At 64.8% G+C, this 57671-nt stretch carries 51 protein-coding genes (1 of these 51 running past the window's edge); 25 read left to right on the forward strand and 26 right to left on the reverse strand.

Annotated elements, in window-relative coordinates:
• Window positions 1-218: 218 nt before the first annotated feature.
• From CXR03_RS16885 to CXR03_RS16915, 7 genes are all read right to left on the reverse strand, one after another.
• A complete protein-coding gene (locus tag CXR03_RS16885; RefSeq protein ID WP_104104914.1) occupies window positions 219-1364 on the reverse strand; it encodes an ABC transporter substrate-binding protein in 1146 nt (381 codons plus the stop codon).
• 82 nt (window positions 1365-1446) lie between these two features.
• Complete coding sequence (locus CXR03_RS16890) at window positions 1447-2274, reverse strand: ABC transporter permease (protein WP_258060200.1); 828 nt, start codon at window positions 2272-2274, stop codon at window positions 1447-1449.
• Window positions 2271-3122, reverse strand: a complete 852-nt coding sequence (locus CXR03_RS16895; RefSeq protein WP_104104915.1) for an ABC transporter ATP-binding protein — start codon at window positions 3120-3122, stop codon at window positions 2271-2273. The genes CXR03_RS16890 and CXR03_RS16895 overlap by 4 nt, the downstream gene beginning before the upstream one ends.
• On the reverse strand, window positions 3119-4000 hold the full coding sequence (locus CXR03_RS16900; RefSeq protein ID WP_104104916.1) for an ABC transporter permease: 882 nt from the start codon (window positions 3998-4000) through the stop codon (window positions 3119-3121). The genes CXR03_RS16895 and CXR03_RS16900 overlap by 4 nt, the downstream gene beginning before the upstream one ends.
• A gap of 7 nt (window positions 4001-4007) precedes the next feature.
• The gene (locus CXR03_RS16905; RefSeq protein ID WP_104056214.1) at window positions 4008-5024 is read right to left on the reverse strand and encodes a TIGR03842 family LLM class F420-dependent oxidoreductase; all 1017 of its coding nucleotides are present in this window, start codon (window positions 5022-5024) and stop codon (window positions 4008-4010) included.
• A gap of 44 nt (window positions 5025-5068) precedes the next feature.
• Window positions 5069-6490: a dihydropyrimidinase gene (hydA, locus tag CXR03_RS16910; RefSeq protein ID WP_104104917.1), complete on the reverse strand. Its 1422-nt coding sequence runs from the start codon at window positions 6488-6490 to the stop codon at window positions 5069-5071.
• Between the two features lie 49 nt (window positions 6491-6539).
• Window positions 6540-7388, reverse strand: a complete 849-nt coding sequence (locus tag CXR03_RS16915) for a nitrilase-related carbon-nitrogen hydrolase (RefSeq protein WP_104056210.1) — start codon at window positions 7386-7388, stop codon at window positions 6540-6542.
• 375 nt (window positions 7389-7763) lie between these two features.
• On the opposite strand from CXR03_RS16915, the gene CXR03_RS16920 reads away from it, so the two are divergent.
• The 3 genes from CXR03_RS16920 (at window position 7764) to CXR03_RS16930 (ending at window position 10683) form a co-directional block, all read left to right on the forward strand.
• Window positions 7764-8762, forward strand: a complete 999-nt coding sequence (locus tag CXR03_RS16920; RefSeq protein WP_104104918.1) for a putative F420-0 ABC transporter substrate-binding protein — start codon at window positions 7764-7766, stop codon at window positions 8760-8762.
• Between the two features lie 95 nt (window positions 8763-8857).
• Window positions 8858-9838: a putative F420-0 ABC transporter permease subunit gene (locus CXR03_RS16925; RefSeq protein WP_258073736.1), complete on the forward strand. Its 981-nt coding sequence runs from the start codon at window positions 8858-8860 to the stop codon at window positions 9836-9838.
• Window positions 9835-10683, forward strand: coding sequence for an ABC transporter ATP-binding protein (locus CXR03_RS16930; RefSeq protein WP_104104919.1), 849 nt, complete (start codon window positions 9835-9837; stop codon window positions 10681-10683). Before CXR03_RS16925 ends, CXR03_RS16930 begins: the two co-directional genes overlap by 4 nt.
• On the opposite strand, the gene cofE is transcribed toward CXR03_RS16930, so the two are convergent.
• On the reverse strand, window positions 10680-11486 hold the full coding sequence (cofE, locus tag CXR03_RS16935) for a coenzyme F420-0:L-glutamate ligase (RefSeq protein ID WP_104104920.1): 807 nt from the start codon (window positions 11484-11486) through the stop codon (window positions 10680-10682). The genes CXR03_RS16930 and cofE overlap by 4 nt on opposite strands.
• A 3-nt stretch (window positions 11487-11489) precedes the next feature.
• Window positions 11490-12494: a TIGR03557 family F420-dependent LLM class oxidoreductase gene (locus CXR03_RS16940; protein ID WP_104104921.1), complete on the reverse strand. Its 1005-nt coding sequence runs from the start codon at window positions 12492-12494 to the stop codon at window positions 11490-11492.
• Between the two features lie 185 nt (window positions 12495-12679).
• Between CXR03_RS16940 and CXR03_RS16945 the strand changes: the two genes are divergently transcribed.
• On the forward strand, window positions 12680-14482 hold the full coding sequence (locus CXR03_RS16945) for a glycoside hydrolase family 15 protein (RefSeq protein ID WP_104104922.1): 1803 nt from the start codon (window positions 12680-12682) through the stop codon (window positions 14480-14482).
• On the opposite strand, the gene CXR03_RS16950 is transcribed toward CXR03_RS16945, so the two are convergent.
• On the reverse strand, window positions 14479-15384 hold the full coding sequence (locus CXR03_RS16950) for a DUF1524 domain-containing protein (protein WP_104104923.1): 906 nt from the start codon (window positions 15382-15384) through the stop codon (window positions 14479-14481). The genes CXR03_RS16945 and CXR03_RS16950 overlap by 4 nt on opposite strands.
• A gap of 168 nt (window positions 15385-15552) precedes the next feature.
• Between CXR03_RS16950 and CXR03_RS16955 the strand changes: the two genes are divergently transcribed.
• The 6 genes from CXR03_RS16955 (at window position 15553) to CXR03_RS16980 (ending at window position 25076) form a co-directional block, all read left to right on the forward strand.
• A complete protein-coding gene (locus CXR03_RS16955) occupies window positions 15553-17526 on the forward strand; it encodes a S8 family peptidase (RefSeq protein ID WP_146070546.1) in 1974 nt (657 codons plus the stop codon).
• 75 nt (window positions 17527-17601) lie between these two features.
• Window positions 17602-18612 (forward strand): polyphosphate kinase 2, encoded by a 1011-nt coding sequence (gene ppk2, locus CXR03_RS16960; RefSeq protein ID WP_104104925.1) that lies wholly within the window; start codon window positions 17602-17604, stop codon window positions 18610-18612.
• Between the two features lie 350 nt (window positions 18613-18962).
• Window positions 18963-20426 (forward strand): HNH endonuclease signature motif containing protein, encoded by a 1464-nt coding sequence (locus CXR03_RS16965; protein WP_258073737.1) that lies wholly within the window; start codon window positions 18963-18965, stop codon window positions 20424-20426.
• Between the two features lie 277 nt (window positions 20427-20703).
• On the forward strand, window positions 20704-24021 hold the full coding sequence (locus CXR03_RS16970) for a DEAD/DEAH box helicase (RefSeq protein WP_104104927.1): 3318 nt from the start codon (window positions 20704-20706) through the stop codon (window positions 24019-24021).
• 269 nt (window positions 24022-24290) lie between these two features.
• Window positions 24291-24548: a hypothetical protein gene (locus tag CXR03_RS16975; protein WP_104104928.1), complete on the forward strand. Its 258-nt coding sequence runs from the start codon at window positions 24291-24293 to the stop codon at window positions 24546-24548.
• Between the two features lie 78 nt (window positions 24549-24626).
• The gene (locus CXR03_RS16980; RefSeq protein WP_104104929.1) at window positions 24627-25076 is read left to right on the forward strand and encodes a MarR family winged helix-turn-helix transcriptional regulator; all 450 of its coding nucleotides are present in this window, start codon (window positions 24627-24629) and stop codon (window positions 25074-25076) included.
• Between the two features lie 45 nt (window positions 25077-25121).
• On the opposite strand, the gene CXR03_RS16985 is transcribed toward CXR03_RS16980, so the two are convergent.
• On the reverse strand, window positions 25122-26813 hold the full coding sequence (locus CXR03_RS16985) for a thiamine pyrophosphate-binding protein (RefSeq protein WP_104104930.1): 1692 nt from the start codon (window positions 26811-26813) through the stop codon (window positions 25122-25124).
• A 141-nt stretch (window positions 26814-26954) separates the two neighbouring features.
• On the opposite strand from CXR03_RS16985, the gene CXR03_RS16990 reads away from it, so the two are divergent.
• Complete coding sequence (locus CXR03_RS16990) at window positions 26955-27755, forward strand: cyclase family protein (protein WP_104104931.1); 801 nt, start codon at window positions 26955-26957, stop codon at window positions 27753-27755.
• 34 nt (window positions 27756-27789) lie between these two features.
• Here the strand turns inward: CXR03_RS16990 and CXR03_RS16995 are convergent, their stop codons facing one another.
• Complete coding sequence (locus CXR03_RS16995) at window positions 27790-28815, reverse strand: NAD(P)-dependent oxidoreductase (protein WP_104104932.1); 1026 nt, start codon at window positions 28813-28815, stop codon at window positions 27790-27792.
• Window positions 28816-28931: 116 nt separating this feature from the next.
• Window positions 28932-29645 (reverse strand): CE1759 family FMN reductase, encoded by a 714-nt coding sequence (locus CXR03_RS17000; RefSeq protein ID WP_258073729.1) that lies wholly within the window; start codon window positions 29643-29645, stop codon window positions 28932-28934.
• 187 nt (window positions 29646-29832) lie between these two features.
• On the opposite strand from CXR03_RS17000, the gene CXR03_RS17005 reads away from it, so the two are divergent.
• From CXR03_RS17005 to CXR03_RS17025, 5 genes are all read left to right on the forward strand, one after another.
• Window positions 29833-31305 carry an MFS transporter gene (locus tag CXR03_RS17005; protein WP_258073730.1) on the forward strand — a complete coding sequence of 491 codons (1473 nt, stop codon included), beginning with the start codon at window positions 29833-29835 and terminating at the stop codon, window positions 31303-31305.
• Window positions 31306-31625: 320 nt separating this feature from the next.
• Complete coding sequence (locus tag CXR03_RS17010; RefSeq protein ID WP_104104933.1) at window positions 31626-32573, forward strand: nucleoside hydrolase; 948 nt, start codon at window positions 31626-31628, stop codon at window positions 32571-32573.
• Window positions 32574-32611: 38 nt separating this feature from the next.
• Window positions 32612-34000 (forward strand): MFS transporter, encoded by a 1389-nt coding sequence (locus CXR03_RS17015; RefSeq protein WP_104105037.1) that lies wholly within the window; start codon window positions 32612-32614, stop codon window positions 33998-34000.
• A gap of 58 nt (window positions 34001-34058) precedes the next feature.
• Entirely contained in the window at window positions 34059-34973 is a 915-nt protein-coding gene (locus CXR03_RS17020; RefSeq protein WP_104104934.1) for a ribokinase, read from the forward strand.
• Window positions 34974-35124: 151 nt separating this feature from the next.
• Entirely contained in the window at window positions 35125-36651 is a 1527-nt protein-coding gene (locus tag CXR03_RS17025; RefSeq protein WP_104104935.1) for an ATP-binding protein, read from the forward strand.
• Window positions 36652-36669: 18 nt separating this feature from the next.
• Here the strand turns inward: CXR03_RS17025 and CXR03_RS17030 are convergent, their stop codons facing one another.
• On the reverse strand, window positions 36670-38340 hold the full coding sequence (locus CXR03_RS17030; protein ID WP_104105038.1) for an FAD-binding dehydrogenase: 1671 nt from the start codon (window positions 38338-38340) through the stop codon (window positions 36670-36672).
• Between the two features lie 198 nt (window positions 38341-38538).
• Between CXR03_RS17030 and CXR03_RS18385 the strand changes: the two genes are divergently transcribed.
• The gene (locus CXR03_RS18385) at window positions 38539-38688 is read left to right on the forward strand and encodes a hypothetical protein (protein ID WP_181032423.1); all 150 of its coding nucleotides are present in this window, start codon (window positions 38539-38541) and stop codon (window positions 38686-38688) included.
• Window positions 38689-38773: 85 nt separating this feature from the next.
• Here CXR03_RS18385 and CXR03_RS17035 read toward each other — a convergent pair whose 3' ends face one another.
• Together CXR03_RS17035 and CXR03_RS17040 are read right to left on the reverse strand one after the other, a co-directional pair.
• Window positions 38774-39010, reverse strand: a complete 237-nt coding sequence (locus tag CXR03_RS17035) for a DUF1508 domain-containing protein (RefSeq protein ID WP_104056180.1) — start codon at window positions 39008-39010, stop codon at window positions 38774-38776.
• A gap of 104 nt (window positions 39011-39114) precedes the next feature.
• Window positions 39115-40107, reverse strand: a complete 993-nt coding sequence (locus tag CXR03_RS17040; RefSeq protein ID WP_104104936.1) for an asparaginase — start codon at window positions 40105-40107, stop codon at window positions 39115-39117.
• A gap of 142 nt (window positions 40108-40249) precedes the next feature.
• Between CXR03_RS17040 and CXR03_RS17045 the strand changes: the two genes are divergently transcribed.
• The 3 genes from CXR03_RS17045 (at window position 40250) to CXR03_RS17055 (ending at window position 41772) form a co-directional block, all read left to right on the forward strand.
• Window positions 40250-40690 (forward strand): very short patch repair endonuclease, encoded by a 441-nt coding sequence (locus CXR03_RS17045; RefSeq protein ID WP_104104937.1) that lies wholly within the window; start codon window positions 40250-40252, stop codon window positions 40688-40690.
• Between the two features lie 64 nt (window positions 40691-40754).
• Complete coding sequence (locus tag CXR03_RS17050) at window positions 40755-41444, forward strand: HAD family hydrolase (protein ID WP_104104938.1); 690 nt, start codon at window positions 40755-40757, stop codon at window positions 41442-41444.
• 67 nt (window positions 41445-41511) lie between these two features.
• Window positions 41512-41772 (forward strand): hypothetical protein, encoded by a 261-nt coding sequence (locus tag CXR03_RS17055; protein ID WP_104104939.1) that lies wholly within the window; start codon window positions 41512-41514, stop codon window positions 41770-41772.
• Here the strand turns inward: CXR03_RS17055 and CXR03_RS17060 are convergent.
• The 5 genes from CXR03_RS17060 to CXR03_RS17080 form a co-directional block, all read right to left on the reverse strand.
• On the reverse strand, window positions 41769-44222 hold the full coding sequence (locus tag CXR03_RS17060) for a Tex family protein (protein ID WP_104104940.1): 2454 nt from the start codon (window positions 44220-44222) through the stop codon (window positions 41769-41771). The genes CXR03_RS17055 and CXR03_RS17060 overlap by 4 nt on opposite strands.
• A 62-nt stretch (window positions 44223-44284) precedes the next feature.
• On the reverse strand, window positions 44285-44542 hold the full coding sequence (locus CXR03_RS17065; RefSeq protein WP_104056170.1) for a helix-turn-helix transcriptional regulator: 258 nt from the start codon (window positions 44540-44542) through the stop codon (window positions 44285-44287).
• Window positions 44542-45039 (reverse strand): DUF2975 domain-containing protein, encoded by a 498-nt coding sequence (locus tag CXR03_RS17070; protein WP_104104941.1) that lies wholly within the window; start codon window positions 45037-45039, stop codon window positions 44542-44544. Before CXR03_RS17070 ends, CXR03_RS17065 begins: the two co-directional genes overlap by 1 nt.
• Before the next feature lie 67 nt (window positions 45040-45106).
• The gene (locus tag CXR03_RS17075; protein WP_104104942.1) at window positions 45107-46828 is read right to left on the reverse strand and encodes a 3-ketosteroid-delta-1-dehydrogenase; all 1722 of its coding nucleotides are present in this window, start codon (window positions 46826-46828) and stop codon (window positions 45107-45109) included.
• A gap of 134 nt (window positions 46829-46962) precedes the next feature.
• On the reverse strand, window positions 46963-47259 hold the full coding sequence (locus CXR03_RS17080; protein WP_104056236.1) for a DUF503 domain-containing protein: 297 nt from the start codon (window positions 47257-47259) through the stop codon (window positions 46963-46965).
• A gap of 93 nt (window positions 47260-47352) precedes the next feature.
• Between CXR03_RS17080 and CXR03_RS17085 the strand changes: the two genes are divergently transcribed.
• Window positions 47353-47835, forward strand: coding sequence for a DUF2243 domain-containing protein (locus CXR03_RS17085; RefSeq protein ID WP_104104943.1), 483 nt, complete (start codon window positions 47353-47355; stop codon window positions 47833-47835).
• A gap of 2 nt (window positions 47836-47837) precedes the next feature.
• A complete protein-coding gene (locus CXR03_RS17090) occupies window positions 47838-48608 on the forward strand; it encodes a cytochrome c oxidase assembly protein (RefSeq protein WP_181034668.1) in 771 nt (256 codons plus the stop codon).
• Here the strand turns inward: CXR03_RS17090 and mmsB are convergent.
• On the reverse strand, window positions 48605-49570 hold the full coding sequence (mmsB, locus tag CXR03_RS17095) for a 3-hydroxyisobutyrate dehydrogenase (RefSeq protein ID WP_258073731.1): 966 nt from the start codon (window positions 49568-49570) through the stop codon (window positions 48605-48607). The genes CXR03_RS17090 and mmsB overlap by 4 nt on opposite strands.
• Before the next feature lie 75 nt (window positions 49571-49645).
• A complete protein-coding gene (locus CXR03_RS17100) occupies window positions 49646-51079 on the reverse strand; it encodes an MFS transporter (RefSeq protein WP_104104946.1) in 1434 nt (477 codons plus the stop codon).
• A gap of 168 nt (window positions 51080-51247) precedes the next feature.
• Here CXR03_RS17100 and CXR03_RS17105 point away from each other — a divergent pair, with 168 nt between their 5' ends.
• From CXR03_RS17105 to CXR03_RS17115, 3 genes are read left to right on the forward strand one after another with little or no spacing between them, the layout of a single operon-like run.
• Window positions 51248-52516 carry a type III polyketide synthase gene (locus tag CXR03_RS17105; RefSeq protein ID WP_219816280.1) on the forward strand — a complete coding sequence of 423 codons (1269 nt, stop codon included), beginning with the start codon at window positions 51248-51250 and terminating at the stop codon, window positions 52514-52516.
• Entirely contained in the window at window positions 52513-53286 is a 774-nt protein-coding gene (locus tag CXR03_RS17110; RefSeq protein ID WP_258073732.1) for a class I SAM-dependent methyltransferase, read from the forward strand. Before CXR03_RS17105 ends, CXR03_RS17110 begins: the two co-directional genes overlap by 4 nt.
• Window positions 53241-54512, forward strand: a complete 1272-nt coding sequence (locus CXR03_RS17115; protein WP_258073733.1) for an NAD(P)/FAD-dependent oxidoreductase — start codon at window positions 53241-53243, stop codon at window positions 54510-54512. Before CXR03_RS17110 ends, CXR03_RS17115 begins: the two co-directional genes overlap by 46 nt.
• A 172-nt stretch (window positions 54513-54684) precedes the next feature.
• On the opposite strand, the gene CXR03_RS17120 is transcribed toward CXR03_RS17115, so the two are convergent.
• The 3 genes from CXR03_RS17120 to CXR03_RS17130 form a co-directional block, all read right to left on the reverse strand.
• The gene (locus tag CXR03_RS17120; RefSeq protein ID WP_308470592.1) at window positions 54685-56475 is read right to left on the reverse strand and encodes an MDR family MFS transporter; all 1791 of its coding nucleotides are present in this window, start codon (window positions 56473-56475) and stop codon (window positions 54685-54687) included.
• Window positions 56472-56843 (reverse strand): MarR family winged helix-turn-helix transcriptional regulator, encoded by a 372-nt coding sequence (locus CXR03_RS17125; protein WP_146070547.1) that lies wholly within the window; start codon window positions 56841-56843, stop codon window positions 56472-56474. Before CXR03_RS17125 ends, CXR03_RS17120 begins: the two co-directional genes overlap by 4 nt.
• Window positions 56844-57153: 310 nt before the next feature.
• Window positions 57154-57671 carry the end of a thiamine pyrophosphate-binding protein gene (locus tag CXR03_RS17130; protein WP_104104949.1) on the reverse strand. 1207 nt of this gene lie beyond the right edge of the window, so only the last 518 of its 1725 coding nucleotides appear in the window; its start codon lies off the right edge, out of view; the stop codon is at window positions 57154-57156.

Below are 57671 nucleotides of genomic sequence, written 5' to 3' on the forward strand. Positions count from 1 at the left end.
GCTCCCGGGCCGGAAGGCGCAGGATGGATCACCAGGAAGTTTTTGGTGGGGTTTGGCCGCCATGCTCGGGATGTTTTTCAACTCCCGGCCGCGGCGACTTAGAAGACTTTACACAGGTTTTGACCCGCCCGCAAATCGGCCCCCGACGGGCACAATCCAGGGGCCCGTGGCATGGCAGACGGCCGGCAACAAGGCTGCCGGCCGCCGTCGTGCGTTGCTTAGTTTCCGCCCTCGGCCAGGGTCACCTCCACGGGCTGGTAATCCGCAGCCTTGGTGTCCACACCCTCCTCTTCCAATTCTGCCAGTGCCTTCTGAACGTACTCGTTGGTGTAGGCGGTTTCCGGCGGCTCGGTGGTGAGGATGGTGGCTCCGGTTTCGTTCTGCGTGCCCATGGCGATGTCCACCGTCTTCTGCCACGCGCTCTCATCGATCATTCCGACACCGTTGGTGGAGGGGAAGATCAGTTTGTTGGTCTCGTTGGTCATCCACAGCTGGTGGCTCTGGCCAAGGGTGGATCCGGATTCAGTCACGATCCGTGCCGCGTCCTCCGGATTGTCCTTGGCATAGATCCAGCCCTTGATGGCGGCTTTGATGAACGCCGTGGTGGTCTCCTGGTATTCGGAGTCATCGGCCAACCGGTCCGCATCAGCCCAGATGGCGTCCTGCAGCATGGCCGAGCCCTCTTCATTCCAGTCGATGACGGTCAGGTCCTCGGGCTGGTACAGCTCCCCCGTGTCGGGATTGACGGTTTCCAGGACCTGGGCGTACTCGTTGTACGTCATGGCCTGCGCTGCGTCGATGTCCCCGGACAGGAACCCGTTCATGTCGAACGCCTGCTGGATCAGCTCAATGTCCCCGGGTTCCACGCCTGCATCCTGCATTCCGGCGAAGAGCTCCCATTCATTGCCGTAACCCCAGGACCCCACCTTCTTTCCGGCCAGGTCCTCCGGTCCGTCGATGCCGGAATCAGCCATGGCCACCTGCAGGGTGGCGCTGCGTTCGAAGATCTGCGCCACGTTGGTGATGTTGGCGCCCTGCTCGATCGACCCCAGGACTTTGGGCACCCAGGAAATCGCGTAGTCCACGTCTCCCGAGGCAAGCACGTCCTGCGGCACGATGTCCGCGCCGCCCTCAACGATCTCCACGGCCAGGCCTTCGTCTTCAAAGAAACCCTGGTCCAGCGCCGCGTAATAGCCGGCAAACTGGGCCTGCGAGAACCACTGCAGCTGCAGCGTCACCGGCGTCAGCCCTTCGGCAGATTCGCCGTCAGCTTCTGCCCCGCTGTCCGAGGCGCAGCCTGCCAGGAACAGAATTGCGGCGGTTCCGGCCGCCGCGGCCATGCGGATGCGTTTTCCACTTGCCATGTCATTGCCTCCAGTGAGTGTGAATGGGTCGAGGTAGCCTCCCCTTCGGACGGAGGGGAGGGTCGGATGCGGCCCGGCAGAGTCAGTGCCGGGAACTGTATTTCTCCAGCACTGCGGTTGCGCAGAAGAAAAGAAGGCCGACGACGACGGCGCCCAGCACGTAGGCCCAGGCCAGTGTGTAGTTGCTGCCGGCAGCGGCCGACGTGATGGATTTGCCCAGTCCGCCCACCGGACCGCCGAAGTACTCGGCAATCAGCGCCGAAATCACCGCCAGCGAGGACGCGATCCGGAGCCCGGTAAACATGTAGGGCACTGCACTGGGCAGGGTCACCGCACGCGTTGCCTGCCAGCGGCCCGCGGCATAGGAGCGCATCAAGTCCCGGTGCACCGGACGCACCTGCCGAAACCCGCGCAGCGAATTTACGTAGACCGGCACAAAGACCGCTATTCCGGCCACGATCTGCCGCGGCGCTTCTTCGCCGGCGCCGAACATTGTGTACAGCACCGGAGCCACCGCCACGATGGGCACCACGGACAGCGCGGTGACGGTGGGGCCGGCGAGGCGGTCAAAAATTGGCAGGAAGGCGGCGACAACGGCGGCCAGCACTCCAATCAGCCCGCCGATCACCAGCCCGGCCAGGGCATTGCTTCCCGTCACGAGCGAAGCGGAGGCAATGTTTGCTGCGTTCCCGAAGAAGGCCGCCGCGATGGCGAAGGGACCCGGCAGGACAAACGCCGGAACCGCGAACAGGCTCACAGCTCCCTGCCAGATCAGCACCGCGGCTACTCCCAGCAGCACCGGCAGTGCTGCCTTCCGGCCGCCGTCGACCGCCCGGCCCAGCAGTGCGGGCGAGGTGGCGGCGGCGGCAGCCGGTGCCGTCTTCAGCGCCGCAGGCTTCAGCACCGTCACCGTGTCTCAACTCCGCGCAGCTGCGCCGCTTCGGTGCCGTGCAGTGACTCCCGGACGGCGGTGATGGCGGCGTAAAAGGCCGTTTCCTCGCGCAGGTCCTCCCCGCGCTCTCCCGCCGAACCCAGCCGCATCTGCAGCACCTCCTTGATCCGGCCCGGGCGGGCCGACATCACGAACACCCGGTCGGAAAGGAAAACAGCTTCCGGAATGGAGTGCGTGACAAAAACGACGGCGGCGCCGGTTTCCGCGCAGATCCGCACCAGCTCGTTCTGCATCCGTTCGCGGGTCATTTCGTCCAAGGCGCCAAACGGCTCATCCATCAGCAGCAGCCGCGGGCTTTCGGCCAGGGACCGGGCAATCGCCACGCGCTGCTGCATCCCGCCGGAGAGCTGGTCCGGAAAAGAATCGGTGAATTCGGTCAGGCCCACCATGGCCAGGAGCTCGTCGGCGCGTTTCCGGCGGACGGCGGCTGCCGTTCCGTGGAGCTGGAGCGGCAGCTCTATGTTTGCCCGCACGGTGCGCCACGGCAGAAGTCCTGCCTGCTGGAACGCAATGCCGTATGCCTGTTCACGGCGGGCTTGCCGGGCGGTGCGGCCGAAGACGCTGATGGTTCCGCTGGTCGGTTCATCCAGGTCGGCGATCAGGCGCAGCAGGGTGGACTTGCCGCAGCCCGACGGCCCGATCAGCGACACGAACTCGCCCGGCGCAACCGTCAGGTTTGTGTCTTCCAGCGCTGTCACGGTTCCGCGCCCGGTGGAGAACACCCGGTGCACGTTGCGGACCTGGACTGCGGGTTCGGGCGCGGTCACCGTTGCTGTTTGCACGGCCGGCTCAATTGGTCCGCTCATGATGCTTGTTCTCCTCTGCGGTAGCGGTGCAGGAACAGTCCCAACACGGTGGTGGCAGCGACAGCTGCCAGTCCCAGCAGAACGGCCCCAAAAATGGGAGCCCAGGGTTTGCCCGGGTCTCCGCCGGCCGCGGCGGCGTACTCCACGATCATCCTGCCGATCCCGCCCTTGAGGCCGATGGACACCTCAGCAACCACGGCCCCAATGACCGCGTTGGCGGCGGCCAGGCGCAGGGCCGGCAGCAGGAAGGGAACGCTGGCCGGAAGCCTCAGGAACAGGAAGCTGCGCCACCAGCCCACAGAGTAGGTGTGCATCAGGTCCACATGGTTGTCCTCCGGAGCGGAGAATCCGCGCAGGGCACCGATCGCCACCGGAAAGAAGGCCAGATAGGACGCGATGACCGCCACGGACATCCAGTTCTCCCAGCTGAAGGACCCGATCTCCAGCTGGGAACCCCACCGCCGCACCAGCGGCGCAATGGCGATCAGCGGGACGGTCTGGCTGAGGATGATCCAGGGCAGCAGTGCGGAGCCCGCGGACCGGAAGCGCTGCATCAGCATGGCCAGGCCCACGCCCACCGTGACCCCGATCAGCCAGCCCAGTGCCGCGATCCCGAGGGTGAAGGCGGCAGCCTGCAGCACGGCCATCCACAGCGGCGAGGCCCCTGCCGCCGAGGTTGCCGGCTCGGCCAGCCTCCCGAGCATGGTCCAGATGTGCGGCATGGCGAGGTCGGAGTTCCGCGGCAGCAGCGGTATCCCCGCGGCGTTCAGTCCGTTGACCGGACCGGCAAGTTTGTACCCTTCCCACAGCAGCACCGGGGCAAGGACTCCGCCGGCGGCCCATCCAATCCGGGCCGCCGGCCCCGCCGTCGTTTTCATGCCCTGCTCATGCCGTTGCGCTCACGTGCTCACGCAGCGCCGGAATGATGCTCTCGCCGTAGACCCGCAGGGTTTCCTCCTTGTTGTCGTGCTGGAGGTAGCCGGCGAACTGGGTCACCCCGAGGGCCTTGAGCTTTTCGAGCTTTTCAATGTGCTGCTCCACGGTGCCCATCAGGCAGAACCTGTCCACGATCTCGTCCGGCACAAAGGCGGTGTGGGTGTTTCCCGCCCGTCCGTGCTCGTTGTAGTCGTAGCCTTCCCGGCCGGCAATGTAGTCCGTCAGCGCCTGCGGCACGGCCGCGTCGGCCCCGTACTTGGCCACGATGTCCGCCACGTGGTTGCCCACCATCCCGCCAAACCAGCGGCACTGGTCCCGCATGTGCTCCCAGTCATCCCCTATATACATGGGCGCGGCCACGCAGAATTTGATCGCCATCGGATCGCGTCCCGCCGCTGCCGCGGCGCTCCGCACGGTGGCGATCATCCATTCCGCAATGTCCAGATCGGCCAGCTGCAGAATGAACCCGTCTCCCACTTCGCCGGTGAGTTTCAAGGCCAGCGGCCCGTAGGCAGCCACCCACATTTCCAGTTCCGAACCGGTGCTCCACGGAAACTGGATGGTCCGCCCGTTGTATTCCACGGCCCGGGAGTTCGCCAGCTCGCGGATCACATGGATCGATTCCCGCAGCGTCTTCAGGGTGGTGGGCGATCCCCCGCTGACCCGCAGCGCGGAGTCCCCGCGGCCGATGCCGCACACCGTACGGTTGCCGTACATCGAGTTCAGCGTGGCATAGGTGGAAGCCGTGACAGTCCAGTCCCGGGTGGCCGGGTTCGTGACCATGGGCCCCACCTTGATGTTCTGTGTTTCGGCCAGGATCTGGCTGTAAATCACATAGGGTTCCTGCCACAGGATGTGCGAGTCAAACGTCCACACGTAGTCGAACCCGAATTCCTCGGCCCGCTTCGCGAGCGCCACCGTTCGGGCTGCGGGCGGATTGCATTGCAACACTGCGCCAAATTCCATGCTGTTCCGCTCCTTGTAGGTACTGACTTGAATCAGGTACTGGCTTAGATCAGGTACTGGCTGGGGGCCCGGCGGACGTACCGGCCGTGGCCCTTGGACCCGAGGTACTCGTTGTCATTGATGAGGATCCGTCCCCGGGACAGCACCGTGTCCACGTGCCCGTTGATCTCGTAGCCCTCCCAAGCGGAGTAATCCATGTTCATGTGATGGGTTTTCTCCAATCCGATCGAGGTGTGGCCGCTGGGATCGTAGATAACGACGTCGGCATCGGCACCCGGGGCGATCACGCCCTTGGTCCCGTACATGCCAAACATGCGCGCCGGCGTCGTGCTGGTGATTTCCACCCAGCGCTCGAGCGAGATCTTCCCGTCCACCACGCCCTGGTACATCAGGTCCATGCGGTGTTCCACCGAGCCGATGCCGTTGGGGATCTTGGAGAAGTCCCCCTGGCCCAGGTCCTTTTGCCCCTTCATGCAGAACGGGCAGTGGTCCGTGGCCACCATCTGGATGTCATTGGTGCGCAGCGACTGCCACATGTGGTCCTGGTGGTGCTCGTGCTTCGAGCGCAGCGGCGTGGAACAGACCCACTTCGCGCCCTCGAAGCCGTCAGCGCCGAGCTGGTCCTCCAGGCTCAGGTACAGGTACTGCGGACAGGTTTCGCCGAAGACGTTCTGCCCGTTGTCCCGGGCTGCGGCCAGCTGCTCCACGGCCTGCTTCGCGGACACATGGACCACATACAGGGGCGCACCGGTGAGGTTGGCCAGCATGATGGCCCGGTGGGTGGCCTCCTCCTCCATCTGCCAGGCCCGCGCCACTCCGTGGTAGTAGGGATCGGTTTTGCCCTGGGCCAGCAGTTCACTGACCATGGCATCAATGGCCGGGCCGTTCTCGGCATGCATCATGGTCATCAGACCGGTTTCGGCTCCCACCCGCATGGCCTTGTAGATCTGCGCGTCGTCGCTGTAGAAAACCCCCGGATAGGCCATGAACAGCTTGTAGCTGGACACCCCCTCATCGATGAGCCCCGCCATCGCCTTGAGGGAATCATCATTGACGTCCCCCACAATCTGGTGAAAGCCGTAGTCGACGGCACATTCCCCCGCAGCCTTCTCATGCCACGCGTCCAAACCGTCCATCACCCGCTCGCCGTACCGCTGGATCGCGAAGTCCACGATCGTCGTCGTACCTCCCCAGGCCGCGGCGCGGGTGCCGGTTTCAAAGGTGTCGGAGGCTTCGGTGCCACCGAAGGGCATCTGCATGTGGGTGTGCGCATCGATGCCGCCGGGAATCACATACTTGCCGCGGGCGTCCAGGACCGTGTCTACGGAACCGGCCAGGTCATGCCCCAGCAGGGTGGAACCGGGTGCGAGTACCGCCGCGATCTTCTCCCCGTCAATGAGAACGTCCGCTTCGCTGCGGCCGGTGGAGGTAACAACCGTTCCTCCGGTGATCAGTGTTGTACTCAAAACGACTCCCTTGTCTGCCTTCTGCTGCTTTTGTCCGATGAACCGGCTGTTACGGGTTGGTGATGGGCGTATACGCATCCGGCCGGCGGTCCCGGTAGAACTGCCAGTTGTTGCGCGCCGTGCGAACCAGGTCCATGTCCAGATCACGGATCATCAGTTCTTCGTTGTGGCGGTCCCCCAGCTCCCCCACGTAGTTGCCCTGCGGATCGGCAACATAGGACGTTCCGTAGAAATCGACTGCTTCGTCGCCGAACTCATTGGTCTCGCTGCCCACCCGGTTGGGCACCACCACGTAATACCCGTTGGCTGCCGCAGCGGTGGGCTGCTCGAGTTCCCAAAGCCGGTTGGAGAGTCCCGGTTTGGAAGCGTTGGGGTTGAAGACAATTTGGGCGCCGTTCAGGCCAAGTACGCGCCAGCCTTCGGGGAAGTGCCGGTCATAACAAATGGTGACTCCCACGGTTCCGACTGCAGTGTCGAAAACCGGCCACCCCATGTTTCCCGGCCGGAAGTAGAACTTCTCCCAGAATTTCTCCACATGGGGAATGTGGTTTTTGCGGTATTTGCCCAAATACGTTCCGTCGGCGTCGATCACCGCAGCAGTGTTATAGAGGACTCCTGGCTGCTCCTCTTCATAGATCGGCAGGATGATCACCATGTTGTGCTCAGCCGCGAGTTTAGAGAACCGTTCGGTGAGGGGACCCGGAACCTTCTGCGCATAGTCGTAATACTTGTTGTCCTGCACAATTCCGAAGTACGGGCCGTGGAAAAGCTCCTGGAAGCAAATGATCTGCGCGCCCTCGGCAGCAGCCTTGCGGACAAACTCCTCGTGCTTGGCAACCATGGACTCTTCATCTCCGGTCCACGTTGTCTGGGTCAGGGCTGTGCGGATGATTGTCATTGTGCCTCCTAGTAGCGGCGTGCTGTGCCGCAGTGTCGATCGGCCGGTTCAGGGCCTTTATCAGTCTTTGTGCCGAACGTTTCCTTCGCATTTCCGCGGCGTAAAAGCTGGTGCGCCATTTGCCGCAGGGTGGGTTCATCCTTCGCCTTTGTTGCGGAACCCGCAAGGGTTTTGGTGCTGCTTTTCTCCAAGAGGTGCGGGCCGTGATGCGGTTATCCGTGATGCGTAACGGGCCGCAACAAAAAATTCAGCAAACAAAGGAGTGCTAGCGTTCATCGAAGATCACCGGCCGCGTATGGCCGGTAACTCTGGTCTGGACTTGGGCCATAGATCCCCTCCGATTTCCCGCCGCACTACGCCGCACCAAGAGGACCTATGAACCGAACCCGTGTGTCTGCCCTTTCCCTGCTTCTGGCCGCAGCCCTGGCCGGCACAGTTGGCTGTTCCACTGCTGCAGCGCCGGCCGCCCAGCCGGACGCCGGACCGCCAGCACCGCCGTCGTCGTCGTACCCGGTCTCCATTTCGAACTGCGGCACGGAGGTGACGCTCACCGCCGCCCCCGAACGCATCGTGGCCATCAAATCCACCTCGCTGGAAACAGTCCTGGCCCTGGGACTGGGCAGCAAAGTAGTGGGTACGGCGTTCCTGGACGGACCGGTGCCGGAATCCCTGGCGGACGAGGCGGATTCCCTGCCGTCCCTGTCCGATGCCGCGCCCTCGCAGGAAGTGGTGCTGGAGCGTGAACCGGACTTCATTTATGCCGGCTGGGAGTCCAATCTGAGTGCCGATGCCGCCGGCGAGCGCGGCGTCCTGGCCTCGCTCGGGATTAATACCTATGTCTCTCCGGCGGCCTGCCGGGAAGAGGGACTTCCCGGCAAGCTGACCTTTGAATCCGTTTTCGAGGACATCACGGAAGCCGGCGCCCTGTTGGGCGTCCCCGAGGCCGCGGCTGCCCTGGTGGCTGAACAGCGGGAGATCCTGGCCGGCGTATCGCCGGCGGGAGACGGCCGGACGGCCTTCTGGTTCTCCTCCGGCCGGGAAACTCCTTATGCAGGGGCAGGCCTGGGCGCTCCGCAAATGATGATGGAGCAGCTGGGACTGGAGAATATCGCCGCGGATGTCCAGGAATCCTGGGCCTCCCTGAGCTGGGAGACCGTGGTGGATGCCAATCCGGACGTCATTGTGCTGGTTGACGCGGACCGGAACACCGCAGAGTCAAAGAAGGAGCTGCTGGCCGCCAACCCTGCCACCGCAGGCATGGACGCGGTGATCAATGAGCGGTATCTGGTCCTTCCCTTCGCTGCGGGCGAGGCCGGGGTGCGCAATGCCGACGCCGTGGCAGACCTCGCCGATCAGCTCACAAGGCTGCCGTGACGGCCCTCCGCCTGCAGCGCAGGGACACTGTTGCCCTCTCTCCCGAGGACTCTCCGCCCCCGGCGCGGCGCCGCTTCCGCACAGGCACGGCAACCGTGGTTCTTGCTGCGGCGTTGGTGCTGTCCGTCGCCGCCGCCGCAACCGTGGGACCGGCGGACATCAGCGTGCCGGACGCCTTCCGATCCATCCTCGCCCATCTGGGCATCGGCACCAGCCCGCTCTCCGCCCTGCAGGACGGAATCATTTGGGAACTGCGGCTGCCCCGGGTGCTCACCGCGGCGGCGGTGGGCGCCGGGCTGGCCGTCAGCGGTGCGGTCATGCAGGCGCTGACCCGCAACGCCCTGGCCGACCCGTATCTGCTGGGCCTGTCCTCCGGTGCATCGCTGGGGGCCGTGTGCGTGGTGCTGCTGGGCGCTCAGCTACTGCTGCCGCTGGCCGCGTTCATCGGAGCCCTGGCCGCACTGGCCGCAACCCTGCTGCTGGCCCGGCTGGCCGGCGGGCTCACCCCGTCACGCACTGTCCTGGCCGGAGTGGCGGTGTCCTCCCTGGGCAGCGCCCTCACCAGCCTGGTGATCTTCTGGACCGCCACCGGAGATTCCTACCGCAACATCCTGGGCTGGCTGCTCGGCTCCCTGGCCGGCACGCAGTGGTCCAGCGCGGGCATTGCCGCCGGGGCCCTGCTGGTGGTGGGCCTTCCGCTGCTGGGCACCGCCCGCCTCCTGGACGGGTTCGCCTTCGGGGACGACGCCGCCTCCGCCCTGGGCATCAATGTTCCGGCCGTTCGGTGGTCCATGCTCGCCGCCACCGCGCTGCTGACCGGAGCCATGGTGTCCGTCAGTGGTTCGATTGGCTTTATCGGACTGGTGTTTCCCCATGTGGTCCGCCTGGTCACGGGCCCCGGCCACCGCAGCCTGCTGCCGCTGTCCGCCCTGCTGGGTGCCGTGTTCCTGGTCTGGGCCGATACTGCGGCCCGGGCCGCCTTCGAGCCGCGGGAGCTGCCGGTGGGAGTGGTCACCGCCGTTATCGGTGCCCCGGTGTTCGCCTATGTGCTCACCCGGCGAAAGGGCGGAGCATGAGCGGCGCGCCGGGAGCCGGCCGGCCCGTGAAGACCCTCGATGCCGCGAACCTTGAGATTCGCCTTGGCGGCAAGCTGGTGGTGGACGGGGTGGACTGCACGGTTCCGGCCGGGGCCCTCTCGGCACTGGTGGGCCCCAACGGCGCCGGAAAGTCCACGCTGCTGCGGGCACTGGCCGGCGTGGTGCCCGTGCGCACCGGCACCGTGCTGTGGGAGGGCAGGGATCTGCTGCGCCGTCCGCGCCGGGAACGTGCCCGGATTGCGGCACTGGCCGAGCAGGAATCCGGCACCGATGCACCGCTGACCGTGCGCGACGTCGTGTCCCTGGGCACCATGCCACACCGGTCCCTGCTGGGTTTCGGAACCAGTGACGACGACGCCGAAGTTACCGCCGCACTACGGACCGCCGGGGTGCCGGAGCTTGCGGACCGGTTGTTCAGCGAACTCTCCGGCGGACAACGGCAGCGGGTCCAGCTGGCCCGGGCTCTGGCCCAGCGCCCGCAGCTGCTGATCCTGGACGAGCCCACCAACCACCTCGATCCGCACGCCCAGCTGACCACCCTGGCGCTGCTGCGGGAGCTGGCCGGAAGCGGCATCGCCGTCGTCGCCGCCCTTCATGACCTCACCCACGCCGCAGCCCACTGCGATCATGTGATTGTCCTGTCCGGCGGCACCGTGGTGGCAGCCGGTGATCCGCGGACGGTGCTGACCACCGATCTGATCCGCGAGGTGTACGGGGTCCAGGCACACGTGCTGGTCCACCCCGCCACGGGGCGTCCGCTGATTGCCCTGTCCCTGCCCTCGCCGGCCAACGCGGCGGCCCCTCGGTTCGAGGCCTCCGCCTAGGCCCAGAGCGGCTCCGGCAGGCCGGCGTCCCGGCAGGCTGCTGCGTAGCCCTCGCGCCATGCCTCCGCACTGCCGAGCCGAAACAGGTCCTGTGCGGGAGGACGCACCAGTGTCCGGGCTCCCCGGTCGCCGCCGAAATATCCTTCTGGATGTACCAAATCCGGCAGGCCTCTGAGCACTGCCACCGGGCATTGGCTGGTTTTTCCTTTGACCAGGTCCGCGGCGCCGGCGATCTCGTCCGCAACCGCGGTCAGGGTGGCTTTCATCTCCTGGCCAAAGGCATCGGAGGTTCCCCGCAGGTCCAGCAGAACGTCCACGCCGGCGGCTCCGATGGCGGCGTCGGTCTGACCGTCACGCCACGCGCGCCCCAGGGTGTCGGTGATGAGAACCCCGACGTCGAACCCCAGTTTCCGGCGCAGGCCGGCGCACAGTGCCCGGGCCGAGGCGTCCGGATCGACGGGAAGAAGCAGGACCGTCCCCGCAGGGGTGTTGCTGTTGTCCACACCCGCCGCGGCGGCCACGATCCCCAGCTTGTTCTCCACGATCCGGGTGACGCCTCCGGAATGAACCTTGCTGGCCACCACCCGAACGGTTTCCTCGGTGATGCACTGTTCCCTATCCTCCGCCGCTACCTGCCGCCCTTCGGCCTTGGACACAATCTTGGAGGTGACCACCAGGATGTCTCCCGGCCGCAGTGCTCCGTCCGGAGTTGATGCTGCGGCGGCCAGGATGACAGACACCAGATCGGCGCCGGGCGTGATTTCGCAGATACCGGGGAGGGCAAAAACCGTGATGCTGCGCATCGGTCAGCGCTGCAGTGCCGGCAGGACGCTGGCGCCGAACACATCAATCCACTGGCGCTGGTTCCGTCCGACGTTATGCAGATATATCCGGTCAAAGCCCAGGTCCACGAACTTCTGGATGTAGGCGCGGTGGACATCGGGATCGCTGGAAATGACCATCCGGCCCTCGAAATCTTCGGGCCGGACGAGCTTGGCCATCTGCTCCAGCTCGAACGGAGACCGGATGTCCCCCTTGGGGAACTTCATGCCGCCGTTGGGCCATTCCACCATGGCGTTGGTGAGGGCCTCTTCGTCCGTTTCGGCCCAGCTCATGTGCAGCTGCAGGACCTTGGGCATCGTGTCCGGGTCCTTGCCCGCCTCGCGGGCGCCGGCGTCGAACTTCTCAAAGAGCATCCCGATTTTCTCCAGCGGGGCGCCCACGGTGATCAGTCCGTCGGCGTGCCGGCCGGCCCGCTTTGCCGTGACCGGTCCTGCGGTGGCCACCAGGATTTCCGGGGCCGTCTCCGGCATGGTCCACAGGCGGGTGGACTCCATCTTGTAGAACTCGCCCTTGTGGCGCACGTCCTTGCCGGCCAGGGAGTTGGTAAAGAGCTTGGTGATGATGTCAATGGCTTCGAACATCCGGTTGATGCGCTCCGGTGCTTCCGGCCAGTACTGCGCTGTAATGTGCTCATTCAACGCCTCACCGGACCCCAGTCCCAGCCAGTGCCTGCCGGGATACATGGCCGCAAGCGTGGCGGAAGCCTGCGCCACCATCGCCGGATGCCAGCGGAAGGTCGGCGCCGTGACGCCCGGCCCAAGATCGCCCTTGGTGCGCTCGCCCAGGGCGGAGAGAACATTCCAGACAAACGCGGACTGGCCCTGCGCGGGAACCCACGGCTGGAAATGATCGGCCGCCATAACGCCGGAAAAACCTTTGCTCTCCGCGTATTCCGCCAGCGCCACCGCTTCAGTGGGATGGAACTGTTCCAGCATTGCCGCGTAACCAATTGTGAGAGAAGAAGTCATATTCCGATCCTTACAGCCAGACATTTCGAAAAGGAGAACGGGTGTTTCCATTGGAATACAGCGCGTAGGGAAAAGCGCACTTTTCCCCGCGCCGGAACGCTGAAGGCCCATCCTACGGCCGTTCCGGCTCCAGCGGCCGGGTTTTAGGATGGACAAACGGATCCGCTAATCAACGGAAGGCCCCGATGACTGCCGAAAGCTCCGCGCAACCCCATCCGAACGAACGCATCAACGGTTATGCGGACCTGCGTTCTTACGCCGCTATTGGGGACGGACGCACCGTTGCGCTGGTTGCCCGAGACGGCGCAGTGGACTGGTATCCCACCCCGGACCTTGACTCGGTTCCTTCCTTTGCAGCGTTGCTGGACGCGGACGACGGCGGCCGGATTGAGTTGCGTCCGGAGGAGGACTTCAGGGTGGAACGGGCCTACGTGGACGGAACGAATGTCCTGGCGACCACCTTCACCACTGCTTCCGGAATCGTCCGCGTCACGGATTCCCTCAATACCGGCGTGGCCGGACGGTTGCCCTGGGGCGAGCTGGCGCGCCGGATCGAGGGGCTGACAGGCACCGTGCGGATGCGCTGGTCCGTGGCACCGGGCAATTGTTTCGGCACCGCCTCGCCCTGGGTGGAGGACAGCGCCCAAGGGCCGGTGCTCCACGCCCAGCAAACCACCATCGGGGTCCGCGGCTTTCAGCACGGCGGGCAGCAGGTCTCTGACCGCAGCATTTCCGGCTCCTTCTCCACTTCCCCCGGCTCCCGGCACCTGGTGGCCGTGGTTTCCACCCATGACGAGCCGCTGGCGCTGCCGGACCCGCAGACCGTGGATGCCGGCGTCGACCGCACCATCGCCAACTGGCAGAGCTGGATGAAGGAGTTCACCTACGACGGACCGTGGTCCGAGGCAGTGCAGCGCAGCGCCCTGGCGCTGAAACTGCTGATCCACAGTCCCTCGGGCGCAGTGGCGGCCGCCGCTACGACGTCGCTGCCCGAGAGCCTGGCCGGCGGCAAGAACTGGGACTACCGGTACGCGTGGGTCCGCGACACCGCTTACACGCTTAACGCCCTGACCCGGTTCGGCCTGCGTGAGGAGGTCCATGCTGCCGTCGCCGGGATGCTGAAGAGCATCCGCAGCCAGGGCAAGGACCTGCAGGTGTTCACCGCGCTGAACGGACAACCGGCGGACGGCGCCGAGGAGCTTGATCTGCCCGGCTGGCGGGGCATTGGACCCGTGGTCCGGGGCAACAATGCGGCATCCCAGCTCCAAATGGGAGTCTTTGGGGATCTGTTCAATATTGTTCAGCTCTACGTCGACGCCGGCCACGTCCTGGACACCGGTACCGGGCGGCTGCTGGCCGATCTGGCGGATCTGGCCTGCGACACCTGGCAAAAACGCGATGCCGGGATGTGGGAACTGTACGACGAGCAGCACTACACCACGTCCAAGCTGGGCTGCTGGCATGCCCTCAGCTGCGCCTCGCATCTGGCCGATCTGGGGCAGATTCCCGGCCCTTCAGACCGCTGGCGGGCCGAGAAAGATCGAATCGAAGCGTGGGTGCGGGAGAACTGCTGGTCCGAGGAACGCGGCAGCTACGTCTGGTATCCGGGATCCGACAAGCTGGACGCCTCCATCCTGCTCCATGCCATCAGCGGCTTCGACCGCAGCGAGCGCATGAGTTCCACCCTCGACGCGCTGCGGGAGGAGCTGGGCCGCGGTCCTCTGCTCTACCGGTACAGCGGCGCGGAAAAGGAGGAAGCCACCTTCGTGGCGTGTGCGTTCTGGATGGTGTCCGCACTGACCCACGTTGGCCGGCGGGATGAAGCGGTTGAGCTCATGGACCAGCTGGTGCCGCTGGCGAACGACGTCGGGCTCTACACCGAAATGATCACCGAGGAGGACTCCGCCTTCCTGGGCAACTTCCCGCAGGGACTCTCCCACCTGGCGCTGATCACTGCGGCGCTGACCGTCAACGACAGCGCAGGCTAGGAAGTGCAGCCTTCGCCGTCGCCGTCGCCGTCGAACTTGGGATCCCAACCCGCATCGCCGGGGCGGATGGGCGCCGCACCGGCTGCTTTGACGGCCGCGCAGTTGGCGTAGACGGGTGCTTTTCCGGCTCCGGCGGCGGGCGGCCCCGCAACGGCAGCTGCTGCACTCCGGCTTCCGTCGGGAACGGGCTGGTCCGGGCACGTCTCAAGGACACCGGCAATGGCGTTGTGTTCAGCCTGGGTCACCCACAGCTCATACCGGGCTTTGACCGCAACCTGGCGGGCCACGTACTCGCAGCGGAAGGCCTTGTTGGCCGGCAGCCAGGTGGCGGCGTCGGAATCAGATTTTGCTCCGTTGGCCGGACCGTCCGCGGCCATGAGGTTCAACGGGTCATTCGCAAGCTGGCGCCGCTCTTCGGCGGATAGTTGCTGGGCACCCTTCTGCCAGGCATCGGACAGCGCCACAATGTGGTCAATCTGCACGGCCGTGCTTGTTTCATTGCCCCGCACAAAGTTAATGGTTGTACCCGTATAGGGGTCTGCGAAGGTTCCGGATGCCACCACGCATTCCTTGGTTCCGTCCTTGTAGACGACGGCGGTGAGATCGCGGGCCAGGATGTCATTCCTGGTGTCACATCCGTTGCGGTCCACGTCGGCCCAGGATGGCCCAAACTGGTCCCGGTCATATCCGGTCTTCGGAGCCCGGCCCTTGATCGGAAGGGTGTCCAGCTGTTCCAGCGCCGATCCGGACGCTGCCTCCTGCACCGATGAACTGCTGTCCCCGGCTCCGAACCCTGCATTTGCTCCTGTCCCGGTGTCCGCCAGCGGGGTGCAGGCTGAGGAACCAAGCAGAATTGCAGGTAATGCGACAAGGGCCAGAACTTTGGTGCGTAGAGAAGTCATCGCTATTAATTATGGACGACGGATTGGATTCGATTTTCCGCACTTCAGACTCGTTGCGCATCCGATAATTCCTGCGGGTAGAGTTCAGGTGCGCGGCTGACCGCGTCAGCCATGCGCCCGCCGTTTAATGTGCTGCTCAGCGGGCCCGTTTGAAGAGGTACACCCTTGGTGAAGATTTCCAGTTCCCGCCTCATGCTTCGCGCCGTGACGGGTGCGGCGGCTCTGCTCGTGCTCAGTGGCCCGCTGGTAGCCGCGCCGGCTTCAGCGGACAGCAACAGCGACACTGCGCCGCCCAGCCGTTACATCGTCACGTTCGCCGATCGGGCAGCTGCTTCGAGCATCACCCGTGAGCAGACCTATCTGGACGCGGGCAGTCCCGTCGGTGCCGCGGTGACCGAACTCCACCGGACCGGCAGCGGCGGAACCGTGGTGGAGGTGGACCCGGACCTCACCGCCGAAGAAACCGCCGCCGTCGTCAGTTCCCTGGCCGCCGATCCCGACGTCGAACACGTGGAACCGGATGTTCTCCTGTACCCGTCCGCCGTAACCCCCAATGATCCCCTCTATCCCCGGCAGTGGAACCTCCAGGGCGCGGGAGGCGGGGCTGATGCGGCACCTGCGTGGACGTCCTCCACCGGAAAAGGCCAGGTGGTGGCCGTGGTGGATACCGGCATCACCGCCCACACGGACCTTCAAGCGCAGGTCCTTCCCGGCTATGACCTGATTTCAGACCCGGCAGTGGCAGGCGACGGCAACGGGCGCGACGCCGATCCCCGTGATGAGGGTGACTGGTACGCGAACGGCTCCTGCGGCAGGACCGTGGGCAGCGCCTCCACCTGGCACGGTACGCACGTCTCCGGCGTCGTCGCAGCCAGCGCCAACAATGGCACCGGCATCAGCGGAGTGGCGCCCGGCGCCCAAATCCTTCCGGTGCGGACGCTTGGAACCTGCGGCGGATATATGTCCGATATCTCGGACGGCATCATTTGGGCTGCCGGCGGCCAACTGCCCGGTGTTCCCCTCAATCCCACGCCGGCCCGCGTCATCAACCTGAGTCTGGGTGGCGTTAGCACCTGCTCCGCGGCCATGCAACAGGCAGTGAACTTCGCTGCTGAGCGGGGTGCCGTGGTTGTGGCGGCGGCCGGCAATGACAGCATTTCCGCTGACCGGAGCCAGCCTGCCAACTGCGACAACGTGATGGTAGTGGGCGCCACCGACCGAAACGGGTCACGGGCGCCGTACTCGAACTTCGGCCCGCTGGTGGACCTCATGGCCCCGGGTGGGAACACCGTGGGCGATTCCAGTGGCGGCATCCTCTCGACGATCAACAACGGCAAGTCGGTTCCCGCGGATGAGGGCTATGCCCATTATCAGGGAACCTCCATGGCCGCACCCCACGTCGCCGGGGCAGCAGCCCTCCTGCTGTCCGCCGACCCCGGCCTGACGTCCCAGCAAGTGGAATCCACCTTGCTTCAGACGGCACGGGAACTGCCGGGCAGCTGTGCCCCGCACTGCGGACCCCAATTGTTGAACATTTCCGCTGCAGTGGCCGCCGTGGCATCCCCGTTCATCGATGTTCCGAAATCAATGCAGTTCTACGACGACATGCGGTGGATGGCCGAGACCGGTATCTCTACAGGCTGGACCGAAACAAACGGCACCAGCACATACCGTCCGCTGGAATCCGTGAACCGGGACGCGATGGCAGCCTTTATGTATCGGCTCGCCGGCAGCCCTGCCTTCACGCCGCCCCGGACATCTCCCTTCGCTGACGTCTCGACCGGCAATCAGTTCTACAAGGAGATCTCCTGGCTGGCAGCGGAGGAAATCTCCACCGGCTGGCTGGAAAGCAACGGCACCAAGTCGTACCGTCCGCTTCAACCGGTAAGCCGCGATGCCATGGCCGCCTTCATGTACCGCTACGCCGACGCTCCGGCCTACACAGTTCCGGTGAAATCTCCGTTTGCTGACATCGCGAAAACCAATCAGTTCTACAAGGAGATCTCCTGGCTGGCGTCCACAGGCATCTCCACCGGTTGGGCCGGGGGCAACGGCACCAGCACGTACCGCCCGCTGAGTTCCGTGAAACGTGACGCGATGGCAGCATTCATGCACCGTTTCGACACCAGGTTCAACCAATGATCCGAGGACTCCCCCTTCCCTGACCTGCCGGAGAGACGTAGATTCGTAGTCACCGTCCGCGTGCAGGAGATACCCATGGCTACGAACAAGACCACCGTCAAAGAAGATGACAAAAAGTTGGCTGAACCGGATACCGCCGCTAACGGTGAGGTTTCAGACGAGGTAACCCGAATCTCCGTGACGGAGGACTACACCAACGAACTCGATGAGCTTCGTGAGCTAAAGGTCAAGAGCAAAAAACTCAAAGTGAATGCCGACGACGACGCGTGGCGGCACAACTACCCGTATGACAAAAAGATGACGCGGCGAAGCTATGAGAAACAAAAGCGTGCGCTGCAGATAGAACTTTTGAAGATGCAGCTCTGGGTCAAGGACACTGGGCAGAAAATGCTCATCATCTTTGAAGGCCGTGACGCCGCGGGCAAGGGCGGGGCGATCAAGCGTTTCAACGAACACTTGAATCCGCGCGGTGCCCGGATTGTGGCCCTCGAGAAACCAACGGACAACGAACGCACCCAGTGGTACTTCCAGCGCTACGTAGCGAAGCTGCCCAGCGGCGGCGAAACCGTCATGATGGACCGCTCCTGGTACAACCGTGCCGGGGTGGAACGGGTGATGGGTTACTGCACGCCGGCCCAGTATCTGGAGTTCATGCGGGAAGTGCCGGAGCTGGAACGAATGTTGGTGAACTCCGGGGTGCTGCTCAATAAACTGTGGTTTTCCGTGGGCCGGGCGGAGCAGGTGGCACGGTTTGCAGCCAGGGAAACCGACCCGGTGAAACAGTGGAAGCTCTCCCCCACGGACCTCGCCAGCCTCGACAAGTGGGACGACTACACCGAAGCCAAAGAAGCAATGTTCTTCTATACCGACACCGGTGACGCCCCGTGGACCGTGGTGAAATCCAATGACAAGAAGCGGGCCCGGCTGGAAGCCATGCGGTTTGTGCTGCACAGCGTGGATTATCCGAACAAGGACACTTCTGTGGCACACGCACCTGATCCGCTGATTGTCGGTCCCGCCGCCAGCCACTTCGAGGAAGACGAAGAGCCGAGCGGCCGTTTCCCCGTGGTTAAACCGAAGGGGTAGCTGCCCACCCTGCTGGTGGTACGCAGGTATTCCTTATTTCTGATTAGGTAGTGGCCCAAAAAAGTCGAGTATTTGGCGGGCTTCAAGAGGGCCTATTTTGGGGCTTTTGGGGCTGTTTTCGGGACGGAAATGTCGGTGGCAGGTGAAAGCCTGAGGGCATGGATCAGAACGGATCGTTCCCGAGCGAAGGCACCGGTGATTGTGTCGGTGCCGGGCAGCATGGTGTGTCCAGCCGGTCGGTTTTTGACGCCGTGCCCGGTGCCGTTCAATCCTGTGCAGCTCAAACCGGTGTCGTTCAGTCCGGTACCGCGGATCCTGGAACTGTCCAGAGCCTAGAGGGTTTGAGCGGAGTGTTGGTTCTGCAGGGTGCGGAGGCCCTGACCCAGGACGAGTCCTCAGTGGTGTTGTCCCGGTTGGATGCGCTGGTGCGGTGGGCGCAGGCCCAGCAGGCCAAAGTGCTGCACCGGATGGAAACCCTCTTCCGCGACGACCTGCTCGAAGATATTGGCCGAGAAGATCCGGCCCTGACCTTCAGCCTGGCTGCGGAGGAAGCCGCAGCCATCCTGTACCTTCCCACGAACACGGCGAAGATGCTGATGAGTGAGGCGGGACGGTTGTGCACCACCCACACCGCAACCCTGGCCCGGCTGGAGGACGGGAGCCTAGGTTACGGGCATGTGCAGACGGTGCTGGACCAATCCCAGAACGTCCCCGAACCCGAACTGGCCGCCTTCGAGGCTTCCCTGCTGGAGGCTGCTGGTGCGGGGCAGACGTCGTCCCAGTTCCGGGTGAAGGCCAGAAGGCTGCGGGAGGGTCGGTATCCGGAGACCGTTCCGGTCCGGCATAAGAGTGCTTTTGAACGCCGGCGGGTGTGTTTGGTGCCGGATGAGGACGGGATGTCGTGGTTGTCGGCGTTATTGCCGGCAGCGCGGGCGCAGTTGGTTTATACGCAGCTGACCACAGCGGCGCGGGGTGAGCAGGGGGCGGGGGATCCGCGGGGCGTGGATCAGTTACGGGCGGACATTCTGGCTGACCTGCTCGACGGTGACAGGGATCTCGACGGTGACAGGGATGCCGAAGGCAGTGGTCATGAAGGCAGTGGTAACCACGGGGCTGCGGGCCGTGAGGGCAGAACCCGTAGCGATGCCGGCGATGACAAAGCCTCTGAGAAGAAGTCCCGTGCCCGGGCCCGCACGGAGATCCTGGTCCTGATCACTGCCGAAACCCTGTTCGGTGCTGATGAACAGCCTGCCGAACTGCACGGATACGGGCCGATCAGCCCCGAAACTGCACGCCGGCTGGCCCGGCAGGCAGCACACTGGACCCCGGTGGAACGAAACCCGGACACTGAGGAGATCCTGCGGGTCGGGCGGCGGCGGAAAGTCCCGGCCGGGCTGCAGCGCTGGCTGCGGGCCCGGGACGGAACCTGCCGGTTCCCGGGATGCCGGACCAACGCCGTGATCGCAGAGATAGACCACACCAAACCGTGGTCCCACGGCGGGAGCACCGATCACGACAACCTGGAGCACTTGTGCCGGCGGCATCACATATTCAAGTCCCGGGGCTTCTGGAAAGCACGACAACACAGTCCCGGGATTATTGAGTGGACGTCACCGGGCGGCCGGACCTACCGCACGGATCCGCACCTCACCCTGGCCACAGGACTGAGCACGCGACTAGCCACAGGACCCAACACGGGACGAAGCGCGGGACCAAGCCCGGAAGCCACGGAACCTGCTGTAAGCCGGATGTCGGGTTGGGTCCCTGCGGGCGAACCTCCGGAAGACTACGGCGACGATCCACCACCCTTTTGACGATAGTTCGAACGATCCGCCGCCCTGCTGTCGGCCATTCTCATGATCCGCCGACGGCGGCAGGATTGCCCACTGCAGTCGGCCGTGTGCAGTAGCCGTGTGCAGTAAATGTGGTCAGACGCAGATCACGCCATTGTGATCTGCGTTGCCCACGATGTTAGCTATATTTCATCCCCTTTGCAGGGAAGGCCCGCCGAGGATGCTGAGCCAAACGCCGAGGACCAGGTCCGAGGAGTCCGGTCGCGGAAGTGTCAGGCCTGCGTGAGACGATAAAAACATGCCTTCCTCACCGCCTCTGATCGACGTCACGGACATCATCCGGGTTGTCGGCGGAGCTGCGTTTCAACGCGGCCAAACCTATGCAAAGGGCGGTGCAGTAGTGGAACTGGCGTGGGAACCGGAGGGCGAAGTGCTCCGCGCCAAGGTTCGAGGCCATTCTTCCGTGCCGTACCGCACCATGCTGCAGCTGGGGGAAAAGCGGCAGGGCGACTACCGGCTGCTGGACAACCACTGCAGCTGTCCCGTTGGATTCGACTGCAAGCACGTGGCCGCCGTCGCACTGCAAAGCAATACCGATCATTTGGTGGCACGGCAGGAATTCATCCGGCCCTCTGCCGCCGGCGCACCAGCGGTGCCGGCCTGGCAGGAATCACTGCAGACGCTGATTGACGCCGACCTTCATGCGCTCACGGGCAGCACCAAGGCATCGGCCACTCCCCTGGCGCTCCAGTTTGAAATCCGGACATCGGATGCAGGTATCAGTGCCCGCTGGGGTTCTCCGGCTCCCCGCAGCGCGCACCGCAAGACCTCGTTCCGGCTCGGTGTCCGCCCGGTGGTCCGCAATACGAAGGGCAACTGGGTCAAGAACAATCTGGCCTGGAGCAACATTGCCTATCAGACGTACGGGCTGCAGCTGGATCCCGAGCAGCACCGCTGGTTCTCCCAGTTTCCGGCTCTGCACCGGTCCAACGGCGTGAGCTACTTCGGCCAGAATGACTCCTGGCTCTACCTGGATGATTTCTCCAACCCCCTGCTGTGGCAGCTGCTGGAAGAAGCTCAGCGCATCGGCGTGCAGTTTGTCGGTGCCAAGAAAGACACCAGTGTCCGGCTGGGCCAGCGGGCAGCGCTGTCCCTCGACGTCCGTGCGGCCAAAGAATCCCCGGGAACGGACGCCGCCGTACCTCTGCAGTTGCAGCCCGTTCTGGAGATCGACGGTGCGCCTTACCCCACCGATGCCGCCGGGCTGATCGCCGGGCACGGCATTTACGTACGCAGTCCGGAAAACGTCATCACTCTGGCGCCAACCGCGCGCCCGTTGACGGACCAGGACAAGGGCCTGCTGTTGAACGGCGCTCCGGTAATGATTCCCGAAGAGGACGCCCCGGTCTTTCTGGAAAAGTTCTACCCGAAGCTTCGCCAGGTGCTGCCGGTAACCAGCAGCGATGAGTCAGTCGAGTTCCCGGAGATTTCTCCGCCCCTGCTGGTGCTCACGGCATCTTTCCAACCGGACGATACCCTGTTCCTGGACTGGGAATGGGAATACCGGCAGGGGGATGATCTCACCCGCATCCCGCTGGGCACCCGGGCGGATCCGGCAACAGGTTACCGGGACGTGGCCGCGGAAGCGGACCTGCTCACCGCCGTCGGCAAAGTCCTGGGATCGGTGCCGCGCAGCCGCTCCTTCGCCGGCATCGACACCGCAGAATTCACCGAGTATCTGCTCCCCAAAATCGAAAAGGTCGACGGCGTACGGGTGGACGTCGTCGGCGAGCGCCCCGCCTACCGCGAGCTCACCAGCGTGCCGGAGCTGAAGATCACCACGGTGGAGACCGAGCGCCGGGACTGGTTCGATCTGGGCATCATGATCACTGTCGAAGGCCGGCTAGTGCCCTTTGCCGATGTTTTCAAGGCGTTGTCCCAGGGCAAAACGAAGATCCTGCTTGTTGACCGCACCTACCTTTCGCTGGACCGTCCCGAATTTGCGCAGCTGCACGCCCTGCTGGAAGAAGCAGAGGGTCTGCAGGAATGGGAAACCGGCGAAATGACCATCAGCCGGTACCAGGCCGGACTGTGGTCCGAGTTGGAGGAGCTGGCGGAGGAAACCGAACAGGCCGCAGCCTGGCGTGCTTCAGTCACCGGGCTGCTGGAATTGGATTCAGTGGAGCAGGTGCCGCTGCCGGCCGGGCTGAAGGCAGATCTCCGCCCCTATCAGGCCGAGGGCTTTAACTGGCTGGCGTTCCTCTGGGAGCACGGACTCGGCGGCATCCTGGCCGACGACATGGGCCTGGGCAAGACACTCCAGACGCTGGCGCTTCTGGCCCATGCGCGGGAACAGGCTGCCCGGCACGACACACCCCGCCGGCCCTTCCTGGTGGTGGCTCCCACCTCGGTGGTGCCGAACTGGCTCTCCGAGGCGGCACGCTTCACCCCGGGCCTCCGTGCGGTCGCCGTTCCGGACACCACCGCCAAGTCCAAGGTGCCGCTGGCCGAACTCACGGCGGACGCCGACGTCGTTGTGACTTCCTATGCCGTGTTCCGGCTCGACTTTGCCTCCTACCGTGCCCTGGAATGGGACGGGCTCATCCTGGATGAGGCGCAGTTCGTGAAAAACCGCACCACCCGCGCCCACCAGTGCGCCCGGGATCTCAACGCTCCGTTCAAACTGGCCATCACCGGCACCCCCATGGAGAACAACCTGCTGGAGCTGTGGAGCCTGTTCGCCATTGTGGCGCCGGGCCTGTTTCCCTCCGCCCGGAAGTTCATTGAGGAATACCAGCGGCCCATTGAGCGCGGTGAGGACTCCAAGCTTCTGGCCAGGCTGCGCCGCCGGATCCGCCCGCTGCTGATGCGCCGCACCAAAGAAGCCGTGGCAAAGGATCTGCCGGAGAAGCAGGAACAGGTGCTGGAGGTGGAGCTGAGCCCCAAGCACCGCAAGATCTACGAGACGCACCTGCAGCGTGAACGGCAAAAGCTGATGGGGCTGATCAAGGATTTGGACCGCAACCGGATGATCGTCTTCCGTTCCCTGACCCTGCTGCGGATGCTGAGCCTGGATGCGTCGCTGGTGGATGACGATTACGCCGGCGTGCCTTCGGCCAAGCTCGATGCCCTCTTTGAGCAGCTCGAAGACGTCACCGCTGAGGGACATCGCGCCCTGATCTTCAGCCAGTTCACCTCGTTCCTGAAGAAGGCCGCAGCCCGGCTGGACGCCGCCGGAATTCCCTACGCCTATTTGGACGGCTCCACCCGGGACCGCGGAGAGGTCATTGCCTCCTTTAAGGACGGCCAAGCCCCGGTGTTCCTCATCAGCCTCAAAGCGGGCGGGTTCGGCTTGAACCTCACTGAAGCGGATTACGTCTTCCTCTTGGATCCATGGTGGAATCCGGCAGCGGAGTCGCAGGCCGTGGACCGCACGCACCGCATCGGGCAGACCCGCAATGTCATGGTGTACCGGATGGTTGCCCGCGGCACCATCGAGGAAAAGGTGATGGCGCTCAAGGAGCAGAAGGCCAAGCTCTTTACCTCCGTGATGGACGATGACGCGGTGTTCAGCTCCGCGCTCACCGCCGAGGACATCCGTTCCCTGTTGGACTAACCCGTCCGCTCCGGCCGCTGTCCGGACCGGCCGATGTCCGATCCTGCAAACATGCGGTCCGGCAAACATGCGGCCCGGAGACTATGAAGTTGGGCACGTCGCCGTCACCGCAAACCGCCCTGAAACACCGCTGAAAGCCTGTGTTTACGGGCATCGGCGGCTCGCAGAGGGTCCGCCTCTTACCCGTCTAGGCACTTCGCCAGCGAATTATGATGCTGGCAAAAGCACCGCTCCAACCGGTCACCCGGTGCCGCCGTCAGGAAAGGATCATGAGCACTCAGGCATCAACCCTCATCCGCCCGTTGGACGTGACCGCCAAGGATGAAGATGAACTCGTGCACGTTTTTTGTACTCCCTGCAAGCGCCGGGCCATGCACCATGCACAGCGGCCTGTCCCCTATTGCGGCAAGACCATGCCCAACCGTCCCCTCCGCGACGACAACGGCACCCTTCCGGTCTGTATGGTCTGCCTGGATCTTGCCCGCTCCGCCCCGTGTCCGAGATGCGGCACGAGCGCCCGGCTGTAACCACCGCTGTCTGCGAAGCCGTTTCTCCGAAGCTTCAGTGCCATTCCGCAGATCCTGATTGGTTTGTACAGTGGGGTGATGGCTACTGACGAACGCCCCATCGGATTTTGGCTCAAGCTCGTGGACCAGCTGGTTGATGACCAGTTTGGCGCAAGTTTTGAAGAGCACGGCGTCACCAGGCGGCAATGGCAGATGATGAACCTCCTGACGGACGGCCCTGCCTCAGGAAAACAGCTCTCCGACGCGTTGAAACCGTTTTTCCCGGTGGTCGAGGGCAGCATCACCTCAGCGGAGCTGATCGAGGAGCTGCGAGAAAGCGGCTGGGTATCCCTGGACGACGGCCAGTACCAGCTGACCGATTTGGGCCGGCGAAGCTTGGAAAACCTTCGCGGCGCCGTCGAACGCATCCGCGAGCAGCTCACGGAAAACGTGTCCGAGGACGAGTACGGTGCCCTGGTTGCCGTGCTGCAGCGGATGGCAACGAACCTCGGCTGGGACGGTTCGGTGGAGGACACTGCCGGAGCGTGAACCAGGCCTGACAGGGAAATACTTCTCCGCTCAGCATTCCCCAAATCAGTGCCCGCGGAACGCCTCCGCCAGCCACCAGGCGCCGCCGTCGGACGCAATCTTGGCATCGATCACCAAGGGGGCGTTCCGCGGCCCGGCCAGCCAACCCTTCACCGCTTCCAAGTCGGCACGGCGGCGCACCGTAATTCCCGCAGCTCCGTAGCCGCGGGCAATGGCTGCGATATCCGTGTCAGGGAACGTTACGGTGTCCAGGTCCACTGTTGCATCACTGGCTCCGCCATCTTTCCCGGTCCCCGCAGCAAAGTGGTGAACCTCGGCACCGTACCCGGCGTCGTTGTAGATAATTGCCACCAGAGGCAGCCGCAGCCGCACCGCGGTTTCCAGTTCAGAGATGCCCATCAGGAACCCGCCGTCGCCGGCGCCCAGGACCGGAAGCCTGTCCGGCCGGGCGAGCGCAGCACCGATCGCGGTGGCCAGCCCGAGACCGATCGATTGGAACGCCTGCGTGAAGCAGAATCCAAACTCATCAGGAACGGACAGGTGGGTGGACGGGTAGCCCATGAAGTTGCCGGAATCCACTGACACCAGCCGCTCGGCCGGCAGCAGGGCGTCCAACTCCAGGCTCAGGACCCGCGGATCTATCCGGTCCGCCGTGGACAGATCGGCCACCGGCACGTCCTGCCAGCGGGAGCCGGCCGCAATCCGCTGCCGGGTTTCCGCTGTCCGGTACTTCTGCGCGGGCTCGGGGACGCCGGCTTTCAGCTGTTCCAGAACATCGGCCGCGGTGGCAGCGCAGTCGCCCAGCACGCCCAGATGGATTTCGCGGTTCGCGCCCAGCGCGGAATCCTCCACATCAACTTGAACGACGGCGGTATCCGGACCAATGAGCGAACCGTGCCGCATAGTCCACATGTTCAAGGTGCAACCCCAGCCGATGATGAGGTCCGCGCCGCGGATCAGGTCCGCGGTTTCCGGGGTGGAAAAGCCGCCGGAGATGCCCAGATTGAAGTCGTCCCCGTTGAACAGTCCGCTGGCCACGGCCGAAGTCGCCAGCAGCGCACCGGAGTGGGCTGCAAGCGCTGCAATTTCTTCTCCTGCACAACGGGCTCCCCGCCCGGCAACAAACACCGGCCGCCGGGCGGAAGCCAGCAGGTCGGCCAGGCCCCGCACCAGTACCGCGTCCGGGCGTATCCTGCCGGCCGGCACCATCGGCCGGGTGAGCGGCAGCGTGCTCGGCGGGGCCGGAGCGGACTGGAGGTCCAGCGGGACGCTCAGGACCACGGTGCGGCGTTCGTGAACAGCTGTGCGGTAGGCCCTGACGGTATCGGCAAGAGCACTGTCGGCTGAGTGGATCCGTTCCGGAACGGCGCCCAGGCTGCGGGCCAGTCCGTCCTGGTCGATCCGGAAGTTGGAGCGCACGGCGGACGAGGCGGTATCCGCTGTAAGCACGATCAGAGGAGTGCGGGATTTGGCCGCCTCGCCGATTCCGGTGGCGGCGTTGCTCAGTCCGCAGCCCTGGTGCGTGGTCAGCACCGCAACCCGGCCGGACATCCTGGCGTACGCATCCGCCATGGTGGCAGCTCCGCCTTCGTGCCTCGCCGCCGTGAACGGAACACCGTTCTCCCGCAGGGCGTTGGTGAGGTGAAAGTTGCCGCTGCCCACCACGCCAAAGGCGCGTCCTGCCCCGAGCCTGGCCAGGGTACGGCCTACGAGCGCTGCAATATTCGGAGCATCCATACCCTGAACAATAGGTCCCGCCCGCAGGGGCACCAACCGCGCTGCCGACATATTGCGGCGCATGTGACGCCTGTGTGACACGGCGCCGCAGACGCACCGGTAGTCTCAGGCAAAGCCTCCCCCGCCTGGACAGGAACCGATATGAGCCTCAACCGCACTGATTCCGGTTTGATCAACACCCTGCTGGACGCCGTTGCCGGCGGCACGCTGGAAATAGTGGACCTGACAGCTCCGCTGAGCAGCAGCACCCCCACCCTGAAGCTGCCCGCACCGTTCGTCAACCTCATCGATTTCAGTCTGGAAGCGGTCAGCGCCTTCGACGAGCCCGGTCCGTTCTGGAAACACAACAACATTCATACCGGCGAGCACATCGGCACCCACGTGGATGCGCCGTCGCACTGGATTTCCGGGCGAGACGGCGACGACGTTTCACAGCTTCCGCTGACACGCCTGGTGGCGCCCGCCGTCGTCCTGGACGTCAGCGCCCAGGCAGCAGCGGATCCCGATTTCGTGCTCGAGATTGATCACGTCAAGACGTGGGAGGCCGAGCACGGAGCGCTGCCCGACGGCGCCTGGCTGCTCCTGCGCACCGGGTGGGACAAGTTCGCCGAGGACGCTGACGCTTTCCTCAACATCGACGACGGCGGCTCGCACACGCCGGGGATCTCGGCCGCGTGCGCCAAGTGGCTGGGCGAGGAGACAGAAATCGCGGGACTGGGAGTGGAGACTGTGGGTATCGACGCCGGCAACGCCGGAGCGTTCGATCCGCCCTTCCCGGCGCACTATTACCTGCTGGGCAACAACAAGTACGGCGTCACCCTGCTGCAAAACCTGGCCCAGCTTCCGCCCACCGGCGCTTTGATCGTGGTGGCGCCCCTGAAAATTACCGGCGGCACCGCAAGCCCGGCCCGGGTGCTGGCACTGGTGGAACACGGCCGTTAGGGGACAGCGGCAGCTGCTGAGGAGTCAGTACCAGTCAGTACCCTGCGTCAACATCCACGAGGCCGTCCAGCGGTTGTCCCGCGGCGAGCCTGCGAACATTGTCGCGCACCCGGCCAGCCAGCAGCGGTGCCACCATCTCAGGAGTTTCCGCGGTGTGGGGCGTGATGAGGGCCCGCGGTTCGGACCAGAGCGGATGCCCGTCCGGCAGGGGCTGGGGATCCGTGACGTCCAGGGCAGCGCCGGCCAGCTTGCCCTCGGCAAGCGCCTGCGTCAGGGCATCCGTATCCACCAGCGGGCCGCGGGCAACATTGATCAGGAAGGCATGATCCTTCATCCGCGCCAGCCGCCGGGCATCCATCAGGTGCCTGGTGCCCTCCGTCATGGCAGCTGCAAGGATCACGACGTCGGCCGTTTTCAGCGCGTCGTCCAGCCCTGCATCGGTGACCGTGCGTTCGGCGCCCGCGACCGGGTGGTCGTGTGCCCGAACCACCGTGACGTGCTCGGTAAAGGCGCGCAGGAGCCGCAGGATTTCCTGTCCAACCCCGCCTGCTCCCACCAGGACCACGTGCCGGTTGTGCAGTGACGTGCCCTGCGGCGGCCCCCAGGTGCCGGCCCTCGCGAACACCGGAATGCTGCGCATGAGCGCCAGCGTCAGCGTCAGTGCGAACTCCCCCACCGGCTGCCGGAAGGCACCCTTCCCGCTGGTCCAGGAAATATTCCGGTGAGCCCGCATGAGATCGTCATACTGGTCGACCCCGGCCAGGGGCAGCTGGACCCAGCGGATCCCTGGGCGTCCCTTTACTGCGCGTTCCACCGCTTCGGGACCGACGACGTCCGCCAGCACCACGCCGGCGGTGCTGTCCGACAGTGCCTCCACAATGCCGCCGCCCTCGGCCACGGCAGCCACCAGTTCCGAGGTGGACGCCGGAAGAATGGCAATGGAGGGTGAGGGCGCACTGGGCGTGAACGGATCAACGGAGGGCTGCGTGTTACTGCCGGCAACGGACGGTCCTGAAGATGAACCGGCGAAAGAGGATTCGGAATCGGCATGCTTGGCCATACACGGCTCCTGCCGCTGGTGAGGTTCCCGGCCTACGAGCCGGCCTAAAGGCAGGGCCCGGACGAGACGGATCCTGTCGAGTTTAGTTCCGGCCGGACGGCGTTAGAAGAGGCTCCCTATCCCCGGCGGGTTTGGGCCAGCAACTGTTCAAAAGGCAGCGAAACCATGGGATCCGGACGCTTTGCAGGCTGCTGGGTTCCCTGCGGTCCCTGGGTTCCCAGGGTTCCCTGGGTTCCCTGGGTTCCCAGGAGTGCAGCGAGCTCGGAGGCCGCACGGCGCACCCGGACATCCAATGCACTTGTGCCGGAGGGAGCGGATCCGGCGTCACCGGCTGAGCCCCAGTCCTCCGGTGCCGCATAGACCGCCGTCGGCGTGGCTTTGGCCCGCAGATAGCTGAACATGGGCCGCATCGCGAAATCCAGCACCAGGGAATGCCGCGAACTGCCGCCGGTCGCTCCCAGGATCACGGGCTTTCCGTCCAGGGCGGTGTTGTCGATAACGTCGAAGAACGATTTGAAGAGGCCGCTCATGGACGCAGTGAAAACGGGGGTTACGGCCACCAGCGCGTCTGCGGCCACTACTTCGTTGATGAGCGTCTCCAACTTCGGCGGCGCAAAACCGGTCACCATGTTGTTGCCAATATCCACGGCGTACTCGCGGAGTTCGAAGGTGCTCACCGAGGCAGAGCCGCCGGAGGCCTCGAGTGCCCGGCGGGCGGCCTGCCCCAACTGGTCGGCGAGCATCCGGCTGGACGAGGGAACACCCAATCCTGCCGACACAACTACTATTCTGCGATCTGCCATCTCGGCAACCTCCGCTACTTCATGCATATGCATCTATTTTTTATCCTGTCTGATCCAACCTTTGCGGGTCGGCAGTTATTCCTTGCCGGACCCTCGCCTGCCCGGCAAGGCGGTAAACCAGTACCCCAAAGCAGATATCGTTAACGCAGTGCCGGGCCCGTAGAAGCTCCTGGACCCGATGAAGATCCCCGAAATGAATTGACGTACTACACCTGTGAGTGAAACAACCAAACGCCGCGTCAACGTTGCAGCGCTGATGACGGCGCTGCTGACCGCCTGCATGGCGTTCCAGCTGAACGCCTCCATGCTTTCCCCCGCACTGTTCACCATTGAAGAAGAGCTGAACACCACTTCTGCGGCCGTCGCCCTGACCCAGACGGCGTTCTTCACCGCTGCGGCACTCTTCTCCCTGTTCCTTCCGCGGCTCGGTGACATCATCGGCCGCAAAAAGGTCCTGGGCGGCATGCTGGTGGTTCTGACCATCGGCTCCGTGCTTGCCGCCCTGGCTCCCAGCATCGAGGTGCTTTTCCTCGCCCGGCTGATCCAGGGCGTCTCCGGGCCCACGGTGGCGCTGTCCATGATCATGCTGCGGGTGGAAATCCGTGAACCAAAGCTCTACGGCACCCTGATGGGTGTCATCGCCGCGGTTAACGGAGGCATTGCCGGCGTCGACGCCATTGCCGGCGGTTACCTGGCGCAGAATCACGGCTTCGCCTCCGTCTTCTGGACCATGGCCGCCGTGGGGGTCCTTGCCGCTGCTCTGGTGATTGCGGTCGTTCCGGAATCCTGCGCGGCAATAAAGGCCAAGATGGACTGGGTGGGCGTGGTTCCCCTGGTCATCTCGGTGGGCACCCTGCTCACCGCCTTCAACGAGGCCGGCAAGCTGGCGGACGCCAACTGGCCGCTGGTCATCGGTCTCATGGTCATCGCCGCCATTTCCTTCACCGTGTTCTGGAAGGTTGAAAACCGCACCGAGCAGCCGTTGATAGCCACCCGTCTGCTGAAGCAGCGTTCCACCTGGGCGCTGCTGCTGACCACCGTGCTGACCATGACCGGCGTCTTTGCCGTCATGAACGGCATCATTCCCGCTCTGGCGCAGGACGGTGTCATCGGGTTCGGCATGGGCGCCGAGGATTCTGCCTGGTGGACCATTACCCCTTATGCCCTCGCCGGACTGGTGATCGGGCCCTTCGCCGGACGTCTCGCGGGCAGCTGGGGCTACGCAAAGGTGCTGCGGATCGGCACCATCGGCTCCGTCATCGCTCTGGCCCTGATGCTCCTGGTCGTCGGCAGCGATTCCAGGCTGGGCCTGCTGGGCGTCTCGGTGCTGATCGGCATCACGTACGCCGGCATCGGCAACGTCATGCTCAGCGGCCTGGGCGTATTGCTGTCTCCCAAGGAGAACCCCGGCTTCCTGCCGGGGTTGAATGCCGGTGCGTTCAACCTGGGCGCCGGCCTCAGCTTCGCCGTGATCTACGCGGCCAAAACGGCCACTACAGCAGCGGACGGGTCGGGCACCGAGGGCTACTACGGCGGCATCATTGCCGGCCTGGTCATCCTGGTGCTGGCCCTGGCCGCCTCCTTCCTGATCCCCAAACCTGCAACGCCGGAAGCCGGCGCCAGCCCTGAAGCAGCAGAAACAGATCGACTGAGCGACGCCGAGCCTGCCGAACCTGCCCTTCGCTGACTGCTGCAGCGCAAAGGTTAGGGCCTGCCCCGAACACAGGCAAATTGGCCGCGGGTCCGGCGGGACGGGACAGCAACATCAGGAAATAGAGGCCTAAAAACGCCGCTATCTTTAATGCAGTGCCCCCTCCCGTCAAGGGAAAGTGCTGCCCTTCGAACGGTTCCCGGTCAACGCCTGAACCCGTTCCGCAGCGCGCCGCACTCCGCCGTGGCCTCCTCCCGCACCGCATTGTTGCGCCTGCTGAACGGACCGCCCAGGCGGGGCACTGCACCACGGGGACTCCGGTCCCCCAGCGAGAACCTCAACGAAGCGGAGATGCAATGCCCCACAAAATCATCCTGGACTGCGATCCCGGCCATGATGATGCGGTCGCCCTGCTGCTGGCACACGGCAGCCCGGAGATCGAGCTTCTGGCGGTGACCACCGTCGTCGGAAACCAGACTTTAGAGAAGGTGACGCGCAACGCGCTGGCGATTGCCCGTGTTGCAAATATCACAGGTATTCCCTTCGCTGCGGGCAGCCCGCGGCCCCTGGTCCGCACCATCGAAAACGCACCGGACATCCACGGCGAGTCCGGCATGGACGGCCCTGAGCTCCCCGAGCCTGCCATCGATCTGGATCCGCGGCACGCCGTGGACCTCATCATCGACACGGTCATGTCCCATGAGCCCGGCACCGTCACCCTGGTGCCCACCGGCGGACTGACCAACATTGCGCTGGCAGTGCGCAAGGAACCGCGCATTGCCGAGCGCGTGAAGGAAGTTGTCCTCATGGGCGGCGGATACCACGTGGGCAACTGGTCTGCGGTGGCCGAATTCAACATCAAAATTGATCCCGAAGCCGCGCATATCGTCTTCAACGAAAAGTGGCCGCTGACCATGGTCGGCCTGGACCTCACGCATCAGGCCCTGGCCACGGACGAGGTTGCCAACCGCATCGCCGCGGTGGGCACCAAACCCGCCAAGTTCGTCGGGGAACTCCTCGAATTCTTCGGTCAGGCCTATAAGGACAATCAGGGTTTTGATTTCCCGCCTGTCCATGACCCCTGCGCCGTCGCCTACGTCATCGACCCCTCGGTCATGACCACCCGGCGTGTTCCGCTGGATGTCGAACTGACCGGCACCCTGACCCTGGGCATGACGGTGGCGGATTTCCGTGCACCGGCGCCCGCTGACTGCAACACCTCCGTGGCTGTTGACCTGGATCACCAGAAATTCTGGGACCTGGTTGTCGACGCCCTGGAGCGAATTGGTGAGGTAGACCTGTGAGCGAAACAACCCAGCGCCGCGTCAATGTGGCCGCTCTGATGACGGCCCTGCTGGCGGCCTGCGTGGCCTTCCAGCTGAACGCTTCCATGCTCTCCCCCGCCCTCGTGCGGATCGAAGAGGAACTGAACACCACCTCCGCTGCGGTGGGCCTGACCCAGACGGCATTCTTCACCGCCGCCGCCCTCTTCTCACTGTTCCTTCCCCGCCTGGGCGACATCATCGGGCGCAAGAAGGTCCTGAGCGGCATGCTGGTGGTCCTCACCATCGGTTCCGTGGTGGCCGCACTGGCACCCAGCATCGAGGTCCTGTTCATCGCCCGCCTGATCCAGGGCGTCTCCGGACCTGTGGTGCCCCTGACCCTGATCATGCTGCGCGTGGAAATCCGTGACGCCAAGCTCTACGGCACCCTGATGGGCGTCATCACGGCTGTCAACGGCGGCATCGCCGGCGTTGACGCCATTGCCGGCGGCTATCTGGCTGAAAACCACGGCTTCGCGTCGGTGTTCTGGGCAATGGCCGCCGTGGGCGCCGTAGCGACCGCCCTCCTGCTGTTCCTGGCGCCGGAATCCCGGGCCGAGAAGAAGGAAAAGATGGACTGGGTGGGCGTGGTTCCCCTGGTCATCTCGGTGGGCACCCTGCTGACCGCCTTCAACGAGGCCGGCAAGCTGGCGGACGCCAACTGGCCGCTGGTCATCGGCCTCATGGTCATCGCCGCCATTGCCTTCGCGGTGTTCTGGAAGGTTGAAAACCGAACGGAACAGCCGCTGGTGGCCACCTATCTGTTGAAGCAGCGTTCCACCTGGGCGCTGCTGCTGACCACGCTGCTGACCATGACCGGTGTCTTCGCCGTCATGAACGGCATCATTCCCGCCCTGGCGCAGGATGGCGTCGTCGGATTTGGCCTGGGCGCGGAAGACTCCGCCTGGTGGACCCTGACCCCGTACGCCATTGCCGGACTGGTGATGGGACCGATCGCGGGCCGCCTTGCCGCAACCTGGGGCTACGGCAAGATGCTGCGGATCGGCATGATCGGCTCAGTGATTGCGCTGGCATTGATGCTCCTGATCGTCGGCAGCGATTCCAAACTGGGGCTGCTGGGCGTCTCGGTGCTGATCGGTATCACCTACGCCGGCGTCGGCAACATCATGCTCAACGGCCTGGGCATTGTGCTTTCCCCCAAGGAGAACCCCGGCTTCCTGCCGGGCTTGAACGCCGGTGCGTTCAACCTGGGCGCCGGCCTGAGCTTCGCCGTGATCTACGCTGTAAAGACTGCCACCACGGCTGCGGACGGATCCGGAACTGAGGGCTACTACGGCGGTCTCATCGCCGGTCTGGTCATTTTGGTGCTGGCATTGGCCACGTCCTTCCTGATCCCGAAGCCGGCCGACGCCGAAGTGGAAGCCGCTGCTGAGAAAGCCGTCCGGTAAGCACAGTCCGCCTCACCCGCCTCACCCGCCTGATCCGCTCCAAAGGAGAACGTCCCGCATGTCCGCCGGAAAAGTTGTAGTTGTAGGGTCGCTGAACGCTGACCTGACTGTCCGCACCGACCGCTTCCCTCAGCCCGGGGAAACCCTCAACGGCTCGGAACTGGTGATTGTTCCAGGCGGAAAGAGCGCCAACCAGGCTGCTGCAGCGGCCATCCTGGGTGCCGATGTTCGGCTGTTCGGCGCCGTGGGCGCCGACGGCCACGGGGATCTGCTGCTCAAGGCCGCGGCCGCTGCCGGCGTTGACGCCTCCCGCGTCCTGCGCCGCACGGACACGGCAACCGGCACGGCCATGATTGTGGTGGACGCCGCCGGAGAAAACACCATCATCGTTTCCCCGGGCGCCAACGGCACCGTCACCGGCGCTGAGTTGCCGGCGGACCTGTTCGACGACGCCGCAGTCCTTACGCTGAGCCTGGAGGTTCCGCTTGACGCGGTCACTGCCGCGGCACGCGCGGGGCACGACGCCGGCGCGCAGGTCCTGCTGAACCTCTCCCCGTACCGGGAGGTTCCGGCCGAGCTGCTCGCACTCACCGACGTCCTGCTGCTCAACACCCATGAAGCGGCGCTGGTCACCGGTCTTACTGATCCGGCCGCCGACTGGGAAGCGGTCATCGCTGTCCTGGGACAGCTGGGCGTGCGGCGCACCATCATCACGCTCGGCGGGGACGGCGCCGTTGTGCTGGACGGCACAGCCCAGGGAGCGGATCGCGTGGTCTCCGTGGCACCCACCCGTGTCACCGCAGTGGACACCACCGGCTGCGGCGATGCTTTCACCGCGGCTACCGCTGCGCGGCTTGCCGCCGGGGATTCACTGGTGGAGGCTGCGACTTTCGCGGCTCGGGCCGGTGCATTGGCCGCCACCCGCGAGGGTGCGCAGTCCTCATACTCGGCACTGGCGGAACTGGTGGGCTAAGGCTCAGTCCCCATCGCAACGACGACGGCGCTTCCCCACCCGGGGAGGCGCCGTCGTCGTCTGCTGCCAGGCTCTGGTCACCTGCTACGCTCTGGCCTCCTGCTAGGCAGCGTCTCCTGTTAGGCAGCGTCTCCTGTTAGGATTCGGCCGCATGGATGAAAAACTGGGGGAATTCCTTCGCAACTTCACCCGTGCCGTCGATCTGGCACAGGCCCACCGGGACGAAACTCCGGGACGTGTCCGTCTCTTGGACGTCCTGACCGCCCACCTCGGCATGTCAGCCTCTGACCTTCCCATCCTGGCCCAGGACTTTCCGGTCCATCGGTTCGCGGACCTGGACATCGCCGTCGAGAAGATCTCCGGGCAGGATCCGCAGGCACGGCTGATCGGCGTGGGCGGCGGGCAGCAGCGTCACCACCTATCCCTGTCGGACCTGGTGCAGCAGGAGTACGGTCCCGTGACCGTGGGCCAGCCTGATTTCGTTAATCTCGCCGTCGGCCCGGACAGCACCCGCGAGGTGCTGGCACTGGGACTGCGGCTCTTTGTCTACGAAGGGGTTCCGCTGGCAGTGCTGCAGCGCGGCACCAACCCGCAGTATGGACGCAACGGGACCGACATTGCCGTGCTGGCCCCGGAGCGGGAAGCCGCGGCCCGCTTCCTGACGGCGGTCCAGGATGATCTGCGGACCAACAGCATTCTGCGTGGACAGGTCGTGTCCTTCGCCTTTGACCCCTACGGACAGCAGGGCGCCGGCGTCACGTTCCTGCCCCGCCCCTCGCTGCCCGCAGACGAAGTAATCCTGCCCGACGGCGTGCTGGACCGGGTGGGCAGGCATGTCCTGGGCATCGCTGCTAACCGGGAGGTGCTCCGCGAACACGGGCAGCACCTCAAGCGCGGCGTCCTGCTCTACGGTCCGCCCGGCACCGGAAAAACCCATACCGTTCGGCACCTGCTCAGCGCCAGCGAGGGCACGACGGCGGTGCTGCTCGCCGGGAGTTCGCTGCACGCGGTGGGAGAAGCGGCCCGTCTGGCCCGTGCCATGGCGCCGTCCATGGTGATTCTTGAGGATATTGATCTGGTGGCCGAGGACCGGGACATGGGCAACGGCCCCCAGCCGCTGCTCTTTGAAGTCCTCGACGCCCTGGACGGGCTGGATGCCGACGCCGATGTCGTCTTCCTCATGACCACCAACCGGGCGGAAGCCCTGGAACGGGCGCTCGTGCAGCGGCCCGGGCGGGTGGACCTCGCCGTCGAAATCCCGCTGCCCGATGCCGGAAACCGGGTGCGGCTGCTGGAACTCTACGCCCCGGCTGGAGTGTTTTCCGAAGCGGCGCTGCAGGCTGCCGCGGACCAGTCCGAGGGCGCCACCGCATCCTTCGCCCGGGAGCTGATCCGGCGGGCAGTACTGGTTGCCGTGGATGCCGGCGAGCAGCCCGGTGACAGGCATTTGGCCGCCGCCGTTCGGGAACTCCTGGGCCAGGGCGAGGCATTGACTCGGAGCCTGCTGGGCGCCGGAGGCGCGGACTCTGCCAGCCAGGATTCTGACGGCAGGGCTTCTGACGGTCCCGGGCTGCTGCCGGACGGGCAGGAACCTCACCCCGGGGTCAGCGTGGGTTACAGCTTTGGCCGGGTCGGCCAGGGCGGGGCCAGATATGTCCCGCTGCCGCGGGCCACATGATGGCTACCGGGATGATGGCTACCGCCCCGCTGCCCTGCCGGCCGCCCGGCCGCTGAACAGGCAACCGCCCAGGAAGGTTCCTTCCAGGGACCGGTAGCCGTGCATGCCGCCGCCGCCAAAACCCGCCGCCTCACCCGCGGCAAAGAGGCCGGGAACGGGATTTCCGTCCAGCCCCAGCACGCGTGAGTCCAGGTCCGTTTCCAGACCACCGAGGGTTTTGCGGGTCAGCACCGACAGTCGCACCGCAATGAGCGGACCATCCTTAGGATCCAGAATCGGATGCGGGGACGCCGTCCGGATAAGCCGGTCCCCCAGATAGCTCCGGGCTCCGCGGATGGCGGTGACCTGGCTGTCCTTGCTGAACGGATTAGCGATCTCCCGGTCCCGGGCTTCCAGCTCGGCCCGGATTGCCTCGGCGGACAGCACCGGCGCCGCGCCGCTGGTGGAGTCCTTCGCCAGCGCGTTCATTCGCGCCACCAGTTCCTCCACCGAGCCGGCGGTAATGAAGTCCTCGCCGTGGTCCAGGAACTTTTGCACCGGCCCGGGCACCCCGGCGGTGGCACGGCCCAGCACCTCACGCACGGATTTACCCGTCAGATCCGGATTCTGCTCGGACCCGGACAGTGCAAACTCCTTGCGGATGATCGCCTTGTTCAGGATGAACCAGCTGTACTCATGGCCGGTGCCGCGCAGATGTTCCAGCGTGCCGAGGGTATCGAAGCCGGGAAACAGGGGCACCGGGAGCCGGTTGCCGGCGGCGTCAAGCCAGAGCGAGGAGGGACCGGGCAGAATCCGGATCCCGTGGTTGGCCCACACCGGGTTCCAGTTCCGAATGCCCTCCACGTAGTGCCACATCCGGTCCGGATTGATGACCCGGCCCCCGGCCGCGGCACTGGCGGTGATGCCGCGGCCATCCACGTGTTCAGGCACCCCGCTGAGCATCGTTTCCGGCGGGCTTCCCAGACGCTTCGGCCAGGCCGCCCGCACCAAAGCGTGGTCCCCGCCGATTCCGCCGGTCGTGACGACGACGGCGCCGGCAGTGAACTCGAACTCCGCCAGCGGGACGCGGCTGGTCGCAGCGCCGCGAACCGCCGTCGTCGGCTCCAGCACACTGCCGCGCACCCCGGTGACGACGCCGTTGCTTACCGTCAGTTCCTCCATCCGGTGGCGGAAAGCCAGCCGCACCAGCCCGCGGGCGACGCCGTCGCGCACTTTCGCTTCAAAGGGTGCGGTGATGCCCGGGCCCGTGCCCCACGTGATGTGGAACCGCGGCACCGAGTTGCCGGGTCCGGTGGCTCCGTAACCGCCGCGCTCCGCCCACCCAACCACCGGAAAGACGCGGTGCCCCATCTGATGCAGCCACGCACGTTTCTCCCCCGCCGCGAAGTGGACGTAGGACTCAGCCCAACGGCGCGGCCAGTAATCTTCCGGCCGGTCGAAGCCTGCTGTTCCGAGCCAGTCCTGCCACGCCAGTTCCACGGAATCGCGAACCCGCAGGCGCCGCTGTTCGGGCGTATCCACCATGAAGAGTCCGCCGAAGGACCACCAGGCCTGCCCGCCGAGGCTCGCGTCGCCCTCCTGTTCCACGAGGATGACGGAGCGGCCGGCCTCAATCAGCTCCGCGGTTGCCGTGAGCCCCGCCAGTCCGGCTCCGACAACAATGACGTCTGCCTCTTCAGTTGGCTGCATCCGGATCACGGTACCGGCAGATCAGGCCTCTGGCTAGGACTGATATCGGCAGGTCTGACGACAGGCCCGAGCGCTCCCCGACGCTGGGACGACGACTTGGCGGTTGGCCCTTACTGCCCGGGACACCGCTTCCTAGACTGAACATACGGGCGGCTCTTCTCCGGAGCCTGCGCGCACCCAACCTGACTGGAGATAACCATGGCTGAGAAGGAACATCCCGCATCCGGCAATGACCAGGACCGTACCCACAACGAAGCTCCGTCCGAGGGAGACTCGTCAGCCGCTGGACCCAATGAACCGCGTCAGCACAGCCAAGAGGCAGCCGAAGGAGATGATGACAACAAGTAACAGCGGCTGCAGCCAAAAAGGCCCGGAGTTCCGAAAATGGAACTCCGGGCCTTTTTGATCAGGACTGCCGATCAGGACCGAAGTGTCAGGATGCTTTGGCCCGGCCGTTCTCGCGGCTGGCGTCGCCGAGCATGTCTGCGTCGTGGCTTTGATCTACAACCGGGCCAGTGCCGGCAATCTCGCGCAGAAGCTCGATTCCCGCGACGGCTGCCTGCTTAGTGGGAAACATGGCTGATACCGCCATGAGCGCGCCGTCACCGGAAATGAGTTTGATCCGAAACGCGCCGTCGTGGGCGTCTACAAGCTTGAAGTAGCCCGACATCTCTTACCTCCTTGTAAGGGGCATATCTGTGCCATTAATCATAAGCCAACTTATGAACTCTGGAACCACTTGCCGGTCATACGCGCAAGGCCGCAACCCTTTCGTTATCCTGACTGCCCGCCCTGCCTGCCGGGAGCAGCGGTCAGAACACGGTGAATCTGCTCGGGGGTTGCAGGCTGGGACGTCAGCAGCGCCGCAAGGATTCGAGCCTGCGGAGGCTTGAGGTCGCCTGAGGGAATCGCTCCGGCCCGTACCAGGTCCACCCCGCCGCCGTCACCGTACGTCGGGATGACGGGACCGTAGGGAACCCGTGAGCTCAGAACCACAAAGCATCCCCCGCGTACTGCGTCCTGGACCGCTTCCACGAACCCGGGACCGGCGTTCCCCGTCCCGGTACCTGCCAAAACGACAGCGGCCGCGCCGGCGTGGACCGCATAGGAAAACAGATCCGTGTCCGCGCCAAGTGCACAGTCCACGATGGTGACGCGGGTACGGTCGAATTCTTCACTGGGCATGCGCAGCGGAGAAGGCCGGAGCGGTCTGGCAGTGACATGCAGGCTGTCCCCGATGAAATGTGCCACCTCGGTGCCTCCGGCATACGGGTCCGCTGCCGTAGTACTGGCAAGAAAGAGTCCCCGGGATGAACGGATCTTTCCTGCGAACGAAACCAGCACGCCCGTGCCACGCAGTTCCGGGGAAGCTGCGGCTTCCACGGCCTGCTCCAGATTGTCCGGACCGTCAGGAGCAGTGCTGTCGGCAGGACGGCTGGCACCGGTAAACACCACCGGCTTGGGTGAGCTGTGCACCAGATCCAGCAGGAACGCCGTCTCCTCCATGGTGTCGGTTCCATGTGTGATGACAACGCCGTCCACGGTGGAGTCCATCACGGCGTTGCGTGCCGCTTGGGCAATGAGCCTCAGATCGGAGAACTGCAGCTGGTAACTTCCGCTGACCATCACGTTCCGCACGGAAACGGTGTGACGGCGTGACAGCGTCTGAATCAGGTCCTCCGCATGGTCCTTGGCGATCAACCCGCCCGGACCTGTGCTCCGCGACGCGATCGTGCCGCCCGTACCAAGAATTCGAATCGAAGCCATAGGCCAACCCTTCGCGTGTTCTCATCTACCAGCCAACGTAGGCCGACCCGGCATGCGGTGGCTAGGGCACTGCGCCGTACCTGCTGCCGGACGCCGAATTCCGGGAGGATGCTGCAGCCGGACGGCTGCCTAGACTTGAACCATGGCCGATACCGTCACTGCTGAGCAGCGCAGCGCCAACATGTCCCGGATCCGGAGCAAGAACACCAAACCCGAGCTTTTGGTTCGACGCCTTCTCCACGCTGCCGGTTACCGCTTCCGCCTGCACGGCGCAGCAGGAGGGAAGCTGCTGCCTGGTAAACCCGACTTGGTATTCGCTGCCCGGCGCAAGGTCATCTTTGTTAACGGCTGTTTCTGGCACCTGCACAGTTGTGCGGCGGGCCGGCATGCACCGCAGAGCAACAGCGAGTTCTGGGCTGAAAAGCGGCGCAGAACGGCGATGCGTGACGCAGCAGCACTGGAGTCCCTGGCGGCGGCAGGATGGGAGTCGCTGACCGTGTGGGAGTGTGAGTTGAAGGACCGCAGTGCCCTGGAGGAGCAACTCGTCACATTTCTCGGCCCGCGCGGCACGGCTGGTCGCTAGACTCAAAACCTCACCGCCCCGAACAATCCCAAGTTCATCCGCATCCCCCGAAGGCAGGACAGACATGGCACACAACAGCACCGCCAAGCGCGGCGTTCTTTTCGACGTCGACGGAACCCTGGTTGATTCGAACTATTTGCACACCGTTGCCTGGTGGCAGGCCTTCCGGCGGATGGACCTGGACGTTCCGATGTCCGCCGTGCACCGGGCGATCGGCATGGGCGGCGACAAACTGGTGGAGCATCTCCTGGGCGAGGAGCGGGATAAAGATCAAGACGAAAAGTTGGACGCGACCCACGGAGCAATTTTCTCCACCTGGTGGCCGGCGCTCCGCTCCTTCGACGGCGCCCGGGAGCTGCTGCTGGCCTGTGCGGACAAGGACTTGACCATTGTGCTGGCCTCATCAGCATCAGGACCGGAACTGGAAGTCCTGCGCACCGTCATCGACGCCGATTCCGCGATTGCCGCGGCCACTTCCTCCGCCGATGCCGAGGAGTCCAAGCCCTCCCCCGACATCCTGCAGTCAGCCTTGGACAGCTCGTCACTGACCGCTGAAGACACAATCTTCGTCGGTGACTCGGTTTGGGACGTCAAAGCTGCGGCAGAGCTGAAGATTCCAACGATTGGGCTGCTCTGCGGCGGCACCAGTGAAGCGGAACTGCGCGACGCCGGCGCCACCGAGATCTGGGAGAACCCGCGCGACCTGCTGGAAAACCTGGAGAGCTCGCTGCTCGGGAAGCTGGCGGCACGCTGACTGCCGCCCGGGCGGCACCCCCTCCCCCCGCAAACACGGCCGAACTACCGCTCGAAAGGATGTCCGCATGACCACCGAACCCACCGGCCCTGCCAATACCGAGGACGATACCCTGGGACCGAGCGCCCCTGCGCCCGAGCCCTCGGGCGACCCGCGCCGCCCCGGACAGGCGGAGCATCCCGCCGACAATATCCGTCAGGCACAGGGCACCTCGCCCGGCGGTACGGTTCCCGCCGGCCATTCCGGCAAGGCTCCGGAGGATCCTGCCGCTGACCGCGGCATTGCACCGGAGGAAGCACTGGCCGACCCGGAGTCCTCTGACGGTTAAGCCAGTCCGGCCCGGCGCAGCGCGTCAGCCATCGGACCCTGCGCCGGCGCCGGAACCGCCGGGCGGCGGTTGCTGCCCCGGGCGGGAGCGCCTGCCTTCCCGGTGCGCTGCGGCGAGGATCCCTTGCCGCCGTCGCCGGCTCCCGACTCCGCGCGGGTCTTCACGACCTGCTCCCGCGGAGCCTTGGGACCGCGGGAAGGGGCAGCGGCGTCGTCGTCGTCCAGACGGAGCGTCAGCGAAATGCGTTTGCGCTCCGGATCGGCCTCCAGCACCTTGACCTTGACCACCTGTCCTGACTTCACGACGTCGTGGGGATCGGAGATGAAGGTGGAGGACATGGCAGAAATATGCACCAGTCCGTCCTGGTGAACTCCCACGTCCACGAAGGCGCCGAACGCGGCCACATTGGTCACCACACCGTCCAGCACCATGCCCGGACGAAGGTCGGAAATCGTCTCCACGCCGTCGGAGAAGGTAGCCGTACGGAACTCCGGACGCGGATCGCGGCCGGGTTTGCGGAGCTCGGCCACAATATCCAGGATCGTGGGCAGCCCGACTGTTTCATCAACGAACGCTGACGGGGTCAGGTTCTCCAGTGACGCTCCCGCCGGACCCATCGGGGTCCCGGCGGCAGCAAGGATCCGCCGGGCAAGGCCATAGGACTCCGGATGCACGCTGGAGGCATCCAGCGGTTCAGTCCCGGCGGTGACCCGCAGAAAGCCGGCACACTGCTCAAAGGCCTTCGCTCCCAGCCGCGGCACCTTCTTCAGGTCTGCGCGGCGGGCGAAAGGACCGTTCTCGTTCCGGTAAGCGACAATGTTCTCGCTGAGCAGCGGTCCGACGCCGGCCACCCGGGTCAGCAGCGCCGGTGAGGCCGTATTCACGTCAACCCCCACGGCGGTGACGCAGTCCTCGATCACGGCGTCCAGGGAGCGTTCCAGCTTGGTGGCGCTGACATCGTGCTGGTACTGGCCGACACCGATGGACTTCGGATCGATTTTCACCAGTTCAGCCAGCGGATCCTGGAGCCGGCGGGCAATCGACACGGCACCGCGCAGGGAAACATCCATTCCGGGCAACTCTGCGGATGCAAGGGCGGAAGCAGAGTAGACGGAGGCTCCGGCTTCCGACACCACGAGCTTCTGCAGGCCGGAATCTGGCAGCAGCCGGATGAGTTCGGTGGCCAGCTTGTCGGTTTCACGCGACGCTGTGCCGTTGCCGATGGCGATCAGCTCAACCCCGTGCTTCTTCACCAGCCCGGCCAGCCGGGACAGCGCCTCATCCCATTTGCGCGCCGGGGCATGCGGATAAATGGTGTCGGTGGCCACCGGTTGTCCGGTGCCGTCCACCACGGCAACCTTCACGCCGGTGCGCAGTCCCGGGTCCAATCCGAGCGTGGCACGGTTTCCGGCCGGCGCTGCCAGCAGGACATCACGCAGGTTCGCTGCGAACACCCGCACCGCTTCGGTTTCCGCAGCGGCGAACAGGCGGACACGCAGGTCGGCGGACAGTTTGGCGAGGATGCGCCGCCACGCCTGCTGCACGGTCTGCTGCAGCCAGGCGTCGGCAGGGCGTCCCCGGTCCGACACACCCAGGTGAGCGGCGACGGCCCGTTCGTATTTTTGCCGGGCGGCGGCCAGAGTGGCGGTGTCGGCCGGGTCTGCCTCCGCCAGTTCCAATTCCAGGATGCCTTCTTTTTCTCCCCGGAACAGTGCCAGGACCCGGTGGGAAGGCATGCCGGAAGGGGAGCCGGTAAACGCGAAGTAATCGGCGAACTTCTGGCCCTGCGCTTCCTTGCCCTTCTTGACCTGTGAGCGCATCCGCCCCTGCTTCCACAGCCGTTCACGCTGATCCGTAAGCAGGTCGGCGTCCTGGCCCGCCCGTTCAATCAGGATGGCCCGCGCTCCCGCGAGCGCTTCCCCGGGGTCAGCCACGGCATCGTTCACAAAATCGGCGGCTGCACGTTCCGGGCTCAGCATCGGGTTGGCCAACAGCGCTTCGGCGAGCGGTTCCAGTCCGGCTTCGCGGGCGATCTGTGCCTTGGTGCGGCGTTTCGTTTTGTACGGCAGGTAGATGTCCTCGAGCCGGGACTTTGTGTCAGCAGCGTCTATGGCTGCTCGAAGCTCCGGTGTCAGCTTGCCCTGGCCGTCAATGGCTTCCCGGACGGACTGCCGCCGGTCCTCCAGCTCCCGAAGGTACCGCAGCCGCTCGTCGAGTTCGCGCAGCTGGGCGTCGTCCAGGCTTCCGGTGGCCTCTTTGCGGTACCGGGCAACAAACGGAACGGTGGCTCCGCTGTCCAGCAGGTCGACGGCGGCCCGCACCTGCCAGGTCGCTACCCCCAGTTCCGCGGCGATCTGCGCGCACACTCGGTCGGTAGTCCGGTCGGCTGCCGTGCCGGACCGGCGGCCGGAGCGCTCCGGCCGCGACGTGGTCGGAGTTGCTGGTTTCATGGGCTGTACCGGGGGAAGACTCACCCGCCCAATTGTTCCCTACCTGCAGCGGGATTGGTCAACTATTCTCGTGTCAGGGGCCGCTGAACGGCCAAGTCAGCCGCCGAATGCTCTTCTTCGGGTTCCCATCGGAGCAAGTCGCCGGGCTGGCAATCCAGCACTTCACACAGCGCGGCGAGCGTGGTGAAGCGCACTGCTTTTGCGCGGCCGTTCTTGAGGACGGCGAGGTTGGCGGGAGTAATGCCGATGCGTTCGGCCAGGACTCCCACCGGCATTTTCCGTTTGGCCAGCATGACATCAATGTCCACGATGATGGGCATCAAATCACCTCGCCGAGTTCGCTGCGCAGCGCAGTTGCCTCAACATCGGTGGCGGCGGCCCGGGCCAGCAGCATCCGCAGCACCAGGACGATCAGCGCAACCCCGGCGACGGCCACGCCCGTTCCTCCTATGAGCAGGACGACACCGGGGGCAACTCCTTCTCCCGGGGCGAGGACCGCTCCCAGACCGAACATCAGCAGGGCACCCACGCCTACGGCACCGATCACGACATCGACATAGCGGAAGGCCGCCGGGGAAAACACTGTTCCCCGCCGCACCATCGTCAGCAGGCACCAGACGCAGAGCAGGGTGATCTGCACGCAGATAAGGCCCAGAACAATGAGAACGACGACGGGGACCCGGACGGCGTCTGCGCCCGGGCCCGCTTCCGTCAGGTCCGCTGCCAGCAGGGGCACCATAACTGTCTGCACAAACACGGTGCCGGCAAGGACCACAGCCAGCACAACGCGCAACGCCAGAATGGTCAGCTTGCCCATGCCGCTCCCCTTCCTCGACTGTTTCTCAAGACAAATCTATCGATAGTCGAGAGAATCAGCAAGGGGTTCAGGCCGCTGCTGGTTCGGTGCCCGAGCCCCGCCTATCCGCGGCATCGCGGGCCACAATATAGCCGTAGACCAGGCCCTGGCCGATGGTGGCCCCGGCGCCCGGGTAGCTCTTACCGAAGACATTCGCTGCAGTGTTTCCGATGGCATACAGACCATCCATGGCTGTGCCGTCTTCGGCCAGAACGCGTCCCCGCGCATCCGCCGTGAGCCCGCCGCAGGTGCCCAGGTCACTCAGGACAATTTTGACGGCGTAGTACACGTTTCCGGAAAGGGGGCGCAGGTTGGGGTTGGGCCGCACCGTTGGATCGCCGTAGTACCGGTCGTAGGCGCTGGAGCCCCGGTGGAAGTCCTCATCGACGCCGGCACCGGCCAGTTCATTGAAGCGGGAAGCCGTTGCCGCGAATGTCTCCTCCGGCACTCCAATTTCCCGGGCCAGTTCCGCCAGGCTGTCCGCCTTAGCGGCAATTCCTTCCTTGTACCACTTCTCCGGAAGTGCCATCCGGGGAAAGAGGCTTCCGGCCAGGATGTAGCTGTTCCGGTACTCCTGGTCGAACACCATCCACATGGTGCCCACCGGGTTTCCCTGCTGTTCACGCTCCAGGACACGCTGCCCAAACGACATGTAGTCCTGGGCTTCGTTGACGAACCGATTTCCGCTGCCGTCCACAATGAAGGACCCGGGGAGGGACCGCTCCGCCAGCATGACCGACGGTGCCCGTCCCGGCAGGGGCGCAACGGCCGGGAACCACCAGGACTGGTCCATCAGCGCTGTGCCGGCACCAATCTCCGCGGCGGCTTTAATGGCATCTCCGGTGTTTCCCTCGCTGCCGAAACTCCAGGCTTCCAGTGATTCGGACTGGTGCTTGTGGCGCATGGCCATGTCATGGTCAAACCCGCCTGCAGCGAGGACCACACCCTGCCGCGCGGTAACCGTGACCTCTCGTCCGTCCTGCTGCAGCACGGCCCCCGTTACCCTGCCGTCTGCGCTGATGAGCCGCACCAGGGACGTGTCCGTCCAGACGGGAATGCCGGCACCGAGCACCCCGGCGTACAAACCGGCGGCGAGGGCCTGACCGCCGGCAACGTAGTCGCGCTTCAGCACGCGGCCTCCGACGCCCTGCACCACACGGGTTACCGCGGTCATTAGGCCCTTGACGGGCACCTTGGAAATCAGGTTGAGCCAGCGGTAGTCCTTGCCGGTGATGGCCATCGGCAAGGATGACTCCATGGTCCCGCCCCGGAGCCGGCCTCGCTCCTCGCCGAGGGTATTGACATCAAACGGCCTGCATTCGCAGCTGCGCCCCGCCGCTGAGCCTCCGGGTTCCTCCGGGTGGTAATCCGAATACTCCTCGTCCCACAGGAATTTCATGGGCGTGGTCCGCTGCAGCATTTCCACGGTGGCGACCCCGTTGTCCAGGAAGGCCTGCCAGCGTTCCCGGGACGAGGTTCCGTCTACAACGGCGTCCACGTAGGCCGCGGCGCGCTCCGGTGTGTCCTTGGCGCCGGCGGCGTTGAGCACCGGGTTATTGGGAATCCAAAACGCGCCGCCGGACCGTGCCGTTGACCCGCCCACGGTGGCTGTCTTTTCCACGATCAGCACTGACGAACCCTGCTCGGCTGCCGCCAGGCCCGCAGCCATTCCGGTTCCTGAGCCGATGATGAGCAGATCCACCGTGGTGTCCTGTGCCGTGAACTTCCGTGCTGGTACCGGTAGTGCCATGTGCCGTCTCCCCGAGATTCTGTGGATGGTTTTCACGAACGCACCGCGACTATTCGCAGCAGGCTGTGTGTGCACCCTAACCCGGAGACGAACTGAAACCCAGTTTCAACTCTGGTGCCGTGTCGCGCGGCCGGTTACCAGTCCTCGGAATGGAACACCCGGCGTCGAGCACTGAGCAGTTCCACTTCCGGACGGGCCGCCACCAGCCGTTCAACGGCGTCGAGCACCTCAGTAAGATGGGCAGCGTCCGCGGCCACCAGCCCAATGCCGAGTTCGGCCCGCCGATGCAGATCCAGTTGGCCCGTTTCGGCCGCGGAGACCTCATACTTGCGCCGCACCTCAGCCAGAATCGGCCGAATCACGGATCGTTTGCCCTTGAGCGAGTGAACATCGCCCAGCAGCAGGTCGAATTCGATCATTCCCATCCACATGACACCCATGTTGGTTCAGCCCGGCCCGGGACGCCAGTGAGGGCGGACGCCCACCTGTGCATCCCTCTGTCTGCCGGTGATATCTTCGCTTAGATGAGCACCCCCACCAGAGCTCCTGTCCAACCCCGCCGCCGCAATGTCTTGTCCGGAGTGTTGGTCGGCATCGGCATTGCCGCGTTCGTGGACGAGGTGGTGTTCCACCAGCTGCTGCAGTGGCACCACTTTTACGATAAGTCCACCACCGCCGTCGGGCTCTTCTCGGATGGCCTGTTCCATGCCTTCGGCTGGTTTGCCGTGGTGGCCGGGTTGTTCCTGTTCGCCGATCTTCGCCGCCGGGCTATCCTGCTTCCCTCGCGGTGGGCAGGAGCCGTCCTGCTGGGGACGGGAGCGTTCCAGCTGTATGACGGCACCGTCCAGCACAAGCTTATGGAGCTGCACCAAATCCGCTACAACGTCCCGCTGCTGCCCTATGACCTGCTCTGGAACCTGAGCGCGGCAGTGATGATCCTCGCCGGAGCGGTCCTGCTGTACCGGAGCCGGCACGCAGAACCCGCCGGCAGCCGCGCCGGAGCGTAACGGTGCATGAGCACCAGCCCGGCGGCTTCGGGGTCGAACTACTCTTCCTGGTTCCAGCCGCCGCCGCTGTCACCGCTTACTGGGCCGGCGCCCTTTCCTCCCGCTCCAGGCCGTGGCCGTGGTACCGCGCCGTGCTGTTTACCGCGGGTGCCGCAGCTGTCCTGGCCACCGTCCTGGATCCGCTGGCAACCCGCAGCCACGCAAACTTCGCGGTCCTGGGCATCGCCCATCTGCTGGCCGGAATGCTGGGACCTGCGCTACTGGTGCTCTCCCGTCCTGTCTCGCTCGCGCTGCGCAGCCTGGATGTTGTGCCTGCACGGCGGCTGTCCCGCATGCTCCGCAGCCGTCCGGTGCGTTTCCTGACCTTCCCCGTGACGGCAGCGGTCCTGAACATCGGCGGCATGGTGCTCATGTTCCGGACCGGCCTCTTCACGGCCATGCAGGAATCGGCTCCGATCCACTGGCTGGTCACCTTCCACCTGGTCGCCGCGGGGTATCTGTACACGGCATCGCTGGTGAGCCGGGATCCGATGCCGCACCGCGCCGGTTTTCGGCTGCGCGCAGCTGTGCTGATCCTCTCAGCGGCTGCCCACAACATCCTGGTGAAGACGCTGTACGCCGATCCCCCGCCGGGAGTTATGCCGGCGGACGGCCAGGCAGGAGCCCTCATCCTCTACTACGGCGGAGGAATGGTGGAAATCGCACTGATGTTCCTGCTGTGCCGGCAATGGTATTTATCCGCCCGGCCGCAGCACCGTCCCGCCGGCATCTAGCTCCGGCCGCCGGAAGAGACCTGCGCCCCCGTTCCGTCCGCCTCGGCCAGGCTGCCGTCCACCAGCGACACGATCATGGAACAGTCCTTTCCGGCGTGTCCGGCGTCCACGAGACGCTGGAAAAGCTGCTGGACGTGCTCACCGATCTCCAACGGTGTTCCGGTGTCACGGGCGGCGGCGATCGCCAGGTTGATGTCCTTATTGGCCAGTTCAGCGGTGAAGGTGGGGGCAAAATCATTGTTGGACGCAGCGGACGCCACCACGCCGGGCATGGGGTACCAGGTGCGCAGGGCCCAGCTGTCGCCCGAGGACACGGATGCGATGTCCCAAAACACCTGCTTGTCCAAACCGAGCCGGTCAGCCAGGACCGCACCCTCAGAGGTAGCCGCCAGGTTGATGAACAGCATCAGGTTGTTGCAGATCTTCGCAGCCTGGCCGGTGGTAGCTCCGCCGGTGGGGATGATGTTCCCCGCCATCGGCTCGATAAAGGCTGCTGCCTCCTGTACCGGCCCGGGCTCACCACCCACCATGAAGGTCAGCGTCCCGGCTTCGGCACCGCTGATGCCGCCCGAGACCGGAGCGTCCACAAAGCGGAAGCCGGCGGCAGATGCGGCGTCGTGCAGTGCCTGAGCCGATTCAACGTCGATAGTGGAGGAATCGATCAGCAGCGTGCCTGTGTCAGCATGTGCCAGCACCCCGTCCTCGCCCAGATAGACAGAACGGGAGTGTTCACCCTTGGGCAGCATGGTGAAGACGACGTCGGCGTCCGCCACCGCATCCGCGATGCTGTCCACCGTTTCCACACCGCGCTCACCTGCCGCGGCAACCGCTGCCGGGTTCAGGTCATAGCCGCGGACCGTGTGCCCTGCCGCCACCATGTTGGCCGACATGTAGCCGCCCATGTTTCCCAGTCCGATCCATCCCACTGCAGCCATTTCTAAGCTCCTTTGCTTATCCGGCACCCGCAGGGTGCTGATGCCGGACTCAGATTGTCATTAGGGTCCACTGCGTTCAAGAGCACGATCCTGCGGGCGCGTTTATTTCCGGCGCCCGTCCTTGGCGTCTTTGGTTTTGGACGCCGCCAGCAGATCCGCTGTGCCCCGGGCATCGGCGGCATCAACGTCCTGAAGGGAAATGCCGTTGGTTTCGCGCAGCATCAGCACCGAGAAGGCGGTAACCGCGCAGGCGCACAAGAGATAGACGGCCACCGGAGTGGACGAGTCGTACCGCTCCAGCAGTGACGTGGCGATGATCGGAGCCAGTGAACCCGCAACGATCGATGTCACCTGGTACCCCAGCGAGACACCGGAATACCGCATGCGGGTCGGGAACATCTCCGCCATGATGGCCGGCTGTCCCGCGTACATCAGCGCGTGGAACAGCAGGCCAATGGTGACCGCTGCCAGAATCACCAGGTCATCCGCCGTATCCATCATGGGGAATGCGAAGAATCCCCACGTGGCGCCCAGCACGGCGCCGGCGAGATAGACCGGCCGCCGGCCAAACCGGTCCGACATCCGTCCGACCATGGGCACGGCGCAGAAGTGGATGAAGTGCGCCACGAGCAGCAGCAGGAGGATCCGTGAGGTGTCCACTTCCACGACCAGCCGCAGATAGGTGATGGAGAAGGTCACGACCAGGTAATACAGGATGTTTTCAGCGAAGCGCAGGCCCATGGCGGTGAAGACACCGCGCGGGTAGCGTTTGAAGACCTCAACCACTCCGTATCCCTTGGCTTCCTCCTCAACTTCCTTCTGCGCTTCCAGGAAGATGGGGGCGTCGCTGACCTTGGTCCGGATGTAGTAGCCCACCAGCACGATGACTGCCGAGAGCCAGAAAGCCACACGCCAGCCCCAGCCCAGGAACGCGTCCTCCGAGAGCGTGGCGGACAGCGTGAACAGGACTCCGGTGGCGAGCAGGTTACCCATGGGCACCGCGGACTGGGGCCAGCTGGACCAGAACCCGCGTGATTTGTTGGGGCTGTGCTCGGCCACCAGAAGCACGGCGCCGCCCCATTCACCGCCGACGGCGAAGCCCTGGATAAAGCGCAGGGTCACCAGCATGGCCGGCGCCCAGTAGCCCAGCTGGTCAAAACCGGGCAGGCAACCCATGAGGAAGGTCGAGGTCCCCACCAAAATAATGCTCAGCTGCAGCAGCTTCTTGCGCCCGAATTTGTCCCCAAAATGCCCAAAGACAATACCGCCGATTGGCCGGGCCACGAAGCCGACGGCGTAGGTCACGAAGGCGGCGATGATCCCGTCGAGTTCCGTTTCGGCGTTGGGAAAAAAGAGCCTTGCGAAAACGAGGGTGGAAGCGGCCGCATAAAGGAAAAACTCATACCACTCCACCACGGTGCCCGCCATGGAAGCTGCAACAACCTTCTTCAATCCCTCCGGCGCGGGCTCTTTGCCGGCTTTTCGAGGGGAACCGCCCTGCCCGGCCTCATCCTGCCGGGGTACTTCAGTGCTCATTGGGGTGCTCCTGACGATGTCTCCGTTGACATTTACCGTCGGTCCCATTGCCGGGCGGCCGACGATGCATTGAGTATGGACGCATTCTGCCGCACACTCAATCCCCGCCAAAGGCAAGCTGCGGTCCGCGGCATTGTGTCCTGCGGAACATTCCCCTAAGAATGGACTATGACGGTTACCCTCAGATCACTGGAAATTGCTGTCCCGCCCACCGTGCTGGTACAAACCGAAGCACGTGACGTCTTTGCCGCCCAACCCGGCCTTACCCGGCTTGGACAACGGTTGGTTACCACCTGTTTCAACTCCGCCGCCATCGATACCCGACGCACCGCCCTCACTGAGCTTTCCCTCTCAAACCGTTCCGACAACCCTCAATTCTTTGATGCTGAATCGGGCAATATGCTCAGCCCCAGCACCAAAACCCGGAACGATATTTTCGCCACCGAGGCCACCAAACTTTTCATTGAATCCGCCCGCAAAGCCGTCGATGCCTGCGAGGGTATCGCCCCGGAAGACATCACCCATGTCATTACGGTTTCCTGCACCGGATTTTTCAATCCCGGACCTGATTACAAGGTGGTCCGGGCGCTTGGCCTGAACCCGTCAGTCCAGCGCTTCCATCTTGGCTTCATGGGCTGTTACGCCGCTTTTCCTGCGATGCGGGCAGCAAAGTCATTCTGTGATGCGGATCCAGACGCCGTGGTGCTGGTGGTCAGCGCGGAGCTGTGCTCTTTGCATGTGCGCACCTCCAATGATCCGGACACCATCATGGGATCCTCCCTTTTTGCCGACGGGGCAGCCGCAGCCGTCATTACGGCCCGGGACCTGCCGGGCAATGCTCCGGGTATTCAGCTGGACCATTTCGAAACCATCCTCACCCCGGTGGGCGAGGAATCCATGGCCTGGAACATCGGCGACGAAGGATTTGAAATGGTTCTGGGGACCTATGTCCCGCACATCATTGACGACCACATTGTGGGCGCACTCGAACCGCTGCTGGCCCACGACCCGGGCCTTGCCGGCCAGGCCTACCGTGACATTGAACATTGGGCCATCCACCCGGGCGGCCGCAGCATCCTGGACAAGGTGGAGGCCAAACTCGACCTCACCGAAGAGCAGCTGGTTCCGGCCCGCGAAACACTGCGAAACTGGGGCAACATGTCCAGTGCAACGGTGATGTTTGTGCTCAAGCACATCATGGACCAGCCCTTCCGCGGCGGAAATGAGCGCATCTGCTCCATGGCCTTCGGCCCCGGGCTAACTGTGGAAACCGGTCTGTTTACTCGGGTTGGCGGTCCGGTAACCCCTGCCGCGACGGACGGTGCGGCTGAAGGAACTGTGGCCGAAGGAACTGTGGCCGAAGGAAACGAAGCCGAAGGAACCGCTGCGGAACAGGACCCGGCAAACCCGGCCGTTCCCGCTCCGGCAGGCGTGTGAGGACCGAAATCTCAGCGGGTGCCCTGGCGCAGGGACCGTTGGTGCGGCGGCTCACCCCGCCGCACCTGCGGTCCCTCGCCGAGCGGAACACGGATGCCGTGGAAGAAATGGACCGCTCCGACTGCGATCCGGAGAAACTGCGGCGGACCTACGCCCAGTTTTGGTTGATCAACACCGTGGTCTCCGGCTGGCGTCGCAACTACGTCACCTACCTCCGTCCCTCCTTCGACGCAGACCGGGTCAACACACTGCTGGACATTGGCTCCGGGGGCGGCGATGTCCCCCGGATGCTGGCACGCTGGGCCCGCCGCGACGGCCTGCAGCTGGAGATCACGGGAATCGACCCGGATGACCGGGCACACGCTTATGCGTCGTCGCAGACACCCATGCCCGGTCTGGCTTTCCGGCAGGCATTCAGTTCCGAGCTGGTCGAAGAAGGCAGGACGTACGACGTCGTCATCTCCAACCATGTCCTGCATCACCTCACCGATGAGCAGTTCCGGTCGCTGCTGGCAGACTCGGAGCAGCTGGGCAGCAGGCTCAGCCTGCACAGCGACATTGAACGCAGCCGCTGGGGTTACGCCCTTTTCTCCGCCGGCACCCTGCCGTTCTTCCCGGGCAGCTTTATCCGCCGGGACGGACTGACCTCCATCCGCCGCAGCTACACGGCGGACGAACTGGCTGCCGCCGCTCCGCCCGGATGGAACTGTGTCCAGCACCGGCCGTGGCAAAATCTGCTGATGCATTCTCCGCCCGGGACGAAGCCGTGACGGCCCAGGCGCAGCGTCCCGCCGCCGTCGCCGTTCCCCGGACGGAAACTGATGTGGCTGTGGTGGGCGGCGGACCCGTTGGCGTTTTCCTGGCGGTGCTGCTGGCCCAGGCCGGTGCCAGCGTGCAGGTTTTGGAACAGCGGCGCGAACGTTCGGCGCATTCGCGGGCCATCGGTATCCATCCCCCGTCGCTCGAGGCCCTGGCCGGTGCCGGAGTTGCCGAGATGGTCACCGGTGAAGGCGTGCAGATCCGGCGCGGCGAAGCCCGCAGCAGCGGACGGCATGTGGCTGCCCTGGATTTCTCGGCCGCGTCCAAGCGGTTCCCCTACGTTCTGACTTTGCCGCAGCTGCGCACCGAAGCCCTTTTGGAAGCGCGGCTGAAGGAGCTGGATCCTGGCGCCCTGGTGCGCGGAGTAAGGGTCACGGAACTGCACGACGACGGCGGCCGGGTCCGGATCGGCGGCGTCAGGAACGGCGGCGTCAGGACCGGTGCTTCCGACCGATCCGAGGAGTCAGGCGAATCAGGGGACATTGGAATGTCCGCACAGATTGTCGTGGCGGCTGACGGCGCGCGGTCCGGTGTTCGGCAATTGCTTGGAACCCCCTGCCGGACCCGCGCACTGCGGGACACCTATCTGATGGGCGACTTCATTGACAGCACGGGAGACGGAAGCACCGCCGTGCTGTATCTGGAGTCCGGCGGCATCGTGGAGTCCTTCCCCCTTCCTGGCGGAATCCGCCGCTGGGTGGCCCATACCGATCAGCTGCTGGCCACGGCTACCGCGGAGGACTTGGCCGCCCTGGTTGCAGAGCGCACCGGCGTCAGCCCGGATCCGGCTTCCAACACCATGCTCAGTGCCTTTGCGGTACGCACCGGGCTGGTCCGGAATCTGGTGCGCGGGCGCACGGTTCTTATTGGCGATGCGGCGCACGAGGTCAGTCCGATTGGCGGCCAGGGCATGAACCTCGGCTGGCTGGATGCGGCGGCACTCGCTCCCATCATCACCGCCTCACTGGACGGGCACGATGTCGGAGCGTCTTTGGCGGTCTACGAGAAGCAGCGGCTCCGGGCTGCCCGGGTAGCTTCAGCGCAGGCTCAGCTGAACATGGCTCTCGGCCGTCCGCTGGCCCCTGCGCTGCTGGCCGCCCGGAACGCCGGCCTGGCCCGGGTTCTGCGCTCCCCCGCGGCAGGCAACCTGGTGGCCCGCCGGTTCACGATGCAGTAACCCGGACGTCCCTGGCTCCTGCGCTTACCAGATAGGCAACCGGCCCGGCCCCTGGACGGGGTCGGGCCGGTGCTTGTTTATATAGGTGCTTATTTGGATAGGGGCTTATTTAGATAGGGCCTGTTTAGATCGGTGCCTGTTGATATAAAAGGCACCCTGCAGCCGGATTGGATCAGTGTGTTCCGGTCCCGCCCCGGGAGGCTCCAGCTGTTGAGCGTGGGCGCGTTGCCGCGTCGCCGTCGTGCGCTGTGCCGGTGTCGGATGCTGTGCCGGCGTCGGATGCTGTGCCGATGCCAGCTGCCGTGCTGAGGGTTTCCGAGCTTCCGGTCAGATCGGGATTAGCCTGCGGCTTGGGCGCGGGAGTGATGTCCAGCGTGCGTCGCAGCACCTGCTCCTTGATCAGGAGCACTGCGATCAGAGCCACCACTGAAATCACGGCGGCAATCTGGAAAATCGTGGCCGTGGCGTCACCGTAAGCGGCGCGGAAGATACCCTGAATTGCCGGCGGCATGCCGCCGATGTCGAGCGAGTCGCCGGCACCGCCGTCGGACACGGGAATGTTGGCGGCACGCAGGCCGTCAGCAGCCCGGCTGCTCACGGAGCTGGACATCACGGCACCCAGAACGGAGACGCCCACGGCGCCGCCGACGGTGCGGAAGAACGCGATCGATGCGCTGGCCGAACCTACCTCGGAGACCCGGACCGTGTTCTGCACAGCCAGAACCAGGTTCTGCATCAGCAGCCCCATGCCCAGGCCGAGGACAAAAATGTACAGGCTAACCAGAAGCATGTCGGTTTCGTGATCCATGGTTCCGGCCAGGCCCGCACCGGCGATGACCATGATCGTGCCGGCAATCAGGAACCGCTTCCACTTGCCAAAGCGGCTGATCAGCTGACCGGATCCCACGGAACCGGCCAGGTTGCCCGCAATCATTGGCAGCATCAGCAGTCCGGCTTCCGTGGGGCTGAATCCGCGGGCGATCTGGAAGTACTGGCCCAGGAAGGTGGTGGAACCAAACATCGCGATGCCCACGGCCACAGAGGCAACAATGGACAGCGCCGTGGTGCGCTCGCGGATGATCTTCAGCGGGATGATGGGCTCGCGGACCTTGGATTCCACCAGGACCAGCAGTGCCAGGAGCACGACGGCGCCGCCAACCATGGCTGCGGTCTGCCAGGACATCCATTCGTAGTAGCCGGCCTTTCCGGCGAACGACACCCAGATCAGCAGCAGCGAAACTCCGGCGGTCAGCAGGATCGACCCGAGCCAGTCAATGCTGACCTTGCGGCGGGTGTGCGGCAGGCGAAGCGTGACCTGAAGCAGGAACAGCGCCACTACGGCCAGCGGCACGCAGAGGAAGAAGGTCCACCGCCAGCCCAGCGGGCTGTCCACGATAAACCCGCCCAGCAAGGGACCGCCGGCAGTGGCCACAGCCATCACCGCACCCATATAGCCGGAGTACCGGCCGCGTTCGCGCGGCGGAATGATGGAGCCGATGACGGCCTGCGTCAGGGCGGTCAGGCCGCCCATGCCCAGGCCCTGGACCACACGGGCAGAGAGCAGGACGGTCATGTTGTCCGCCAGCCCCGCAATGACCGAGCCAATCACGAAGATAATGATGCTTAGCTGGACCAGCAGCTTCTTGTTGAACAGGTCCGCCAGCTTGCCCCAGATAGGGGTGGAGACGGCGTTGGCCAGCAGCGCCGCTGTGACCACCCAGGCGAAGTCCGTCTGGGTTCCGTGCAGATCGGCCATGATGGTCGGCAGCGCGTTGGCCACGATAGTGGTGCTCAGCATGGCGGTGAACAGTGCGGCCAGCAGGCCGGTCAGGGCCTGCAGGATCTGCCGGTGGCTCATCTCGCCCGGAACGTGGTCCTGGCGTGCAGGCTTGCCGTTCCTGCGCACTTTGGCCGGCGCGGACTGGGTACTTTCTGCGGTAGTGGTTCTTTGCGACTCTGTCACTTAGTTTTTTCTCCTGCCGGGATGGGCGGTTGGATGGTACCCGGCTTCATTGCGCGGATGGCTGTTTGTAGGCTCTCCGTGAGCTTGGTCAGGGATTCACTGGCCGAGAGGGCTTCTTCATCGGTCCAGTGCTCGAGCATGTCCTGAAGCAGTGCTGCCCGGCGGTGCATCTCGTCTGAGACCGCTTGGGTTCCAGCCGGAGTCAGGCTGATGAGGAAGGCCCGGCCGTCATCAGGGTGCGGACGGCGGCAGACGTACCCCATGGTGACAAGTTCGGAGAGGTGCCGGCTGAGCCCGGCGGTTCCGATGCCAAGCTGTTCTGCCAGCTCGGTGGCACGGATCTCTCCGTGGTCGCCAATTATGCGCATGACGCCCTGCAGCGCAGTGCCCGGACTCCGGGGATCGGCGCCTTTCTGCGCGACGCAGCGGAGTTGGCGCTGGAGCCGGAATATGAGCGTGATTAATTCTTCAGCTGATCGCTGGTTTACTGCCACGGAACACCTGTCTGGAACATTGTTGTTTGCCTCAGGCAACGATACGACTGTTGATTGCCTGAGTCAACGAACTAAATGAACCGGGTCAGCTGCGGCCCTAAACCAGACAGAATGATCTCCGAGCAGGCGAAGCAGGGTTGCCCTTCAAACACAGGTGAAGGGCAACCCGTTCGACGTCAGTCCGTCAGTCCGCCAGATGAGTCGGAGCGAAAAGTCCGATGGTCGCTTCAACCACCACCACGTTGGGTCCCTCACCGGCAAGCGCTTCTTCCAGTGCCGCCCGTACGCCGTCGGGCGCCGTTCTCCGCGCCGGAACACCGAAGGACTCGGCCAGCTTCACAAAGTCAGGACCGGCAAGTTCGGTGGCGGTGGCCTTGCCGAACGCCTCAACCATGTATTCGCGCAGGATGCCGTAGCCGCCGTCGTCGACAATCAGCCAGGTGACGGGCAGGTTGTGCTGCCGGGCTGTGGCGAGTTCTGCGATGGAGTACATCGCCGATCCGTCGCCGGAGACTGCCAGGACCCGCTCCCCCAGTCCGACGGCGCCGCCGATGGCTCCGGGATAGCCGTAACCCAGGCCGCCGGCACCCTGGGCGGAATGGAACTGCCCGGTTTTGGCGTCCCAGCAGCTCCACGCCCAGTACGCGGCGATGGTCATGTCCCAATACGTCTGCATGGAGGCGGGAACGGCTTCCCGGATGT

It is taken from the genome of Arthrobacter sp. 08Y14, assembly GCF_002929455.1.
Lineage (GTDB): Bacteria > Actinomycetota > Actinomycetes > Actinomycetales > Micrococcaceae > Arthrobacter_B > Arthrobacter_B sunyaminii.

Excerpts from the sequence above, each read along its gene's own strand:
- CXR03_RS16885 (WP_104104914.1), bottom strand. The coding sequence starts at position 1,364 with ATGGCAAGTGGAAAACGCATCCGCATGGCCGCGGCGGCCGGAACCGCC.
- CXR03_RS16895 (WP_104104915.1), bottom strand. The coding sequence starts at position 3,122 with ATGAGCGGACCAATTGAGCCGGCCGTGCAAACAGCAACGGTGACCGCG.
- CXR03_RS16900 (WP_104104916.1), bottom strand. The coding sequence starts at position 4,000 with ATGAAAACGACGGCGGGGCCGGCGGCCCGGATTGGATGGGCCGCCGGC.
- CXR03_RS16905 (WP_104056214.1), bottom strand. The coding sequence starts at position 5,024 with ATGGAATTTGGCGCAGTGTTGCAATGCAATCCGCCCGCAGCCCGAACG.
- CXR03_RS16915 (WP_104056210.1), bottom strand. The coding sequence starts at position 7,388 with ATGACAATCATCCGCACAGCCCTGACCCAGACAACGTGGACCGGAGAT.
- CXR03_RS16920 (WP_104104918.1), top strand. The coding sequence starts at position 7,764 with ATGAACCGAACCCGTGTGTCTGCCCTTTCCCTGCTTCTGGCCGCAGCC.
- CXR03_RS16930 (WP_104104919.1), top strand. The coding sequence starts at position 9,835 with ATGAGCGGCGCGCCGGGAGCCGGCCGGCCCGTGAAGACCCTCGATGCC.
- cofE (WP_104104920.1), bottom strand. The coding sequence starts at position 11,486 with ATGCGCAGCATCACGGTTTTTGCCCTCCCCGGTATCTGCGAAATCACG.
- CXR03_RS16940 (WP_104104921.1), bottom strand. The coding sequence starts at position 12,494 with ATGACTTCTTCTCTCACAATTGGTTACGCGGCAATGCTGGAACAGTTC.
- CXR03_RS16945 (WP_104104922.1), top strand. The coding sequence starts at position 12,680 with ATGACTGCCGAAAGCTCCGCGCAACCCCATCCGAACGAACGCATCAAC.
- CXR03_RS16950 (WP_104104923.1), bottom strand. The coding sequence starts at position 15,384 with ATGACTTCTCTACGCACCAAAGTTCTGGCCCTTGTCGCATTACCTGCA.
- ppk2 (WP_104104925.1), top strand. The coding sequence starts at position 17,602 with ATGGCTACGAACAAGACCACCGTCAAAGAAGATGACAAAAAGTTGGCT.
- CXR03_RS16970 (WP_104104927.1), top strand. The coding sequence starts at position 20,704 with ATGCCTTCCTCACCGCCTCTGATCGACGTCACGGACATCATCCGGGTT.
- CXR03_RS16975 (WP_104104928.1), top strand. The coding sequence starts at position 24,291 with ATGAGCACTCAGGCATCAACCCTCATCCGCCCGTTGGACGTGACCGCC.
- CXR03_RS16980 (WP_104104929.1), top strand. The coding sequence starts at position 24,627 with ATGGCTACTGACGAACGCCCCATCGGATTTTGGCTCAAGCTCGTGGAC.
- CXR03_RS16985 (WP_104104930.1), bottom strand. The coding sequence starts at position 26,813 with ATGGATGCTCCGAATATTGCAGCGCTCGTAGGCCGTACCCTGGCCAGG.
- CXR03_RS16990 (WP_104104931.1), top strand. The coding sequence starts at position 26,955 with ATGAGCCTCAACCGCACTGATTCCGGTTTGATCAACACCCTGCTGGAC.
- CXR03_RS16995 (WP_104104932.1), bottom strand. The coding sequence starts at position 28,815 with ATGGCCAAGCATGCCGATTCCGAATCCTCTTTCGCCGGTTCATCTTCA.
- CXR03_RS17000 (WP_258073729.1), bottom strand. The coding sequence starts at position 29,645 with ATGCATGAAGTAGCGGAGGTTGCCGAGATGGCAGATCGCAGAATAGTA.
- CXR03_RS17010 (WP_104104933.1), top strand. The coding sequence starts at position 31,626 with ATGCCCCACAAAATCATCCTGGACTGCGATCCCGGCCATGATGATGCG.
- CXR03_RS17015 (WP_104105037.1), top strand. The coding sequence starts at position 32,612 with ATGACGGCCCTGCTGGCGGCCTGCGTGGCCTTCCAGCTGAACGCTTCC.
- CXR03_RS17020 (WP_104104934.1), top strand. The coding sequence starts at position 34,059 with ATGTCCGCCGGAAAAGTTGTAGTTGTAGGGTCGCTGAACGCTGACCTG.
- CXR03_RS17025 (WP_104104935.1), top strand. The coding sequence starts at position 35,125 with ATGGATGAAAAACTGGGGGAATTCCTTCGCAACTTCACCCGTGCCGTC.
- CXR03_RS17030 (WP_104105038.1), bottom strand. The coding sequence starts at position 38,340 with ATGCAGCCAACTGAAGAGGCAGACGTCATTGTTGTCGGAGCCGGACTG.
- CXR03_RS18385 (WP_181032423.1), top strand. The coding sequence starts at position 38,539 with ATGGCTGAGAAGGAACATCCCGCATCCGGCAATGACCAGGACCGTACC.
- CXR03_RS17035 (WP_104056180.1), bottom strand. The coding sequence starts at position 39,010 with ATGTCGGGCTACTTCAAGCTTGTAGACGCCCACGACGGCGCGTTTCGG.
- CXR03_RS17040 (WP_104104936.1), bottom strand. The coding sequence starts at position 40,107 with ATGGCTTCGATTCGAATTCTTGGTACGGGCGGCACGATCGCGTCGCGG.
- CXR03_RS17045 (WP_104104937.1), top strand. The coding sequence starts at position 40,250 with ATGGCCGATACCGTCACTGCTGAGCAGCGCAGCGCCAACATGTCCCGG.
- CXR03_RS17050 (WP_104104938.1), top strand. The coding sequence starts at position 40,755 with ATGGCACACAACAGCACCGCCAAGCGCGGCGTTCTTTTCGACGTCGAC.
- CXR03_RS17055 (WP_104104939.1), top strand. The coding sequence starts at position 41,512 with ATGACCACCGAACCCACCGGCCCTGCCAATACCGAGGACGATACCCTG.
- CXR03_RS17060 (WP_104104940.1), bottom strand. The coding sequence starts at position 44,222 with ATGAAACCAGCAACTCCGACCACGTCGCGGCCGGAGCGCTCCGGCCGC.
- CXR03_RS17065 (WP_104056170.1), bottom strand. The coding sequence starts at position 44,542 with ATGCCCATCATCGTGGACATTGATGTCATGCTGGCCAAACGGAAAATG.
- CXR03_RS17070 (WP_104104941.1), bottom strand. The coding sequence starts at position 45,039 with ATGGGCAAGCTGACCATTCTGGCGTTGCGCGTTGTGCTGGCTGTGGTC.
- CXR03_RS17075 (WP_104104942.1), bottom strand. The coding sequence starts at position 46,828 with ATGGCACTACCGGTACCAGCACGGAAGTTCACGGCACAGGACACCACG.
- CXR03_RS17080 (WP_104056236.1), bottom strand. The coding sequence starts at position 47,259 with ATGTGGATGGGAATGATCGAATTCGACCTGCTGCTGGGCGATGTTCAC.
- CXR03_RS17085 (WP_104104943.1), top strand. The coding sequence starts at position 47,353 with ATGAGCACCCCCACCAGAGCTCCTGTCCAACCCCGCCGCCGCAATGTC.
- CXR03_RS17100 (WP_104104946.1), bottom strand. The coding sequence starts at position 51,079 with ATGAGCACTGAAGTACCCCGGCAGGATGAGGCCGGGCAGGGCGGTTCC.
- CXR03_RS17105 (WP_219816280.1), top strand. The coding sequence starts at position 51,248 with ATGACGGTTACCCTCAGATCACTGGAAATTGCTGTCCCGCCCACCGTG.
- CXR03_RS17125 (WP_146070547.1), bottom strand. The coding sequence starts at position 56,843 with ATGCGCATAATTGGCGACCACGGAGAGATCCGTGCCACCGAGCTGGCA.